Annotated in this window: 47 protein-coding genes, 1 tRNA gene, 1 other RNA gene and 1 pseudogene (1 of these 50 cut by a window edge); 19 read left to right on the forward strand and 31 right to left on the reverse strand. The window is 64.0% G+C overall.

All coding sequences use genetic code 11. From position 1 onward, the window contains the following. The first annotated feature begins 146 nt into the window (after positions 1-146). From AC1DB0_RS16700 to AC1DB0_RS16710, 3 genes are all read left to right on the forward strand, one after another. Positions 147-398, forward strand: a complete 252-nt coding sequence (locus tag AC1DB0_RS16700) for a hypothetical protein (RefSeq protein WP_054427928.1) — start codon at positions 147-149, stop codon at positions 396-398. A 118-nt stretch (positions 399-516) separates the two neighbouring features. Beyond that, entirely contained in the window at positions 517-1,119 is a 603-nt protein-coding gene (locus AC1DB0_RS16705) for a LysE/ArgO family amino acid transporter (protein ID WP_054427929.1), read from the forward strand. Positions 1,120-1,224: 105 nt separating this feature from the next. After that, the gene (locus AC1DB0_RS16710) at positions 1,225-2,133 is read left to right on the forward strand and encodes a DNA/RNA non-specific endonuclease (protein ID WP_427947506.1); all 909 of its coding nucleotides are present in this window, start codon (positions 1,225-1,227) and stop codon (positions 2,131-2,133) included. 167 nt (positions 2,134-2,300) lie between these two features. Here AC1DB0_RS16710 and AC1DB0_RS16715 read toward each other — a convergent pair whose 3' ends face one another. Both AC1DB0_RS16715 and AC1DB0_RS16720 read right to left on the reverse strand, forming a co-directional pair. Beyond that, on the reverse strand, positions 2,301-3,263 hold the full coding sequence (locus AC1DB0_RS16715) for a tripartite tricarboxylate transporter substrate binding protein (protein ID WP_476758031.1): 963 nt from the start codon (positions 3,261-3,263) through the stop codon (positions 2,301-2,303). A gap of 303 nt (positions 3,264-3,566) precedes the next feature. Continuing rightward, positions 3,567-4,538, reverse strand: a pseudogene (locus AC1DB0_RS16720) (LysR family transcriptional regulator). A 77-nt stretch (positions 4,539-4,615) separates the two neighbouring features. Here AC1DB0_RS16720 and AC1DB0_RS16725 point away from each other — a divergent pair. Together AC1DB0_RS16725 and AC1DB0_RS16730 are read left to right on the forward strand one after the other, a co-directional pair. Further along, positions 4,616-5,152: a thiamine pyrophosphate-binding protein gene (locus tag AC1DB0_RS16725; protein ID WP_054427931.1), complete on the forward strand. Its 537-nt coding sequence runs from the start codon at positions 4,616-4,618 to the stop codon at positions 5,150-5,152. After that, complete coding sequence (locus AC1DB0_RS16730) at positions 5,152-5,751, forward strand: thiamine pyrophosphate-dependent enzyme (RefSeq protein ID WP_476758030.1); 600 nt, start codon at positions 5,152-5,154, stop codon at positions 5,749-5,751. Before AC1DB0_RS16725 ends, AC1DB0_RS16730 begins: the two co-directional genes overlap by 1 nt. Positions 5,752-5,848: 97 nt before the next feature. Here AC1DB0_RS16730 and AC1DB0_RS16735 read toward each other — a convergent pair. From AC1DB0_RS16735 to ppk1, 6 genes are all read right to left on the reverse strand, one after another. Beyond that, positions 5,849-5,925 (reverse strand) — tRNA-Pro (locus AC1DB0_RS16735). Between the two features lie 130 nt (positions 5,926-6,055). Further along, complete coding sequence (gene pstB / locus AC1DB0_RS16740) at positions 6,056-6,832, reverse strand: phosphate ABC transporter ATP-binding protein PstB (protein ID WP_006221056.1); 777 nt, start codon at positions 6,830-6,832, stop codon at positions 6,056-6,058. A 48-nt stretch (positions 6,833-6,880) separates the two neighbouring features. Continuing rightward, the gene (gene pstA / locus AC1DB0_RS16745) at positions 6,881-7,735 is read right to left on the reverse strand and encodes a phosphate ABC transporter permease PstA (protein WP_082387318.1); all 855 of its coding nucleotides are present in this window, start codon (positions 7,733-7,735) and stop codon (positions 6,881-6,883) included. Between the two features lie 26 nt (positions 7,736-7,761). Next, entirely contained in the window at positions 7,762-8,778 is a 1,017-nt protein-coding gene (gene pstC / locus AC1DB0_RS16750; protein WP_035212374.1) for a phosphate ABC transporter permease subunit PstC, read from the reverse strand. A gap of 157 nt (positions 8,779-8,935) precedes the next feature. Further along, positions 8,936-9,976 (reverse strand): phosphate ABC transporter substrate-binding protein PstS, encoded by a 1,041-nt coding sequence (gene pstS, locus AC1DB0_RS16755; RefSeq protein ID WP_476758708.1) that lies wholly within the window; start codon positions 9,974-9,976, stop codon positions 8,936-8,938. Between the two features lie 244 nt (positions 9,977-10,220). Further along, positions 10,221-12,296, reverse strand: a complete 2,076-nt coding sequence (gene ppk1, locus AC1DB0_RS16760; protein WP_054427935.1) for a polyphosphate kinase 1 — start codon at positions 12,294-12,296, stop codon at positions 10,221-10,223. A gap of 222 nt (positions 12,297-12,518) precedes the next feature. Between ppk1 and ppx the strand changes: the two genes are divergently transcribed. Continuing rightward, on the forward strand, positions 12,519-14,006 hold the full coding sequence (gene ppx / locus AC1DB0_RS16765) for an exopolyphosphatase (RefSeq protein WP_054427936.1): 1,488 nt from the start codon (positions 12,519-12,521) through the stop codon (positions 14,004-14,006). Positions 14,007-14,210: 204 nt separating this feature from the next. On the opposite strand, the gene AC1DB0_RS16770 is transcribed toward ppx, so the two are convergent. From AC1DB0_RS16770 to AC1DB0_RS16790, 5 genes are all read right to left on the reverse strand, one after another. Continuing rightward, positions 14,211-15,017 carry a GNAT family N-acetyltransferase gene (locus AC1DB0_RS16770; protein ID WP_427948697.1) on the reverse strand — a complete coding sequence of 269 codons (807 nt, stop codon included), beginning with the start codon at positions 15,015-15,017 and terminating at the stop codon, positions 14,211-14,213. A 215-nt stretch (positions 15,018-15,232) separates the two neighbouring features. Then, a complete protein-coding gene (gene glmM, locus AC1DB0_RS16775; RefSeq protein WP_054427938.1) occupies positions 15,233-16,576 on the reverse strand; it encodes a phosphoglucosamine mutase in 1,344 nt (447 codons plus the stop codon). Further along, positions 16,573-17,418 carry a dihydropteroate synthase gene (gene folP / locus AC1DB0_RS16780; RefSeq protein ID WP_476758709.1) on the reverse strand — a complete coding sequence of 282 codons (846 nt, stop codon included), beginning with the start codon at positions 17,416-17,418 and terminating at the stop codon, positions 16,573-16,575. Before folP ends, glmM begins: the two co-directional genes overlap by 4 nt. An 18-nt stretch (positions 17,419-17,436) precedes the next feature. Further along, on the reverse strand, positions 17,437-19,326 hold the full coding sequence (gene ftsH / locus AC1DB0_RS16785) for an ATP-dependent zinc metalloprotease FtsH (RefSeq protein ID WP_054427940.1): 1,890 nt from the start codon (positions 19,324-19,326) through the stop codon (positions 17,437-17,439). 217 nt (positions 19,327-19,543) lie between these two features. Then, the gene (locus AC1DB0_RS16790; protein ID WP_006222881.1) at positions 19,544-20,176 is read right to left on the reverse strand and encodes an RlmE family RNA methyltransferase; all 633 of its coding nucleotides are present in this window, start codon (positions 20,174-20,176) and stop codon (positions 19,544-19,546) included. Positions 20,177-20,194: 18 nt separating this feature from the next. Here AC1DB0_RS16790 and AC1DB0_RS16795 point away from each other — a divergent pair, with 18 nt between their 5' ends. Beyond that, positions 20,195-20,797 carry a YhbY family RNA-binding protein gene (locus tag AC1DB0_RS16795; RefSeq protein WP_054427941.1) on the forward strand — a complete coding sequence of 201 codons (603 nt, stop codon included), beginning with the start codon at positions 20,195-20,197 and terminating at the stop codon, positions 20,795-20,797. A gap of 129 nt (positions 20,798-20,926) precedes the next feature. Here AC1DB0_RS16795 and greA read toward each other — a convergent pair whose 3' ends face one another. After that, a complete protein-coding gene (greA, locus tag AC1DB0_RS16800) occupies positions 20,927-21,403 on the reverse strand; it encodes a transcription elongation factor GreA (RefSeq protein WP_054427942.1) in 477 nt (158 codons plus the stop codon). Between the two features lie 636 nt (positions 21,404-22,039). Here greA and AC1DB0_RS16805 point away from each other — a divergent pair. Further along, positions 22,040-23,668: a methyl-accepting chemotaxis protein gene (locus tag AC1DB0_RS16805; protein ID WP_054427943.1), complete on the forward strand. Its 1,629-nt coding sequence runs from the start codon at positions 22,040-22,042 to the stop codon at positions 23,666-23,668. A gap of 49 nt (positions 23,669-23,717) precedes the next feature. Here AC1DB0_RS16805 and AC1DB0_RS16810 read toward each other — a convergent pair whose 3' ends face one another. Continuing rightward, positions 23,718-25,040, reverse strand: a complete 1,323-nt coding sequence (locus AC1DB0_RS16810; RefSeq protein WP_054427944.1) for a solute carrier family 23 protein — start codon at positions 25,038-25,040, stop codon at positions 23,718-23,720. 136 nt (positions 25,041-25,176) lie between these two features. On the opposite strand from AC1DB0_RS16810, the gene AC1DB0_RS16815 reads away from it, so the two are divergent. From AC1DB0_RS16815 to AC1DB0_RS16840, 6 genes are all read left to right on the forward strand, one after another. Beyond that, positions 25,177-25,587: a FlxA-like family protein gene (locus AC1DB0_RS16815; protein ID WP_346553390.1), complete on the forward strand. Its 411-nt coding sequence runs from the start codon at positions 25,177-25,179 to the stop codon at positions 25,585-25,587. Positions 25,588-25,789: 202 nt separating this feature from the next. Continuing rightward, positions 25,790-27,115 carry an ABC transporter substrate-binding protein gene (locus AC1DB0_RS16820; protein ID WP_054427946.1) on the forward strand — a complete coding sequence of 442 codons (1,326 nt, stop codon included), beginning with the start codon at positions 25,790-25,792 and terminating at the stop codon, positions 27,113-27,115. A gap of 88 nt (positions 27,116-27,203) precedes the next feature. Then, entirely contained in the window at positions 27,204-28,916 is a 1,713-nt protein-coding gene (locus tag AC1DB0_RS16825) for an ABC transporter permease (protein ID WP_346553389.1), read from the forward strand. Next, the gene (locus AC1DB0_RS16830; RefSeq protein ID WP_054427948.1) at positions 28,913-29,998 is read left to right on the forward strand and encodes an ABC transporter ATP-binding protein; all 1,086 of its coding nucleotides are present in this window, start codon (positions 28,913-28,915) and stop codon (positions 29,996-29,998) included. Before AC1DB0_RS16825 ends, AC1DB0_RS16830 begins: the two co-directional genes overlap by 4 nt. Before the next feature lie 10 nt (positions 29,999-30,008). After that, positions 30,009-30,917 carry a LysR family transcriptional regulator gene (locus AC1DB0_RS16835; protein ID WP_054427949.1) on the forward strand — a complete coding sequence of 303 codons (909 nt, stop codon included), beginning with the start codon at positions 30,009-30,011 and terminating at the stop codon, positions 30,915-30,917. Between the two features lie 22 nt (positions 30,918-30,939). Continuing rightward, a complete protein-coding gene (locus AC1DB0_RS16840; protein WP_054427950.1) occupies positions 30,940-31,584 on the forward strand; it encodes a histidine phosphatase family protein in 645 nt (214 codons plus the stop codon). Positions 31,585-31,694: 110 nt separating this feature from the next. Here the strand turns inward: AC1DB0_RS16840 and AC1DB0_RS16845 are convergent, their stop codons facing one another. The 3 genes from AC1DB0_RS16845 to carA form a co-directional block, all read right to left on the reverse strand. After that, entirely contained in the window at positions 31,695-32,459 is a 765-nt protein-coding gene (locus tag AC1DB0_RS16845; RefSeq protein WP_476758028.1) for an SDR family oxidoreductase, read from the reverse strand. Positions 32,460-32,565: 106 nt separating this feature from the next. Next, positions 32,566-35,811 carry a carbamoyl-phosphate synthase large subunit gene (gene carB / locus AC1DB0_RS16850; RefSeq protein WP_054427952.1) on the reverse strand — a complete coding sequence of 1,082 codons (3,246 nt, stop codon included), beginning with the start codon at positions 35,809-35,811 and terminating at the stop codon, positions 32,566-32,568. A 10-nt stretch (positions 35,812-35,821) separates the two neighbouring features. Continuing rightward, positions 35,822-36,976, reverse strand: a complete 1,155-nt coding sequence (gene carA, locus AC1DB0_RS16855) for a glutamine-hydrolyzing carbamoyl-phosphate synthase small subunit (protein WP_054427953.1) — start codon at positions 36,974-36,976, stop codon at positions 35,822-35,824. A 217-nt stretch (positions 36,977-37,193) separates the two neighbouring features. Between carA and tal the strand changes: the two genes are divergently transcribed. Then, a complete protein-coding gene (gene tal / locus AC1DB0_RS16860) occupies positions 37,194-38,147 on the forward strand; it encodes a transaldolase (protein ID WP_054427954.1) in 954 nt (317 codons plus the stop codon). 75 nt (positions 38,148-38,222) lie between these two features. Here the strand turns inward: tal and AC1DB0_RS16865 are convergent, their stop codons facing one another. Then, on the reverse strand, positions 38,223-38,750 hold the full coding sequence (locus AC1DB0_RS16865; protein WP_175171473.1) for a carboxymuconolactone decarboxylase family protein: 528 nt from the start codon (positions 38,748-38,750) through the stop codon (positions 38,223-38,225). 99 nt (positions 38,751-38,849) lie between these two features. Here AC1DB0_RS16865 and AC1DB0_RS16870 point away from each other — a divergent pair, with 99 nt between their 5' ends. From AC1DB0_RS16870 to AC1DB0_RS16885, 4 genes are read left to right on the forward strand one after another with little or no spacing between them, the layout of a single operon-like run. Then, the gene (locus AC1DB0_RS16870; RefSeq protein WP_476758026.1) at positions 38,850-41,039 is read left to right on the forward strand and encodes an ATP-binding protein; all 2,190 of its coding nucleotides are present in this window, start codon (positions 38,850-38,852) and stop codon (positions 41,037-41,039) included. Positions 41,040-41,057: 18 nt separating this feature from the next. Beyond that, positions 41,058-41,423 carry a response regulator gene (locus AC1DB0_RS16875; protein WP_054427957.1) on the forward strand — a complete coding sequence of 122 codons (366 nt, stop codon included), beginning with the start codon at positions 41,058-41,060 and terminating at the stop codon, positions 41,421-41,423. Continuing rightward, positions 41,420-42,091, forward strand: a complete 672-nt coding sequence (locus AC1DB0_RS16880; RefSeq protein ID WP_175171471.1) for a hypothetical protein — start codon at positions 41,420-41,422, stop codon at positions 42,089-42,091. The genes AC1DB0_RS16875 and AC1DB0_RS16880 overlap by 4 nt, the downstream gene beginning before the upstream one ends. A gap of 9 nt (positions 42,092-42,100) precedes the next feature. Beyond that, positions 42,101-42,676 (forward strand): biliverdin-producing heme oxygenase, encoded by a 576-nt coding sequence (locus AC1DB0_RS16885; protein WP_441372118.1) that lies wholly within the window; start codon positions 42,101-42,103, stop codon positions 42,674-42,676. A 48-nt stretch (positions 42,677-42,724) separates the two neighbouring features. Here AC1DB0_RS16885 and AC1DB0_RS16890 read toward each other — a convergent pair whose 3' ends face one another. The 12 genes from AC1DB0_RS16890 to AC1DB0_RS16945 form a co-directional block, all read right to left on the reverse strand. After that, the gene (locus AC1DB0_RS16890) at positions 42,725-43,519 is read right to left on the reverse strand and encodes an ABC transporter permease (RefSeq protein WP_006222859.1); all 795 of its coding nucleotides are present in this window, start codon (positions 43,517-43,519) and stop codon (positions 42,725-42,727) included. A gap of 3 nt (positions 43,520-43,522) precedes the next feature. Continuing rightward, positions 43,523-44,332: an ABC transporter ATP-binding protein gene (locus tag AC1DB0_RS16895; protein ID WP_054427960.1), complete on the reverse strand. Its 810-nt coding sequence runs from the start codon at positions 44,330-44,332 to the stop codon at positions 43,523-43,525. Beyond that, the gene (locus AC1DB0_RS16900; RefSeq protein WP_054427961.1) at positions 44,325-45,365 is read right to left on the reverse strand and encodes an ABC transporter substrate-binding protein; all 1,041 of its coding nucleotides are present in this window, start codon (positions 45,363-45,365) and stop codon (positions 44,325-44,327) included. The genes AC1DB0_RS16895 and AC1DB0_RS16900 overlap by 8 nt, the downstream gene beginning before the upstream one ends. 11 nt (positions 45,366-45,376) lie before the next feature. Further along, the gene (locus AC1DB0_RS16905) at positions 45,377-46,636 is read right to left on the reverse strand and encodes a CaiB/BaiF CoA transferase family protein (protein ID WP_476758025.1); all 1,260 of its coding nucleotides are present in this window, start codon (positions 46,634-46,636) and stop codon (positions 45,377-45,379) included. A gap of 74 nt (positions 46,637-46,710) precedes the next feature. Next, a complete protein-coding gene (gene recR, locus AC1DB0_RS16910; protein WP_054427963.1) occupies positions 46,711-47,319 on the reverse strand; it encodes a recombination mediator RecR in 609 nt (202 codons plus the stop codon). Positions 47,320-47,340: 21 nt separating this feature from the next. Beyond that, positions 47,341-47,667 carry a YbaB/EbfC family nucleoid-associated protein gene (locus AC1DB0_RS16915; RefSeq protein ID WP_006221090.1) on the reverse strand — a complete coding sequence of 109 codons (327 nt, stop codon included), beginning with the start codon at positions 47,665-47,667 and terminating at the stop codon, positions 47,341-47,343. Positions 47,668-47,710: 43 nt separating this feature from the next. Continuing rightward, positions 47,711-50,131, reverse strand: a complete 2,421-nt coding sequence (gene dnaX / locus AC1DB0_RS16920) for a DNA polymerase III subunit gamma/tau (protein ID WP_476758024.1) — start codon at positions 50,129-50,131, stop codon at positions 47,711-47,713. Positions 50,132-50,282: 151 nt separating this feature from the next. Continuing rightward, an RNA gene (gene ffs, locus AC1DB0_RS16925) (signal recognition particle sRNA small type) lies at positions 50,283-50,380 on the reverse strand. Between the two features lie 403 nt (positions 50,381-50,783). Further along, positions 50,784-54,236 carry a UvrD-helicase domain-containing protein gene (locus AC1DB0_RS16930; protein WP_476758023.1) on the reverse strand — a complete coding sequence of 1,151 codons (3,453 nt, stop codon included), beginning with the start codon at positions 54,234-54,236 and terminating at the stop codon, positions 50,784-50,786. 3 nt (positions 54,237-54,239) lie between these two features. Beyond that, a complete protein-coding gene (locus AC1DB0_RS16935; RefSeq protein WP_476758022.1) occupies positions 54,240-56,903 on the reverse strand; it encodes a PD-(D/E)XK nuclease family protein in 2,664 nt (887 codons plus the stop codon). A gap of 142 nt (positions 56,904-57,045) precedes the next feature. Then, entirely contained in the window at positions 57,046-57,201 is a 156-nt protein-coding gene (locus tag AC1DB0_RS16940) for a hypothetical protein (RefSeq protein WP_175171464.1), read from the reverse strand. 106 nt (positions 57,202-57,307) lie between these two features. Next, positions 57,308-57,671, reverse strand: partial view of an MFS transporter gene (locus AC1DB0_RS16945; protein ID WP_054422469.1) — the final stretch only. 848 nt of this gene lie beyond the right edge of the window; 364 of the gene's 1,212 nt are visible here — the last part of the coding sequence; its start codon lies off the right edge, out of view — the gene reads right to left on this strand; it ends in the stop codon at positions 57,308-57,310.

The raw sequence follows: 57,671 nt of genomic DNA on the forward strand, positions 1-57,671 counted from the left end.
CTGGGCTGAAAAACTGGGCGGAAATGCCGGGCTGAAATCCGGCGCTGAAACTCAGCCAGACACTCCGCCGATTGCTTACATTTTGCTGAACAACTAGAATCGCCACCGCCCGGAACCTTGTCCGGGTGAACACCAGAGGCGTCAACATGTTGGACAGAGATTTCAAGGAAGGCGAACCGGTGTTGCCGGTCACGGGGTGGGCCATGATGCCCATCGCGGAATACGATTCCTTGCTGGTTCGGCTGGATTTCATTACCGAGGCCACGCAAACGCCCGACGAAGCCAAGCGCGGCCGCGTCTACGCGCTGACGTCCGAGCAGATTCAGATGCTGCTGCAATCGCTACAACAGCAACTGCAAAACCTGACCGCAACGCCGCCCGGCAAGCAGCGGCATTGAACGCTGCACGTCCGACGAATTCCATCTATTTAGTAAAACTAAACAAGCTTTAGGCTATTTAGTTTTTCTAACGCCGCAACAACGGCTAGTCTGTCGCCCTTTCAATTCAGGGTTCGCCATGACAACCGCCTTCATTCCCGGCTTTCTGCTCAGCCTTGGCCTGATCCTGGCGATCGGCGCGCAAAATGCATTTGTCTTGCGCCAGGGCCTGCGCCAGGAATACGTGTTCGCCGTCTGCCTGACGTGTGCGCTGTCCGACGCCATCCTGATCGCCGCAGGCGTAGCCGGATTCGGATTCGCCGCCGACACCCTCCCCTGGCTGGAACCCGCCATGCGATATGGCGGCGCGCTGTTCCTGTTCGTCTACGCCGCACGCAGCCTGCGTTCCGCCCTGCGCACCCAGCACGACAGCCTGTCACCGTCAGCCAAACAAACCGCCGGGCTCGCCGCGACGCTAGCGGCCTGCCTCGCATTCACCTGGCTCAACCCGCACGTGTATCTGGACACCGTGGTGTTGCTGGGGTCGATCTCCAGCCAGTACGAAGGGCAAAAAGTGGCCTTTGCGCTGGGCGCGATGTCGGCGTCGTTCGTGTTTTTCTTCACGTTGGGATTTGGCGCGCGACTACTGCGCCCATGGTTCGCCAGCCCCAAAGCGTGGCGCGTGCTTGACGCGTGTGTGGGCGTTGCAATGTTCGCCATCGGATTAAAGCTGGTGCTGTAACGCGGGTCGCAGCCCGCCTCTTGCGGGTGCCCGCAGTCATCTACAATCCGATGGCATCGGCCACCCGCTCGACCACCAGGCGCCGGCCCGCAACACACAGGCAGCATGACGCGCGCGAAGAAATCAGCACCCACCAAGAGACGCCCCGCCAGCCGGGCCAACACAAAATCCGCAAGCCGCGGCTTTCGCTTTCTTAGAGCGCTACTGCTGTCTTCGCTCGCCAGCTTTGGCGCCGCCACTTACGTCCTCCAGCCCAAATGGCCCGTGCAACTTTCGCCCGACGCCATCCTGGCGCGGTTGGGATGGCCGGCCCAAGAAACGTACGCGCCCGCCGCCGTTCCCAACGGATCGCAAACCCACACCCGGTTCGCGGAATGCCCGCAGTTCTTCCCCAAGGGCAACATGCCCGTCGTGCCGACAAAGCAGGCGCTGCGCGAGCTATGTTTCTCGGGCTTTGCCATCTTGCACAACGGCCAGACAAAGACGCCCGTCTTCGTGGCGGAACGGCTGAACAGAAAGCTGCTGACGCAGGCCCAAGGCTTGCAGCGCACCGACAAGTTCTACCCTGAAGCCCGCCTGCCCAGCGGCGAACGCGCCGCCCTGGACGACTACAAAGGCTCGGGGTATTCGCGCGGCCACATGGCGCCTGCCGGCGACATGTATTCCAAAGAGACCATGGCGCAAAGCTTCTCGCTGGCCAACATGGTGCCGCAGGACCAGACGCATAACGCAGGCCCCTGGAGCCGCATCGAACAAGACACCCGCAAATACGTGATGCGCGCTGCGGGCGATGTGTACGTGTACACGGGGCCTTATTACGACGACAAACCCAGGTCGATCGGCTTCGGCGTCGCCGTGCCCAGCCACATTTTCAAAGTGGTCTACGACGCCACAACCGGGCGCTCCTGGGTGCACTGGCAGGCCAACAGCGCCAGCACGAAAGAAAGCGCGCCGATCAGCTATGACGAGTTCGTGAGAAGAACGGGGATGCAGTTGTTGCCGGCGGGGGGATGACAGGGAGCAATGACTGACGGCAGGGGGTGCATGTGGAGGGTGTCAGGAACGCACATAGGTGCTGCGATGCACAGCGACGAACCTGGAAAGTCGGGAAAGGCGGCCTGCAATCCCCAACAGATCCCACCGACAATTCCGAAGAAAAGCCGGCAAGATCAGTTGCCCCGCTACTTTGCTAAGGGAGCCTCGTCGGCCTTGAACATCAGCGTCTGACGGTCCAGGCTTTCCTTCCATTGCTCGCCCGGCTGAAATGCAAGCACCGCCGCGTCGCGACCGGACGCGGCCAGGAAGGCGGGGTCATTCAACGTGTCTTGAAGTGCCCGCTCCAGCTTGTCCCGGATCGGGGCGGGCAGATTCGCCGGCCCGCCCATGCCGCGTTCTGATGAGTATCGCAACGCAATGCCGGCCTCTGCGGCGGTGGGAATGGTTCCGTTGTGGCGCTTGTCGCTGGTGATGGCGATGGCCGCGAAGGGACCGTTCGCATCGTTCAGCTCCGGCACCTCGCTGACCGTGATCAGGCCGTAGTCGATATGATTGCCCAGCACGCCCAAGCGGATGTCACCGCCGCCCTTGAACGGAACGCTGTTGCCTCGCACGCCCTGACTGCGCTCCAGGTCCATTAGCGCCAGGTGCCCCGTCGTGCCGTCGCCGCTGTGCCCGAAGGACAGCGATTCAGACGATTGCTTCAGCTTTTGCACCAAGCCCGGCAGATCGTCCGGCGCGGTGGAGCCACGGCGTTTGATGAACAGCAGCGGATCGTCGACCAGGCGGGCGATAAGGCGGATATCTTCGGGCTTGTACTTCGCGCCCTTGCGCAGGGGCAGGTACACGAAACCCGGAGCGTTGATCATGCCCAGCGTGTAGCCGTCCGGCTTTGCCGCCGCGACGTAGCGCACCGCGATCTCCCCGCCTGCGCCGGGCTTGTTGATGACGATGATCCGCGCATTCGTGCCCAGGCGCTTCTCCAAGTGCTGCGCCACCAACCGGGCCATGACGTCCGTGCCCCCGCCAGGCGCAAACCCTACCACCAGCTCGATCGGGCGATCATCCGGCCAGGCGGCGCAGGCTGTGTTGGCAACCAACGCCAGCGCTCCGGCCGCGAAAAACCGCTTCAAGGTCAGTGCGTTCATGCTGTCTCCCCCACCGGCTGCTGTGCGCCGTGGAGTCCTTCGCCGCCCCAAATGAGCGGGCGATACCGGTCCGGCTTGTGGACCCAGAGCGCGGGTGCCAGGGCGCCGAACGCCCAAAGCCTGATGGGAAAGCGCATGTTTGTCTCCTTGGTAGCCCCTCCCTCTTGCTCGTTGGCGTGTCGGGGAGGTGTGTGGATGAACCGCGATGAATCGGGTTGACCCAGATTAATCCGTTATGAAAATGCCGAATAAATAGAATTTCGTGATGGATATGATCACAGCGGGAGATGGCGCCGCGACGGGCTATTTGGCGAGCCATTGCGCGGAAGGCCAGCGATCCTGCCGGACCGCGTCGCGCGCGCACTGGATCAGTTCGTTCATCACACAGTGCACAGAATTCGCCACTGCCCGCGTGGCGGGCTGCGCCAGCACGATGCGACGTACCAGAAGCGGGTCGACGACCGGAGCCGCCGCCAGGATTCCCCGGTCCACATCGTCCGCCACCGCAATCGAGGGCAGGATGGTGTAGCCATGGCCGTCCAGCACCAGACGTTTCTGCACGCTCATCGCGTTGGTCTCCGCCACGATATGCAGATCCGTTTACTGCGCGCGCGCGGCCTGCTCCACAAGCGAGCGCAGGCCATGCGGCGCGCTCGGCAGCACCAGCGGACGCCCGATGATGTCGGCCATGCGCACGGGGTTGTGCTTGTCCAGCCCGCTTGCCGGCGGGCCCACGAACCACAGGCTTTCTTCCAGCAATGGCCGGAACTTCAAGGCAGGGTTTGGCTTGGAGTCGTAGAGCAGCGCAAAGTCCACGTCGCCGGTTTCCAGCCAGGATTGCAGGTGCCCGGCATAGCCGGCCGTCAGCCGCAGGCGAATGCCCGGGTAGTGGGCCGTCACCGCGCTTAGCAACGCGCTGGACAGCATGTCCGCAGTGCTGGGCAACAGGCCGACGGTAACGATGCCTCCCACGGTCCCGCTGGACGGCCGAATCTCGGCCCGCGCCCGATCCAGCTCGTTCAAGGCGCGGCGGGCGTAGTCCTCGAGCGTCTTGCCGGCATCCGTCAGCTCCATCCCAAGGCGGCCGCGAGTAAAGAGCGGCGCGCCGATGTCATCTTCCAGCAGCTTCAACTGGCGCGAGACCGCCGGCTGCACGATGTTCAGCAGACGCGCGGCGCTGGTCACGCTGCCGGTCTCCGCCACCGTCACGAACGCCTTCAATTGCTTCAGGTCCATCAATGCCTCCGGGGTATGCAGATGGGTGATGAGATCCATCAAATAATTCTATTTAGTTGGCAATTCTATAGCGATATAAGATGGATCGAAGTACTCAGCCACTGGGAATAGAAACCATGACTTCGACCACTACCGAGGCGCCGGCTTGGCAGCAAGCCGTGTTTGACGCCTTGAAATCCGGCGGCATCCGCCAGATCGCTTATGTGCCGGACGCCGGCCATGCCTACGCCATTCGGCAGGCTCAGCTGGACCCTGACATCAACGACGTTGTTCTGACGACGGAAGAAGAGGGCGTGGCGCTGGTCAGCGGCGCGTGGCTTGGCGGCCAGCGCGCCGCGCTGCTGATGCAAAGCAGCGGCGTGGGCAATTGCGTGAACATGTTTTCGTTGCTGCGCAGCTGCAACTTTCCCTTCCTGGCGCTGGTGACCATGCGCGGTGAGTATGCCGAGTTCAATCCGTGGCAGGGTCCGATGGGCAAGACGACCCAGCAGGCGCTGGAACTGATGGGGATCACAGTGCTTAGGGCTTCGAATCCTGAAGAGGTCGGCGAGATCGTCAGCGCCGCGCTCGATTCCGCCTTCCTGGCGGGCGAACAGGTGGCCGTACTGCTTTCGCAGACGTTGATCGGACGCAAGAAATGGGAGCGCAACTAATGTCGGCCAATGTCAATTCATCCGGCGCGGTCGAGCGCCGCGCCTTTGTCTCGAAACTGATTGCCGCTGCCCCTGACGCGTTGATCATTTCCGGCCTGGGGTCGCCTTCGTACGACGTCTTTGCCGCTGGCGACCGGGACCACAACTTCTATCTCTGGGGCGCCATGGGCGGCGCAGCGGCGATGGGACTTGGACTGGCGCTGGCGCAGCCTGCGCGCTCGGTCGTCGTAATCACCGGGGATGGTGAACAATTGATGGGTGTCGGCACCCTGGGCACCATCGGCGCCAAACAACCAAAGAACTTGACGATCGTGGTGCTGGACAACGGCCACTTTGGCGAAACCGGCATGCAGCGCAGCCACACCAGCCTGGGCACTGACCTGGTGGCGGTGGCGCGGGGATTCGGCATCAAGGATGCCTTCAGCATCCGAGAAACGGATCAGGCGAGCGAGGTCGCAGAACGGGTGAAGGCCCGGCGCGGCGTGGCATTCGCGCAGGTGTTCATCCTGCCCGACGAACCGGCGCGTGCGCTGCCACCGCGCGATGGCGTCCACGTCAAGAACCGGTTCCGGGCCGCGCTGGATTTGCCGACATTCTGAGAAACGACGGCGCGTCGATAGTACCTATAGGGGTACCCATGGCGCCGCAGAAATGAACAAGGGCTTACGCTTTAAAAGCGTAAGCCCTTGATTTTTTTGGTCGGGGCGGTGGGATTCGAACTCACGACCCTCTGCTCCCAAAGCAGATGCGCTACCAGGCTGCGCTACGCCCCGAAGGGTGCAGACTATACCAGAATCCCACCCGCTGCGGGAGCCGCACCGGGCGCCACGCCCACCGTGCAGCGCTCCTGACCACCAAAAAAAACGCGCCGATGTGGCGCGCTTTTTGCATGGATGCTGGCAATCAGCCGAAACGGCCCGTGATGTAGTCTTCCGTTTCCTTGCGCGACGGCTTCACGAAGATCTGGTCGGTCTGGCCGAATTCCATGAGTTCGCCCAGGTACATATAGGCGGTGTAGTCCGAGCAGCGCGCGGCCTGCTGCATGTTGTGCGTCACGATCACGACCGTGTAGTCGTTCTTCAGTTCGGCGATCAGCTCTTCGATCTTGGCAGTGGAAATGGGGTCCAGCGCCGAGCAGGGCTCGTCCAGCAGCAACACTTCCGGCTTGATGGCCACGCCGCGTGCAATGCACAGACGCTGTTGCTGGCCGCCCGACAGGCTGTTGCCGCTTTGGTGCAGCTTGTCCTTCACTTCGTTCCACAGCGCGGCCTTGCTCAGGGCCCATTCCACGCGCTCGTCCATCTCGCCTTTGGACAGGCGTTCGAACAGACGCACGCCAAACGCGATGTTGTCGTAGATGCTCATCGGGAACGGCGTCGGCTTCTGGAACACCATGCCGACTTTCGCGCGGATCAGCGAAATATCGGTCTTGGCCGTCAGCAGGTTTTCGCCGTCCAGGATGATTTCGCCTTCGGCGCGCTGACCCGGATACAGCTCAAACATGCGGTTGAACGTGCGCAACAAGGTCGACTTGCCGCAGCCCGACGGGCCGATGAAGGCGGTGACCTTCTTCTCCTGGATCGACATGTTCACATTGCGGATCGCATGGAACTTGCCGTAGTAGAAGTTCAGGTTCTTGACCTCGATCTTGTTCTTGACGGCGGTAGCGGTGTTTTCCATTTCTTTTCCCTTGGCTCCGGCGCGCCACGCGCGCCGGCAAAGCGATCTTTACTTGCGGAACATGTTGCGGGCAATGATGTTGATGCCCAGCACCAGCAACGTAATCAGCGTGGCCCCGGCCCAGGCCAGGTCGTTCCAGTCCTTGAAGGGGCTGGCGGCGTATTGGTAGATGACGACCGGCAGGTTGGCCATCGGCGCGTTCATGTTGAACGACATGAACTGGTTGGACAGCGCGGTGAACAGCAGCGGCGCGGTCTCGCCCGAGATCCGGGCAATGGCCAGCAGCACGCCGGTGATGATGCCGGTCTTGGCGGCGCGATAGCACACCAGCGTGATCATGCGCCACTTGGGGCAACCCAGCGCCGCAGCCGCTTCGCGCAAGCTGTTGGGCACCAGCAGCAGCATGTTGTCGGTCGTGCGCACCACCACCGGTATCACCAGGATGGACAGCGCCAGCGCGCCCGCCCAGCCCGAGTAATGGCCCACCTGCGCCACGTACACGGCGTAGATGAACAGGCCGATGATGATGGACGGTGCGGACAGCAGCACATCGTTCAGGAAGCGCGTGGCCGGCGCCAGCCAGCCGCGCTGGCCATATTCAGCCAGGTAGGTGCCAGCCAGAATACCGACCGGCGTGCCGATCAGCGTGCCCACGCCCGCCATCACCACGCTGCCGAAAATTGCGTTGATCAGGCCGCCGGTTTGACCCGGGGGCGGCGTGATCTCGGTGAACAGCGTGTAGGACAGCGCGGGCGCGCCCTTGGTCAGCAGGGTCAGGATGATCCAGAACAGCCAGAACAAGCCGAACGCCAGCGTGCCCAGCGACACCGTCAGCATGATGCGGTTGAGGATGCGGCGGCGTCGGTAAACGCCATTCTGCATATTGAGTACGGAGACAGCCATGATCTTTTCCTTGTGCTCGCGGCGCGTCAGGTCTTCTTGCCTTCGCCAGCAGACAGGCGAACCAGCAGCACTTTGGCCAGCGCCAGCACGATCGTCGTGATCAGGAACAGGATCAACCCCAGCTCCAGCAACGCCGACTTCTGAATGCCGCCCGCTTCATTGAATTCGTTGGCCAGCGCCGAGGCGATCGAGTTGCCCGGCGAGAACAGCGAACCGGACCACTTGAAGGCGTTGCCGATCACGAAGGTGACTGCCATCGTCTCGCCCAGGGCGCGCCCCAGGCCCAGCATGATGCCGCCGATGACGCCCGACTTCGTGAAGGGCAGCACCACGCGCCACATCACTTCCCAGGTCGTGCTGCCCAGGCCGTAGGCCGATTCCTTCAGCATGGCCGGCACCAGTTCGAACACGTCGCGCATCACTGCGGCGATGAACGGGATGATCATGATCGACAGGATCAGGCCGGCCGTGAAGATGCCGATGCCGAACGGCGGACCCGCGAAGATGCCGCCAATGACAGGCACGCTGCCCAAGGTGGCGATCAGGAACGGTTGCACATACTGCTGGAACACCGGCACGAAGACGAACAAGCCCCACATGCCGTAGATGATGGACGGAATGGCGGCCAGCATTTCAACGGCCGTGCCCAACGGGCGGCGCAGCCAGGTCGGCGACAGCTCGGTCAGGAAGATGGCGATGCCGAACGAGACGGGTACGGCGATGATGAGGGCGATGGCCGACGTCAGCAGGGTGCCGATGATGGGCACCACCGCGCCGTAGTTCTGATTGACCGGGTCCCAGTCGTTCAGCCACAGGAACGACAAGCCGTATTTGGCCAGCGACTCGCGGCTGCCGTAGATCAGGGATACCAGAATCGCCGCCAGCAAAATGAACACCAGGAAGGCGAACAGGCGGGTCAGATTCTTGAATAGCGCATCCATCAGCGCGTTTTTATTTTGCTTCATAGGCGAAGGCGTGCCGGTAGTCACGGAGTCCGCCACGCTGGGCGAAAGCGGCACACTATTATCCATTACCGCGCTCATGGATGGACTTTCCTTAGAGAACCTGGGGGAAAACATCGAGGGTCTTGCAGCGCACCGCCCCTGTCCTTCCGTTCGCGGAATTCAAGGGGCGGCGGCTTGATGGGTTGGGCGCACGGGGTTTCTGCATACCTGCCAGGCCCCAGCGCGCCACACCCCTTTACTTCCAGACGGCCTTGCCGTCGGCAGCCTTCACTTCGCCCCAAGCAGCGCGAATTTCTTTGGTGACGGCTTCCGGCAACGGCACGTAGTCCATCGCTTCAGCCGACTTGGCGCCGTTCTTGAACGCCCAGTCAAAGAACTCCAGCACAGCCTTGCCCTGAGCCGGCTTGTCTTGCGACTTGTGGATCAGGATGAAGGTGGCGGCGGTGACGGGCCACGAATCGGCGCCCGGCTCGTCGGTCAGGACCACGCCCATACCCGGCGCGCTCTTCCAGTCGGCGTTGGCGGCGGMAGCAGCGAAGGCCTTTTGTTCCGGCTGAACAAACTTGCCTTCCTTGTTCTTCAGCTGCGTCCAGGCCAGCTTGTTTTGCTTGGCGTAGGCGTATTCCACGTAGCCGATGGAGTTCTTCAGCTGGCCAACGTAGGCGGCGACGCCTTCGTTGCCCTTGCCGCCTTGACCCACGGGCCACTTGACGGCCTTGCCTTCACCCACTTGCGACTTCCAGTCAGCCGACACCTTGGACAGGTAGTTGGTCCAGCCGAAGGTGGTGCCCGAGCCGTCCGAACGGTGCACGACGATGATGTCGGCAGACGGCAGCTTGACGTCGGGGTTCAGCGCCTTGATGGCGTTGTCGTCCCACTTCTTGATCTTGCCCAGGAAGATGTCGGCCAGCACGGGGCCCGACAGCTTCAGCTTGCCCGGCTCGACGCCGTCAACGTTAACGACGGCCACGGTGCCACCGATAACAGCCGGGAATTGCAGCAGACCATTCTTTTCCAGGTCAGCGGCCTTCATGGGATCGTCCGAGGCGCCGAAATCGACGGTCTTGGCGATGATTTGTTGCTGGCCGCCGCCCGAACCGATCGACTGGTAGTTGACCGCGTTGTTGGTGGCTGCCTTGTAGTCCGACGCCCACTTGGCGTAGACCGGGTACGGGAACGATGCGCCGGCGCCGGTCACATCGGCGGCCTGGACGGCAAACACGGCGGCGCTCAGCGCGACGCCCAGGGAAACTTGTTTGAAGACACGTTTGAACATCAGGGTTCCTTCTGTGCTCGTTGGAGGAGTCTAGTCAGGCTTTTTCTAGTGCCTGTCTTTCAGCGACCCTCGCATCTTAGAAGCCCAACGTGACAAGATAGTGACAGTCACATACGCTTCATACGACACCGTTTCCGCCCTGCTCTTCCCCTGAAAACACCGCGGCCGCCCTGGAAAACCAGGGCGGCCGCGAAATTCGGGGACGCGTCGTTGTGTGACAGACCGCGTGTGACCGCCGCCGCCGTTACACGCCCAGCTTCTCCATCAGGTACAGATGCACGTTGAATGGCTCGCGGCGGCTTTTGACGCGGGCGTAATCGCCATCGGGTTGCTGCTGCCATGCCAGTTGGTTATCACGCAGGGCGTAGGTGAACGCCTCGTCGATGACACGCTTTTTCAACGTCTTGTCGTAGATGGGGAAGGCAATTTCCACGCGGCGGAAGAAGTTGCGGTCCATCCAGTCAGCCGACGACAAGTACACGGTTTCCTCGCCCTCGGCGAAGAAATAGAAGACGCGCGAATGTTCCAGGAAGCGGCCCACGATGGAGCGCACCCGGATGTTCTCGGACAGGCCCGGCACGCCCGCGCGCAACGCACACACGCCGCGCACGATCAGGTCGATCTTCACGCCCGCCTGGCTGGCTTTGTAGAGCTCTTCGATGACCTGCTCTTCCAGCAACGAATTCATCTTGGCCATGATGCGCGAGCGCTTGCCCGCCTTGGCCGCGCGCGCTTCGGCACGGATCAGCGCCACCATGCCGTCATGCATGGTGAAGGGCGACTGCATCAACGCTTTCAGCGAACGGCGCGCGCCCAGCCCGGTCAGCTGCGCAAACACCTTGTCCATGTCTTCGCACAACTTCGGGTCAGCGGTCAGCAAACCAAAGTCGGTGTAAAGCCGTGCGGTACGCGGGTGGTAATTGCCCGTGCCCAAGTGGGCATAGCGGCGCAGACGGCCTTTTTCACGGCGCAGCACCACCGCCATCTTGGCGTGCGTCTTGTGCGCCACGACGCCGTACACCACATGCGCCCCCACCTCTTCCAGCTTGGATGCCCAGTTGATGTTGGTCTGCTCGTCAAAGCGCGCCATCAGCTCCACCACCACCGTGACTTCCTTGCCGGCGCGGGCTGCGGCCAGCAAGATTTTCATCAGCTCGGAATCTTCGCCGGTGCGGTAGATGGTCTGCTTGATGGCCATCACATCGGGGTCGAGCGCGGCCGCGGTCAGGAAATCGATGACGGGCTGAAACGACTGGTACGGATGGTGCAGCAGACGGTCTTGCTGGGCAACGGCTTCGAACAACTCATGCGGCTTGTCGCCGATGCGGTCAAACGGCGCCGGCACGGGCGCGCGATAGTCCGGGAACAACAGGTCGGGCCGCAAATCGGAATTGCACAGCTGCATCAGGCGCGACAGGTTCACCGGCCCTGGCACGCGGTAGGTGTCCTCGGCCTTCAGCGAGAACTCGCGCTGCAAGAAGGTTTCCAGTTCGACGGGCGTGAGCTTGTCGATCTCCAAGCGCACCGCCGCACCGAAGTTGCGTTGCGACAACTCGCCTTGCAGCGCGTGACGCAGATTGGTGACTTCTTCCTCGTCCACGAACAGATCGCTGTTGCGCGTGACGCGCCACTGGTAGCACCCCAGCATCTCCAGCCCCGGGAACAGCTCGCCCACAAAGGCGCGCAAGAGCGAGGTCAGCAGGATGAAGCCTTCGGGATGGCCGGACAGTTCCGGCGGCATCTTGATCAGGCGGGGCAAGGCGCGCGGCGCCTGCACCACGGCGATCGACGCCTGCCGGCCAAAGGCGTCGGCCCCGGCCAGCGACACAATGAAATTCAGGCTCTTGTTGTAGACGCGGGGAAACGGGTGCGCCGGGTCCAGCCCGATGGGCGTCAGCAGCGGCATCACATCGCGGTTGAAGACATCACGCGCCCACTCTTGCTGCTCGGCGTTCCATTCCGATGCGTGATGCAGGGTGATGCCCTCGGTCTGCATGGCCGGCAGAATTTCGTCATTCAGCAGGTTGTACTGGCGGGCGACCAGGGCATGCACCGCCTGCTGAACGTTTTCAAACGCCTGGTCCGGCGTCATCCCGTCGGGGCCGACCAGGTTCGGCGACTGGCGCTGCTGCTCTTTCAGGCTGGAGATCCGGATTTCAAAAAATTCATCCAGGTTCGAGCTCACAATGCACACGTAACGCAGCCGCTCCAGCAGGGGCGTCTTCGGATTTTCCGCCATCGCCAGCACACGATCGTTGAACTTAAGCAGCGACAACTCGCGATTCATGAGCAAGGGCTCGCCAGGCGGGCGTGTGGGCATACCGGATTCCATACGTAGGGAGGGAGCGTGGAGTTTTACTGCAAAAGAGTGACGGTTCTATGACACCGCGCCAAAACCATAGCGTACGCCTAAATCGGGACATATGGCGCACCCGCGATATGCCGCCAAGCCCATGTTCCATAAGCGAAAACCCGTAGCTGGGGGCACTGTCATATGGGGTCTCTATAATCAGGCCACCTCTAAGCCAATATCACGAGCCGCATGGATCAACTTCTGGCCGCGGTGGACCTCGGGTCCAACAGCTTCCGCCTCTCCATCGGACGCATCGTTCAACAGGACGGTACGCCCCAGATCTATCAGATTGATCGTCTCAAGGAAACCGTTCGGCTTGCCGCCGGCCTGGACGCCGAGAAACGCCTTGGYGATGACGCCATCGAGCGCGCCATCGCCGTCCTGGAGCGCTTTGGCGACCGCCTGCGCAGCTTCCACCCCAACCGGGTTCGCGCGGTCGCCACCAACACGTTCCGGGTCGCCCGCAACACGAAAGACTTTCTGCCCCGCGCCGAAGCCGCGTTGGGCTTTCCCATTGAAGTCATCGCCGGCCGCGAAGAGGCCCGCCTGATCTTCTCGGGCGTGGTTCATACCCTGCCCCCGTCGCCGAACAAGCGGCTGGTGATCGACATCGGCGGCGGGTCCACCGAAGTCATCATCGGCAAGGGCCACGAGCCCGGGCTGATGTCGTCGCTGTACATGGGTTGCGTCAGCTACAGCCGCCAGTTCTTCTCGGACGGCGTTGTGGATGCGCACCAGATGAAGCAGGCCGAACTGGCCGCGCGCCGCGAAATCGAAGTCATCGCCAAGCAGTACCGCAAGATGGGCTGGAAGGAAGCCTACGGCTCGTCCGGCACCGCCAAGGCGCTGTTTGCGATCCTGACCGAAAGCCGGTTCTCGGACCGCGGCATCACGCGCGCTGGCCTGGCCAAGCTGAAAGACCGCATCGTGCGTTCGGGCCGCGTCATTCCGTCCGAGCTGCCCGGCATCAAAATCGAACGCTCCGACGTGCTGCCCGGCGGGCTGGCCATCATGAGCGCATTGTTCGATGAGTTGGGCATTGAAGTCATGCACACCGGCGACGGCGCGTTGCGCCTGGGCGTGCTGTACGACCTGCTGGGCCGCGACGACGAGCACGACAAGCGCGACGAATCGGTACGCCAGTTCATGAAGCGCTATCACGTCGACCTGAACCAGGCTCGCCGCGTGCGCCACGCCGCGCTGACGTTGTTTGACGCCATGTTCCCCGAAGGCCCCGAACGCGCCGAACTCCGCCCCGCGCTGGGCTGGGCGGCCGACCTGCACGAAGTGGGCCTGTCGATTGCCCACAACGCGTACCACAAGCACACGGCCTACGTGCTGGAAAACGCCGACATGCCGGGCTTCTCGCGGGCCGACCAGCAACTGCTGGCCCTGCTGGCGCTGGGCCACCAGGGCAAGCTGACCAAGCTGGAACCCCTGATCCGCACGCGTCCGCAATGGAAGGCCATCCTGAGCCTGCGTCTGGCGGTGCTGCTGTTCCGCCGCCGCGGTGAAATCGAACCGCTGCCGTTGACGGCATCCGTGCGCGATAACTCCATCGTCGTGCGCGTCAACCGCGAATGGCTGGCGCAACATCCGCTTAGCGACTTCACGCTGCGCGCGGAAGAAGCGGAATGGAACAAGGTAGGTTTCTCGTTCGAACTGCTTGAGTACTGACGCCCGCGCGCGGATGAGCGCGCGCGGACGAAAAAACGGGCGATGGCAGCAATGCCATCGCCCGTTTTACGGTGCCAGCAGAATCGACTCAGAACGGCGACAAATCTGTCTCGCGATGGAGCTGCTTGAGCTCCATGCGCAAGGGCCGCGTGGCCCGCCGTATCAATCTGATCTTCATACGGCGGATGAGGCGGCGCATGATGATCAGCGCTGGCCGTTCAAAGCGGCCGGTTGGTCCAGGCCGAAGTGACGGCGGTAGCGCTCGTCCATACGCTCCATCTTCAGCAGCACCGGGAAGTCAGCGGCGTTGAAATCCGGGTCCCAGGCGGGTTCGCCACACACCTTGGCGCCCAGCTTCAGATAACCCTTGATCAGCGGCGGCACGCGCGCTGGCAGCGTGCTGTTCAGCTTTTCTACCGGATAGCGATGCAGCGGTTTGACCTGGGGCTCACCGTCTTGCGGCAGCTGCTTGGAGATCGTGCGCCAGACTTCAGCGGCAGTGACGCCATCGTCACGCAGGCTCACGCTGGCGCAGCCCAGCACGTATTCGTAGCCGCCGCGACGCAGGTATTCCGCCAGGCCGGACCACAACAACATGATGACGGCGCCGTTGCGGTAGTCGCTGTGCGTACAAGAACGGCCGACTTCGACGAGTTCGTCGCGGATTGAACCCAGACCGGAAAGATCGAATTCAGACTGCGAGTAATAGCCGCCGGCTTCCCGCGCCTTTTCAGGGGTCAGGATGCGGTAGGTGCCGACCACGCGGCCGGTGTCCATTTCGCGAACCATCAGATGTTCGCAGAAGGGATCGAAGCGATCGTGTTCGATTCCATCTTGGGCGTCGGGAAAGACCACGCCCATATCTTCAGTGAAGACGTCGTAGCGCAGACGTTGAATCTGCTCGATTTCTTCCGCCGTGCGCGCCAGGCCGACCGCCAGCACCTTCGGGGCGACGCCCGGCCACGGTTCAGCGGGATTACGACTGGGGTTAATGCGTGCTAGTTCCAGCATTGCGCGAAGCTCCTAGAGAGTCCAGTCAGTGTGGACGCCCTGTATGTCAAAGACTTGACAGATATGTTACGTGACTATGAAGTTTAGTTCGGGGGAGATAGATCAACTTTAGGCAAATCTCGACAAAACTTTACAATTAAATACTGCGTCACAATGCAGAAAAGCCACCCACCGCAACGCGGTGAGTGGCTTTCAATTCAAAAGGCCTGGGGTGCTTACGCCAAGCTGGCGGCAAGCTTCTCGGCGCTGGAAACGGCAAGGGCTTCATCTTCCGCTTCGACCATCAGGCGCAGCTTCGGTTCCGTACCCGAGGCGCGGATCAGAATGCGGCCACGGCCGTTAAGCTCGGCTTCGACGGCCTGGCGCGCGGCGGTCAAACCGGCGTGGGTTTTCCAGTCCTGGCCCGGGGCCAGCGGCACATTGATCATCTTCTGCGGGTACATGCGCAGGTCGCTGACCCACTCTGCCATCGTCGTGCCGTTGCGGCGCAGGGCCGTCAGCACCTGCAGGGCGGCGATGATGCCATCGCCCGTGGAGTGGCAGTCCAGGCACAGCAGGTGGCCGGAGCTTTCGCCGCCATACTGCCAGCCGCGCGATTGCATTTGCTCCAGCACGTAGCGGTCGCCCACGTTGGCGCGCTCAAAGCCGACGCCCAAACGGGTCATTTCGCGTTCGAAACCGAAGTTGGTCATCAGCGTGCCGACAACCCCGTCCACCTTGCCGCGCTGCATGCGCTCGCGGACGATGGCGTACAGCAGTTCGTCGCCGTTGTAGATACGGCCGTCGCCATCCACCACTTGCAGGCGGTCGGCGTCGCCGTCCAATGCGATGCCCAGTTGCGCGCCGCGCGCCTTCACTTCCTTGGCCAGCATCTCAGGGTGCAACGCGCCTACGCCCTTGTTGATGTTGAAGCCGTCCGGGTGCACGCCGATGGCATGCACTTCGGCGCCCAGCTCGCGGAACACGTGCGGGGCGATGTTGTAGGCCGCGCCGTGCGCCGCATCCACCACGATCGTCATGCCGTTCAGGTCCAGATCGTTGGGGAACGTGCTCTTGCAGAATTCGATGTAGCGGCCTTGCGAGTCCGACATGCGGCGCGCGCGCCCCAGGCCTTCGGAGCTGACGCAGCCCAGCGGTTCGTCCAGGGCGGCCTCGATGTCGGCTTCGATCTCATCGGGCAGCTTCATGCCCTGCGCCGAGAAGAACTTGATGCCGTTGTCCTGATAAGGATTGTGCGAAGCGCTGATGACGATGCCCGCCACCAGACGCAGTGCGCGCGTCAGGTAGGCGACGGCTGGCGTCGGGATGGGGCCGGCCAGCAACACATCGATGCCCGCCGCCGACAAGCCGGCCTCCAAGGCGGATTCCAACATGTAGCCCGAAATGCGGGTGTCTTTACCGATGACGACTTGCGGGCGGCTGCCACCGCGTGCGGCGTGCTCACGCGCCAGGACGCGGCCCGCCGCATAGCCCAGGCGCAAGGCGAATTCGGCGTTGATCACCGGACCGCCCACTTCGCCACGTACGCCATCGGTACCAAAATACTTGCGTCGAATCATGAACTGATTGCTCCTTGTTCAGCCGCATGCCATACCTTAAGCGCATCCACGGTGGCGGCAACATCGTGCACACGCACGATGGAAGCCCCACGAGACACACAGGCAAGCGCCGCGGCAATGCTGCCGGGCAGCCTGTCGCCAACCGGCCGGCCTGTGGCCTGGCCAATCATGTTCTTGCGCGACAGGCCGATCAGCAATGGATAACCTGTGCTGCGCAGGCTGGACAGCCGGCGCAGTAATTGAAAGTTCTGGTCCGCCGTCTTGCCAAAGCCGAAGCCCGGGTCCAGCACGATAYGGCGGGGATCGACCCAGGCGGCACGCAACTTCTGCGCGCGCGAACCTAGGAAGAGTCCGATTTCACCGAGCAGGTCGGTGTATTCGGGGGGGGCGGCCTGCATGGTGCGAGGCTCGCCCTTCATGTGCATCACGCACAGCCCGCAGCGCGACTGCGCCACCGCTTCGATAGCGCCGGGCTGACGGAAGCCATAAATATCGTTGATCATGTCCGCGCCCGCATCCAGCGTGGCGCGCATCACTTCGGGTTTGAAAGTGTCGATAGACAGCGGCACACCGCAATCGCGCAGGGCTTCGATCACGGGCAACAGCCGGTCGAGTTCATCGGCCACCGACACCGGATCAGCGCCAGGGCGCGTGGACTCGCCGCCCAGATCCAGAATCTGCGCGCCTTCTGCGATCAGTTGGCGCGCATGCGCCACCGCGGAATCCGTATCGTCGTGCTGGCCACCGTCGGAAAAAGAATCCGGCGTGACATTGACGATACCCATGACAAGCGGGCGCTCGAGATCAAACTCGAAGCGCCCGCAAAGAAAGTTATTTGCCATAACTCAGGACAAAGAACCTCAGACTGCTGCAGCCGTGCTGCCACCAGCCGCCAAACCCGTGCTGGGCGGCGTGTCCGTCGAATCCGACGGACCTTGCGGCGTTTTCGGGGGACGCGGAGGACGGCCCTCGATGATGTCGTTGATCTGGTCTGCGTCAATGGTTTCCCATTCCAGCAGCGCCGAGGTCATCACTTCGACCTTGTCACGGTTGTCTTCCAGGATCTTGCGCGCGACGCTGTACTGCTCGTCGATGATGCGGCGGATCTCGGTGTCCACCTTTTGCATGGTGGCTTCCGACATGTGAGTCGTCTTGGTGACGCTGCGGCCCAGGAACACTTCGCCTTCGTTCTCGGCGTAGACCATCGGGCCCAGTTCGTCGGTCATGCCGTAGCGCGTGACGATGTCGCGGGCGATGGCGGTGGCGCGTTCGAAGTCATTCGAGGCGCCCGTCGTCATCTGGTCCATGAACAGTTCTTCGGCGATACGGCCACCGAACAGCACGGCGATGGTGGACAGCAAGCGGCCCTTGTCCATGCTGTAGCGGTCGGTTTCAGGCAACTGCATCGTCACGCCCAGCGCACGGCCGCGCGGGATGATGGTGACCTTGTGAACCGGATCGGTCTTGGGCAACAGGCGGGCAACGATCGCGTGGCCGGATTCGTGGTACGCGGTGTTCTTGCGTTCCTCTTCAGGCATGACGATCGAGCGGCGCTCGGCGCCCATGATGATCTTGTCCTTGGCCTTTTCGAAGTCAGACATATCCACCGTGCGGCCATTACGGCGAGCGGCGAACAAGGCGGCCTCGTTGACCAGGTTGGCCAGGTCGGCACCCGAGAAGCCCGGGCAACCGCGCGCGAGGATGGTCGCGTCGACGTTCGGCGACAGCGGAACCTTGCGCATATGGACCTTCAGGATCTGCTCGCGGCCACGGATATCGGGCAGCGGCACAACCACTTGACGGTCGAAACGGCCGGGACGCAGCAGCGCCGGGTCCAGCACGTCGGGGCGGTTGGTTGCGGCGATGACGATAACGCCCTGGCCGGATTCGAAACCGTCCATCTCAACCAGCATCTGGTTCAGCGTTTGTTCGCGTTCGTCGTTGCCGCCACCCAGGCCGGCGCCACGCTGACGGCCCACCGCATCGATTTCGTCGATGAAGATGATGCAGGGAGCGTGCTTCTTGGCGTTCTCGAACATGTCGCGAACGCGCGCAGCGCCCACGCCGACGAACATTTCAACGAAGTCCGAACCGGAAATGCTGAAGAACGGAACCTTGGCTTCGCCGGCGATGGCCTTGGCCAGCAGCGTTTTACCGGTACCGGGCGAGCCCACCATCAGCACGCCACGGGGAATGCGGCCGCCAAGCTTCTGGAACTTGCTGGGGTCGCGCAGGAAGTCGACCAGTTCCTGGACGTCTTCCTTGGCTTCATCGCAGCCGGCAACGTCAGCGAACGTGATCTGGTTGGTGTTTTCGTCGAGCATGCGGGCGCGAGATTTGCCGAAGCTGAACGCCCCGCCTCTGCCACCGCCCTGCATCTGTCGCATGAAGAATACCCAGACGCCAATCAGCAGCAGCATGGGGAACCACGACACGAAGATGCTCATCAGCAGCGATTGCTCTTCGCGCGGCTTGCCCGACACCTGGACGCCGTACTTCAGCAGATCGGAGACCATCCAGAGGTCGCCGGGCGAAGTCAGCGTGTAGGCGCGGCCCGCGTCCGGGGTGACGTACAGCACATCGCCCTGAACGTCGACCTTGCGGATACGTCCCGCCTTGGCGTCGTCCATGAACTGCGTGTAGGTCACGCCGTCCTGGGTCTGAGCGCGTCCGTCGAACTGTTTGAAGACGGTGAACAGCACAAGGGCTATCACCATCCAGACAGCGACTTTCGAAAATGAATTATTCAAGGTCGATCTCCTGCTTTCGATTCCGACCGGCGACCGCGCACCCGCATATGGCACAGTCACAAGTATGTCAATAGCCCATTCTACCCTGTTGGACCCGATTGCGTCCTGGGGCCCCTGGGGTCCGTGTAGTTACGTCTGATTCTTCGTTATGGTGGTCGTTGTCTCGGCAAGCAGGTAAGTTCTTCGGGATTCCGGAGCCACATGCCCCGGCCCGGGGTTACTTGAGATCGCGGGCAACCAGAAAGGTTTCAGAGGACTTTGCCCTTGATGCCTTCGGCTTGCGCTCGACCACCCGCTTGAAGTGCTGCTTGAAGCTTTGCACGATCTGCGAAAAACCGCTGCCGTGGAAAGCCTTGACGATCAGCACGCCGTCGGGCTTGAGGTGAGCGCGGGAAAATTCCATCGCCAGGTCACACACATGCTGGATGCGCGCGGCGTCGGCAATACCCACGCCTGACAAGTTGGGGGCCATGTCTGAAATAACAAGGTCCACGGCATGCGATCCGACCATGTCTTCCAATTGTTTCAGAACTTCGTCTTCGCGGAAATCGCCCTGGATGAATTCCACGCCCGCAATGGGTTCCATGGGAAGCATGTCCAACGCAATAATACGTCCGTCCACGATGCCGCCCGGCCCCGTCAGGCGCTCTCGCACCACTTGGGACCAACTGCCGGGCGACGAACCCAGATCGACGACCAGGTCTCCCCGACGGAGCAACTTTTCGTTGTCCAAAAGCTCGATCAGCTTGAAAGCGCCCCGGGCCCGATAGCCCTTCTGTTGCGCCAGCTTCACATAGGGATCGTTGATGTGCTGGTGAATCCAGTCTTTAGAGAATTTATTCTTGGCCATTACCGTACAATTCCACGCATGCCTATATTAGAACTTACCTCTCGTGAGCGCAGCGACCTTCGCTCCGCCGCTCACCCTCTGCGCCCCGTCGTCCTGATTGGCGACAATGGCCTGACCGAAGCCGTGCTTAAGGAAATTGACCTGGCACTGACTTCGCACGGCTTGATCAAGGTACGCGCCGGCGGCGATGACCGCGAGGCCCGCGAGACCATGTTGTCGACGATTTGCGACACTTTGTCCTGCGCCGCGGTGCATCACCTGGGCAAGACCCTGATTCTTTTCCGCCCGCTGGCCGGCAACGTCAAGCCCGCCGCGCTGGCCGCCATGGAGCCCGAAGCTCCTGCCAAGCGCCGTGCCTCCGAGCCGTACACGCCCAAGAAGATTGCCGCCGAAGGCAAGACGCTTGCCAAGCGCCCCCGCCGCAGCGAGACCGAAGAGCCCAAAGCCGCCAAAACGCGCTTCGTGCCCCAGGACCAGCTGAACAAGAACGGCAAGCCCATGCGTCCCAGCAACAAGCGCGCTACCGTCAGCGGCCACGGCATTCCCCGCCGCGCGGGCAGTGCACTGAGCTTGCGAGCCGGTGCTCGCAGCGGCACCAGCCGCAAGACCACGAAAAAGTAAGGCCAGGCACAAAAACGGGCGCTCTACGCGCCCGGTTCACCATAGCGATCCGCGAATGTACCGCGGAAATCAGACGAACGCAGGGTTCGGGCTATGGCGTTTTGACAATTTACCGCTTGGGCGGATGCGTCAGATGTAACGCACGCCCAGAACTTCATACTCGCGAACGCCTGCCGGGGCCTTGACCTCGACGACATCGCCTTCGCTCTTGCCGATCAGTGCGCGCGCCACAGGGCTGGACACAGAGATCAAGTTGGACTTGATGTCGGCTTCGACGTCGCCAACGATCTGGTAAGTCACGCGGTCGCCGGAATCCAGGTCTTCGATGTCGACGGTGGCGCCAAACACGGCGCGACCTTCGGCGTCGAGCGACGTCGGGTCGATCAGGTGAGCATTGGAAAGCGTGCCTTCAAGTTCGGCAATCCGGCCTTCGATAAAGCCTTGGCGCTCGCGAGCGGCGTCATATTCGGCGTTTTCCGACAGATCACCCTGCGCACGCGCCTCAGCAATGGCGTTAATCACGGCAGGACGTTCCACGGTTTTCAGCCGTTGGAGCTCTTCTTGCAAGCGCTCGGCCCCGCGCACGGTCAAAGGAATGGCAGACATGTCGTTTCCCAAACAAAAGTAGAAAAACGCCCCGACGGAGCGTTCTCGGTGAAGGTCGTTACCCTGGCGCGCGCATGACGTCTGGGGCTTTTTTAAAGCGAGACGAGCGGCGCGGACGACCAAAACAAAACCCCGGCTCGGGTCGGAACCGGGGCAATCAAAGTCATATTGTGGGCAAAGTCCACCGGAATTGCAAGCCGCTGGAAAAAACGCGGTTTTCGGCGCAATTCACCGCTGTAACCCGCTAAAACCGGCCATTTCCTCAACAATCCTTAAGTTTGCGGGCGATGGCGACCCAACCGCCCCTGCACACGTTGCGCAAAAGATACTTAAGGATAGTTTTTAGCCCTTGATGGCGAAATTTAAAAATTTTGGGAGCAGGAAAATCAACAAAAACGGTATAACCGAAAACAAGCAGGATTAATAACAATTAGATACCAGCCTGTAGTCCCCGGCGTATCTCCTTATTTCAAGTGCGGGCATCGCGGCAGAAGCCGCCGCGATATCGATTGTGCGTGATGTGCATGTTCAGACGAACGCATCGCTGCCATCCGGTCCGACGTTCGTCGCTGCGCGCCGCGTGACGGGCTGCCCTGTCACCGCGTGCAGAGCCGCGTTCTAGACTGAGGAGCTCTCATGCTGGAAAAAATGAAAGTCCGTACAGGCATGCTGCTGGTGCTGGCCTGCTTCGTCGTTGCGCTGGGACTGGCTTGCGGATTGAGCTGGCTGAATGCGGGGCACAGCGTCCGCGAAATCGAAGATCTGAACACGGTGGCCGTTCACCAGGTTGACCCGCTGTATGAGGCCAATGGCGCCTTGCTGCGCACTCGGCTGGCGCTGGACGACGCGCTGGCGGGCATGCTGGCCAGCAACGCCGAGCAGACCCGCACGGCCGAGCAGGAAGCCGCCGCCGAACTGGCGCAGGCGCGTGAACGATTCACCCGCTACATGGAGGTGCCCAAGAGCGAACGCGGCCAGGCGCTGGCGCTGACGCTGCAAGGCCGCTTCACGGAATACGCCGCGCTGCTGGACACGCTAAGCGCCGCCATCAAGGAACGTTCCGCGGCCAAGTACCAGCAGGATGTGGGCCGGACGCGCCAGGCCGATGTGAACTTCGTGCGTGACATGAAGACGTTCCTGGCCCGCGTGCAGGAGCGCAGCGACGGCGTGCTGGCCAGTTCACAAGCCACTTATTCGAATGCACGAATTTCATCCATCGCCCTGCTGACCGCCGCCCTGTTGTTGACCGCCCTGTGCTGGACCTTCATCCGGCGCGGCGTGCTGCTGCCCTTGCAAGAGGCGGGCCGGCACTTTGACCGTATCGCCGCAGGCGACCTGACCCAACGGGTCGACAGCCGCTCCAACAATGAGATCGGCGCGCTGTTTGCGTCACTCAAGCGGATGCAGGAAGGCCTGACCCGCACGGTGACCACCGTGCGCCAGGGGGTAGAAGAGATCAACGTGGGCGCGGCGGAAATCGCCGCAGGCAACGCCAACCTGTCCACCCGCACCGAGCAGCAGGCCGCCGCCCTGGAAGAAACCGCCGCCACGATGGAAGAGCTGGCCGCCACCGTCAAGCAGAACGCCGAAAACGCCGCGCAAGCGAATCAGATGGCCGCCATCAGCATGGACGTCGCGCAGCGCGGCGGGCACAACGTGGGCCAGGTCGTGTCGACCATGCAGGGCATTTCGGACAGCTCACGCAAAATCGCCGACATCGTCTCGGTGATTGATGGCATCGCCTTCCAGACCAACATCCTGGCGTTGAACGCCGCCGTGGAAGCCGCGCGCGCGGGGGAACAGGGCAAGGGCTTCGCCGTGGTAGCGGGTGAAGTGCGCAACCTGGCGCAGCGCGCCGCGCAGGCCGCCAAAGAGATCAAGACCCTGATTGAAGCCTCGGTAGATACGGTGCAGGCCGGCTCGGCCCAGGTAGCGGCCGCGGGCCAGACCATGCAGGAAATCGTGGCGTCCGTGCAGCGGGTGACGGACATCATGGGCGAGATCTCGGCCGCCTCGGCCCAACAGGCCAGCGGCATCGATCAGGTCAGCCTGGCGGTCTCGCAAATGGATGAGGTAACGCAGCAGAACGCGGCGTTGGTGGAAGAGGCGTCAGCCGCCGCCTCCGCGATGGAGGAGCAGGCGCGCCGCTTGTCCGAGGCGACTGCCGTATTCAAGACACAGTCGGGGCAAGTGATTGACGCCACGCCGGTAGTGGCATCCCCGCTTGCCCACGCCAAGCCCTCGGCGCGCTTGTCGCGGTCTTGATTGGGCGCCAGCCTGCGCGGGCCGCAAGACCTTGCGCAGGCTTGTCAGATCAGACGACTGCCGGCGCCCGGCGGCGCAGCAAGGCGTACAGGATGATGGCGCCGAAGGTGGCGGTACCGATGCCGCCCAGCATGAAATCGCCCAGCTTGATCGTGAAGTCGCCCGCGCCCAGCACCAGGGTCACGGCGGCCACGATCAGGTTGCGGTTGTCGCTGAAGTCCACCTGGTTGACCACCCAGATGCGGGCGCCGGCGATCGCGATCAGGCCGAACACCACGACTGACATCCCGCCCAGGACCGGACCCGGAATCGTCTGGATCAGCGCGCCGAACTTGGGCGAGAAGCCCAGCACGATGGCGATCAGCGCGGCCACCACGAAGACCAGCGTGGAATAAATGCGGGTAACCGCCATCACGCCGATGTTCTCGGCGTAGGTCGTGACGCCCGTGCCGCCCACCGCGCCCGAGACCATCGTTGCCACGCCGTCGCCGACGAAGGCGCGGCCGAGATAACGGTCCAGGTCCTGCCCGGTCATGGCGCTGACTGCCTTCACGTGGCCCAGGTTTTCCGCGACCAGGATGATCGCAACCGGCACGATCAGGCCCATGGCTTCCGCCTTGAAGACAGGCGCCGCGAAATGCGGCAGCCCGATCCAGGCGGCCGCCGCCACGCCGGAGAAGTCGATCGGCTTGCCCAGCCCCATGCCGTTAGCCAGCACGGCGTAGATCACGCAGGCCAGGATCAGGCCGACCAGGATCAACAGCCGCTGGACCATGCCCTTCGTATAGACGGCGATGCCGCCCACGCAGACGATGGTGACCAGCGCCATGAAGGTATCGAAGCCCGATGCCCCCATGGCGCCCTTGGCCGCAATCGGCGCCAGGTTCAGCCCGATCACGGCGACGACCGCGCCCGTCACCACGGGCGGCATCAGCGTATCGATCCAGTTGGCCCCGCCGCCCGCGCGCGCATTCACGATCCAGACGATGACGCCGATCAGCGTATAGACCAGGCCGCAGGCGATGATGGCGCCTAGCGCCACCCCGATGTTCGCGTTGGCCCCGCCCCCGGCGTACCCCGTCACGGCAATGACGCCGCCGATGAAGGCAAAGCTGGAGCCCAGATAGCTGGGCACGCGGCCACCCACGAACAGGAAGAAGATCAGCGTGCCGATCCCCGACATCAGGATGGCGACGTTGGGGTCAAAGCCCATCAGCAGGGGCGCCAGCACGGTCGAGCCGAACATCGCAACCACGTGCTGCGCGCCCATGGCGACGTTCTTGGGCCAGGACAGCCGTTCATCGGGCGCGATGATGACGCCAGGTTCGGCGTCGTCCGCCAGGCGCCAACGCGGGAAATAGGAATTGGACATGGGAATCCCAAAGAAGGTGTTGGGGTGAGCGGGCGCCAGTGTAAAGGGGGCCACGAAAACGGGGCAATGCTTAAGTTCGCAACGAAAATGCCGTAGCTAGGGAAAGCCCCAAGATCAATAACCGAACGGAGCCATCATGGCGACCAATCCCATCAGCGGCGTTTCCCGAATCAACTCGATGGCCGACCTGTGGGCCGAACGAATTCAGGCCAACAAAGAAGCCAAGTCGGCCGCCGGCGGCGAAGCGGTCTCGGTCAGCGCCGAAGGCTCGATCCGCGTCAACACGCCGGGCGCCTCGAAGGTGAATACCGCGAAGGCCACCGAGGAAACCGACAACGACGACGCATACACCCGTCAGATCAAGGCCTTGCAAAAACAGCTCAAGCAGATCATGGACCAGATCGCCAGAGTCAAGGCCAGCGGCATGTCGGACGAAATGAAGGCGCAGCAGATGCTGGCGCTTAATACCCAAGCCGTGCAGATCCAGAACCAGATTTCCCAGGTGTTGGCGCAGCAGGCGCGCGACGCACAACGCAACGGCGCCTAGGCGACGGCCTGAGGCCAGCGCGATGACGCGGGCGCCCCGAGAGCGGGCGCCAGCATCGGCGCGTGCGCGCGCATCCGGGCATCGGCACCGGCGCCTGAGCATCGGGCGCCCCCGATGATGATGCGCATCAAAATTTCTGATTGGACGCGTAGCAGACCAGACATTACTGTCTCCGAACAAATTAAAACTACGGAGACAAACCATGCATGCAATGCGCACAGCACTTGCAGGAGCGCTGCTGGCCGTCTGCTCGGCCCCTGCCCTGGCCGGCACCGTCACGGTCATCACGTCGTTCCCCAAGGACCTGACCCAGGCCTACAAGAGCGCCTTCGAGAAGGCCAATCCCGGCATCACGCTGGAAATTCTGAACAAGAACACCGTGTCGGGCATTGCCTACGTGCGCGAAACGCCCGCCGGCCAACGTCCCGAAGTGTTCTGGGCCAGCGCCCCTGACGCCTTCGAAGTGCTGGGCCGCGACAAGCTGCTGGCCAAGTCGTCCGACGTGGCGAATAAAGATGTGCCGGACAAGATCGGCAACTACCCCATCAATGACCCCTCGGGCATGTACCTGGGCCAGGCGCTGGCCGGCTACGGCATTGTCTACAACACGCGCTATATCGCAGCGCACAAGATTCCCGCGCCCGTGGAATGGAAAGACCTGCTGTCGCCGAAATGGTTTGGCCACGTGGGCATTACGTCTCCGTCGCGCTCGGGCACGATGCACCTGACGGTGGAAACCATTCTGCAAGGCGAAGGCTGGGATGACGGCTGGAACACGTTGCTGCGCATGTCGGGCAACAGCAGCGCCGTGACCGAGCGTTCGTTCGGCGTACCGGACGGTGTCAACAACGGCCAGTTCGGCGCGGGCCCCGTCATCGACTTCTTCGGCCTGTCCAGCAAGTACTCCAAGTTCCCGGTGGAATTCGTCTACCCGTCCGAAACCGCCATCGTGCCGGCCAACATCGCGTTGATCGAGGGCGCCAAGAACACGGAAGAAGGCAAGAAGTTCATCGCCTTCACGTTGAGCCAGGCGGGCCAGGAATTGCTGCTGGAACCGAAGATCTCGCGTCTGCCGGTGCTGCCGTACACGGCGCTTGCCGGCAAGATTCCGCCGGGCTACCCGGACCCGGCCGAGATCGCCCGCCGCAGCAAGGTCCAGTTCAATGCCGACCTGTCGCAGACGCGCTACTACGTCGTGCAATCGCTGTATGACCAAACAGTCACCTTCCGCCTGAAGGAATTGCAGGCCGCCACCAAGGCCATCTACGACGCCGAAGCCAAGCTGGGCGACAAGGCCAAGAGCGGCAAAGCCGCCGAGCTGCTGGCCCAGGCGCGCAAGCTCGCGTGGGCGCCGCTGGTCGATGGCAAGCAGGCCGCCGACCCGGCGTTCCTGGCGATCTTCGCCGGCAACAAGAAGGACGCCGCCGTCAACCAGCAGATCACGCAACTGGAAGGCGAATGGAATGGCAAGTCCAAGGCGAACTACGAAGAAGCCGTGAAGCTGGCCAAGCAGGCCGCGGCACTCTAAGCCGCTACTCCGCGACCGGCGCGACGGCGGACGGACACTTCAGCCCGCCCGCCGCCGCCCTCCCCTGGCAACGATTTCGGGAATCTCGATGAATTCTTCGGGCCACTCACGCCTGCCCGCCGGCCCCGTCATGGTGGCGCTGCTGGTGTTCGGCTTTCTGCTGCTTTTCCTGGCCGTGCCCGTAGGCACGGTCTTCTACAGCGCCTTCGTGAACGCCGACGGCAGTTTCACGATGGGCCACTTCGGCGCGTTCTTCAACCAGCCGCTGATGCAGGAAGCGTTTTTCAACAGCCTGTATGTGGCGGGGTGGTCGGCGCTGCTGGCGTCGTTGATCGCCGTGCCGCTGGCGTATTTCACCGTACGCTTCGACTTTCGCGGCGCACTGATCATCCAGACGCTGGGCGTGCTGCCGCTCATCATGCCGCCGTTTGTGGGCGCGGTGGCGATGCAGCTGATCTTCGGACGGTCGGGCAGCGTCAACCTGCTGCTGAACGACTGGTTCGGCTTCACGATTCCCTTCATGGAAGGCCTGAACGGCGTCATCTTTGTGGAAGCGCTGCACTACTTCCCGTTCATCCTGATGAACCTGGTCGTGGCGCTGCGCAATATCGACGGCGCCATGGAAGAAGCCGCGTTCAACCTGGGTTCGCGCGGCTTCCGGCTGTTTCGCCGCGTGATCTTTCCGCTGGCGCTGCCGGGCTATGTGGCGGGCGCATCGCTGGTGTTCGTCAAGGTGTTTGACGACCTGGGCACCCCGCTTGTGCTGGGCACCACCAACATGCTGGCGCCGCAAGCGTACTTGCGCATCACGCAGGTGGGGCTGGAAGATCCGCTGGGCTATGTGATCAGCGTGATCATGATTGCGTTCTCGATTCTGGCGTTGTGGCTGTCGGCGCGCGTGCTCAAGGGCCGCGACTACTCCACGCTGCAAAAGGGTGGCAATTCCATCCAGAAGCGCAAGCTGGGGCCGATGGAAAGCGTGCTGGCCTATGGCTGGATCATCCTGGTGCTGCTGCTGGTGCTGTCGCCGCACATGGGCGTGCTGCTGCTATCCCTGGCCAGCGTCTGGAGCTTTGCGCCGCTGCCTGACGGCTACACGCTGGCGCATTACTCGGCCGTGTTCTCCGAGTCGCAGGGCATGATCGCGAACACGCTGCTCTATTGCGGCCTGGCCGCGGGCGTGGACGTCATCCTCGGCACTGCAATTGCCTACCTGATGCTGCGCACCCGCCTGCCGGCGCGCCAGTGGCTGGACCTCATGGCGTCTGCCGCGCTGGCGATTCCGGGCATCGTGCTGGCGATCGGCTTTCTGCGCACGTTCCGGGGGATCGAGCTTCCTGGCACGGGCACGCTACTGACGTCGTCGTGGATCATCATCATGATTGCGTATTCCGTCAGGCGCCTGCCTTACGCGCTGCGGTCGTGCGTGGCGTCGTTGCAGCAGATCAACGTGTCGCTTGAGGAAGCCGCGCAATCACTTGGCGCCACGCGCATGAGCACGATTCGCCGCGTGGTGGTGCCCTTGATGGCGGGCGGCATGCTGGCCGGTTTTGTGACCAGCTTCGTGACGGCGGCGGTAGAGCTGTCGGCCACCATCATGCTGGTCACGAAAGACAGCCAGGCGCCCATGAGCTACGGCATCTATCTGTATATGCAAAGCGCGGCGGGCCGGGGGCCCGGCGCCGCGCTGGGTGTGCTGGCGGTGGCCGCGGTGGCTATCGGCACGTATGTATCGCACTTGCTGGTGGAGCGCGCGCAGTCGCGCCAGCGTCCGGCACGCACTGAAGGGGAATCCGCATGAAGAAAGTCAGCGTCGAGTGCCGCAACATCCGCTTGTCTTACGGCAAGACGGAAGTGCTGAAGGACGTCAACATCCATATCGAGCCGGGCGAGTTCTTTGCGCTGCTTGGGCCGTCGGGCTCCGGCAAGTCCACGCTGCTGCGCCTGATTGCCGGCTTCAACCGCCATAGCGCGGGGCAGTTGCTGGTGGACGGCAAAGACATCACCGGCACCCCGCCCTGGGATCGCAACATCGGCATGGTGTTCCAGAACTACGCGCTGTGGCCGCACATGACGGTGTGGGACAACGTGGCGTTTGGTCTGGTCGAACGCAAGCTGCCCAAGGCGGAAATCCGCGCCAAGGTGGAAGCCGCGCTGGAACTGGTGGGGCTGTCGCAATACGGCAAGCGCCGTCCGAATCAGTTGTCGGGCGGCCAGCAGCAACGCGTGGCGCTGGCCCGCACCATCGTCATCGAACCGCAGGTGCTGTTGCTGGATGAGCCCTTGTCGAACCTGGACAAGAAGCTGCGCGTACAGATGCGCCAGGACTTGCTCAGCCTGCAACGGCGGCTGGGCATCACCACCATCTTCGTCACGCATGATCAAGAAGAAGCCATGACCACGGCCGACCGGATGGCGGTGCTGGACCACGGCGTGGTGCAGCAGATTGGCGCGCCCAGCACCTTGTTCGACTATCCGGTCAACCGCTTCGTGGCCAACTTCGTGGGCACGATGAACGTGCTGGAAGGCAATGTGCGCGAACGCACCAGCGGCAGTGTCGTGCTGGCGGTGGAAGGCGTGGGCGACTTGCATTTGCCGCTGACGGCCGAGGCTCCCGCCGCCACGCGGCTGGCAGCCAGCTTCCGGCCGCACACGGTGCAGATCGAAATGGCCGATGGCTTGGGCGATGCGCGTTATGTGTGGCTGCCGGGCATTGTGGAAAGCAGCGAGTTCCTGGGCGAGTTCACGCGCTATCAGGTGTTGATTGGCGAGCAGCGGCTGACGGCGGATCAATCGCATCTGGCGGGGCTGTCGCCCTTCCCGCCCGGCGCGCCCGTGTCAATCGGACTGGAACCGACCCAAGTGCGGCTGCTCGCGGCCTAAACTTGCGGCCATGGAAATCTATCAGATCCGCGCCTTCGTCACGGTTGCCCGGCTGGGCAATCTGACGAAGGCGGCCGAAGCGCTGTCGCTGACTCAGCCCGCTGTCACCGCGCAGATCAAGGCGCTGGAACAGAGCCTGGGCGTCGCGTTGTTCGACCGCAGTGGCGGACGCCTGGCGCTGGCCAAGGCGGGTGAAGTGCTGTTGCCCACGGCCGAATCGTTGCTGGTGCTGGGCGCACAGTTGAAGTCCGAAGCGCAGCAGTTGCAGGGCAGCCTGCATGGCGTGGTGGAACTCGGCGTGCCGAGCGAGAAGCCGGATTTCCTGCGCCTGGGCGAATTGGCTTCGGCCGTGACGCAACGCCTGCCGCTCGTGGAATTGAAAACGCAGACCTTGCCCACCGCCACGCTGGCCGAACAGGTCAGCACCGGCCGTCTGCCCGCGGCGCTGACCATCGCAGCCAATCCGCCGCGTGGCGTGCTGTGGCTGCCCTTGCGCAGCGTGCGTTACCGCATCGCCATGCCTCGCGAACACGCCGCCGTGCTCAAGCGCGGCGGCTGGCGTGAAGTGGCGCAACTGCCTTGGCTTGACGGCCCGTCTGGCAGCCACACGCACCTGCTGCTGCGAGACATGTTCGAACGCCACGGTTTGTCGCCGCGCATCGTGATGCAGCACGACGACCAGGCGAATCTGGATGCGCTGGTGCGCGCGGGGGCCGGTTGCGCCCTGCTGCGCGAAGAGACCGCGCTGGCGGGTGCCGCGTCGAACGATTTCATTGTGTGGGGCCAGGCACGCGTTGACGCCATGCTAGGCTTCATCCTGCCCTATGAGCGCGCTAGCGAGCCCGCGCTGGTCGCGTTAAGCTCGATCATTCAAACCATCTGGAAGCCGCGCGCGGCCATCACGCCGGCCCAGCTTTAAGCCTATTCCGCATCATCACTCAATGACTGAAATCTGGTTCATCCGCCATGGCGAAACCGACTGGAACCGCCAGCGCCGCCTGCAAGGCTGGAAAGACATTCCCCTGAACGAATTTGGCGTCAACCAAGCCAGCCTGCTGGCCGCGCGCCTGCGCGAAGAGGCCCGCCACACGCCCATCCACGCCATCTACAGCAGCGATCTGCAACGCGCTCACGCCACTGCCGTGCCTGTATCCGAACAACTGGGCCTGCGCGTGCGTGTGGAACCGGGCATCCGCGAACGCGGTTTTGGTGTGCTTGAAGGGCTGGATCACGAACGTATCGACGTGCTGGCGCCGGAAGCTGCCGCCGCCTGGAAAAGCCGCGATCCGCTGCGCCCGCTGGACGGCGGCGAGACGCTGGGCCAGTTCCAGTCGCGCGTGGTCTCCACCGTGGACGACATCGCCAGCCGTCACGACGGCGAACGCATCCTGCTGTTTACGCACGGCGGCGTGCTGGACATCATCTGGCGCCATGCCTCGGGCGTGCCGCTGAATGCACCGCGCGACGCCGCGTTGTTGAATGTCAGCATCAACCGTGTCGGCATCCAAGGCCGCAAATGGGAAGTGCTGGACTGGGGTGATGTGGGCCACATCGCAGATGAGGTTGGCGACGACGTGGTGCCGTAAGACGCTGGCGTGGTCACATGCGGCGGGGCATGCCCGCCGCAGCTTTGCACATCGCCGGATCTAACGCCGCTGGCGCGACGTGTTCTTTCATCACGCGGGGCGTGCTGCCCTCACCCGGCTTTACGCGGTTTGCGCGGCGCATCGCGCGCCAGCTTGTCGTACACCGCGTTGGGCAGCAGGCGCATCAGCTTGGCCACCACACCCATCTGCCACGGGATCACCTTGTACGACGTGCCGAGTGTAATCGCCGCATGCGCGCGCTGCGCAAAGGCGTCCGCTTCCATCAAAAACGGCATCGAGTACGGGTTCTTCGCCGTCATCGCGGTCTTGATGTAGCCGGGCGCAATCGTCACCACCCGGATACCGTCAGCCGCCAGCTCCAGCCGCAGGCTTTCGCAATAGGTCACCACCGCCGATTTGGACGCGCTGTACGCGCCTGCCCCCGGCAGCCCGCGCACGCCCGCCACGCTGGCGATGCCTACCAAACGGCCTGATCCGGCGGCGCGCATGGCGCCGACAAAGGGCTCGAAGGTAGCCACGGTGGCCAGCAAGTTGGTATCGACGATGGCTTTGAAGACATCGTAGTCCTCACCGTGCTCGGTCAACGTGCCCGCACTGATGCCGGCGCTGGCGATGACCACATCCACCCTGCCCTGGCAAAACGCAATGAAATCGGCCGCCGCCGCATGCAGCGCGGCGCGGTCGCGCACGTCTACCGCATAGCAGCGATGCTCACCGGGCAAGCTGTCGGCCAGTTCACGCAGCGCGTCTTCGCGCCGGCCCAAGAGTCCCAGCGTGGCGCCCGATGCGGCGTACTGCTGCGCCAGGGCGCGGCCCAGGCCACTGCTGGCGCCGGTAATGAAGACTCTGTTCATGGATCGTCGTAGGCGAAGAGGAGACGCAAGAATGGAAAAAGGGCGACCCTTTTTCAAGGGCCGCCCCGGCATCCTACCTCAAGCCCGCGGGCTTGGCGCGATGGCTTTAGCCTTGTCCGCTGAGCGATGCGTGCAGATCCTGCAACGGGTAGACCTGAAGGCCCAGACCCTGGCGCAGATACTGCATGCCTTCGACCGCGGCGCGGGCGCCGGCGATGGTGGTGAAGAACGTGACGCGAGCGGCCAGCGACTGCGTGCGGATGGTGCGCGAGTCAACGATGGCGTTGCGACGTTCTTCGACGGTGTTGATGACCAGCGCGATTTCGCCGTTCTTCACCATGTCGACGATGTGCGGACGGCCTTCCGTGACCTTGTTCACCACTTGCACGGGGATGCCGGCAGCTTCGATCTCGGCGGCGGTGCCACGCGTGGCGACCAGCTTGAAGCCCAGGGCATGCAGGCCGCGCGCCACTTCCACGGCGCGGGGCTTGTCCTGGTTCTTCACGCTGATGAACACCGTGCCGGAATCCGGCAGGCGCACGCCAGCGGCCAGCTGCGACTTCACGAAGGCTTCGCCGAAGCTCATGCCCACGCCCATCACTTCACCGGTCGACTTCATTTCCGGACCCAGAATGGTGTCCACGCCCGGGAACTTCACGAACGGGAACACGGCTTCCTTGACCGAGAAGTAAGGCGGCACGACTTCCTTCGTGATGCCTTGCGCCGCCAGCGTCTGGCCGGCCATGGCGCGCGCGGCGATCTTGGCCAGTTGCAGGCCGGTGGCCTTGGACACATAAGGCACCGTACGCGACGCGCGCGGGTTCACTTCCAGCACGTAGACGTCGCCGCCCTGGATGGCGAACTGCACGTTCATCAGGCCGCTGACGTTCAAGGCCTTGGCCATCATCGTGGTCTGGCGCTTGATCTCGGCGATGACTTCCGCCGACAGCGAGTACGGGGGCAGGCTGCAAGCCGAGTCGCCCGAGTGCACGCCAGCCTGTTCGATGTGTTCCATGACGCCGCCGATGAAGACGGTTTCGCCATCGGCCAGGCAGTCCACGTCGACTTCGGTGGCGTTGTTCAGGAAGCGGTCCAGCAGCACGGGCGAGTCATTGCTGACCTTCACGGCCTCGCGCATGTAGCGCTCGAGGTCTTGCTGCTCGTGCACGATTTCCATGGCGCGGCCGCCCAGCACGTAGCTGGGGCGAACGACCAGCGGGTAGCCGATTTCGGTGGCGTGGGCCAGGGCCTCGCCTTCGGTGCGCGCGGTGCGGTTGGGCGGTTGACGCAGACCCAGCTTGTTCAGCAGCTTCTGGAAGCGTTCGCGGTCTTCAGCAACGTCGATGGATTCCGGGCTGGTGCCGATGATCGGCACGCCGTTGGCTTCCAGCGCACGCGCCAGCTTCAACGGGGTCTGGCCGCCGTATTGGACGATCATACCGACCGGGTTTTCCTTGTGGACGATTTCCAGCACGTCTTCCAAGGTCAGCGGTTCGAAGTACAGGCGATCCGACGTGTCGTAGTCGGTGGACACGGTTTCCGGGTTGCAGTTGACCATGATGGTCTCGTACCCGTCTTCGCGCAGCGCCAGCGCGGCATGCACGCAGCAGTAGTCGAACTCGATGCCCTGGCCGATACGGTTCGGGCCACCGCCCAGCACCACGATCTTCTTGCGATCGGTGGGGGCGGCTTCGCACTCTTCCTCGTACGTGGAGTACATGTAGGCGGTGCGGGTGGCGAATTCGGCGGCGCAGGTGTCCACGCGCTTGTAGACCGGGCGCACGTTCAGCTGGTGACGCAGCTTGCGGACTTCGGATTCAGCCGAGTCCAGCAGGAACGCCAGGCGGCGGTCGGAGAAACCGCGGCGCTTCAGTTCCCACAGGGTGGCGTAGTCCAGATCGGCCAGCGTCTTTTGTTCCAGCGCCAGTTCGATGTCGACGATTTCCTTGATCTGCGACAGGAACCACGGGTCGATGTGCGTGATGTTGTGCACTTCGTCCAGCGTGAAGCCTTGCGCAAAGGCATCGCCCACGTACCAGATGCGTTCCGGACCGGGCTCGCCCAGTTCGACTTGCAGCTTTTCGCGGTCGGTGGTTTTCTGGTTCAGGCCGTCGACGCCCACTTCCAGACCACGCAGCGCCTTCTGGAACGATTCCTGGAAGGTGCGGCCGATGGCCATGACTTCACCCACGGACTTCATCTGGGTGGTCAGGCGCGCGTCGGCGGTGGGGAATTTTTCGAATGCGAAACGCGGCACCTTGGTGACGACGTAGTCGATCGACGGTTCGAACGAGGCGGGCGTGGCGCCGCCGGTGATTTCGTTCTTGAGCTCGTCCAGCGTATAGCCCACGGCCAGGCGCGCGGCGACCTTGGCGATGGGGAAGCCGGTGGCCTTGGATGCCAGCGCCGACGAACGCGACACGCGCGGGTTCATCTCGATGACGATCATGCGGCCGTCACGCGGGTTGACCGCGAACTGGACGTTCGAACCACCCGTATCCACACCGATCTCGCGCAACACCGCGATCGATGCGTTACGCATGATCTGGTATTCCTTGTCGGTCAGCGTCTGAGCCGGCGCCACGGTGATGGAGTCACCCGTGTGCACGCCCATCGGGTCCAGGTTTTCGATCGAGCAGACGATGATGCAGTTGTCCGCCTTGTCGCGGACCACTTCCATCTCGAATTCCTTCCAGCCCAGCAGCGACTCTTCGATCAGCAGTTCGCTGGTCGGCGAAGCTTCCAGACCGCGGCGGCAGATGGTTTCGAACTCTTCGGCGTTGTAGGCGATACCACCGCCCGAGCCACCCATGGTGAAGCTGGGGCGAATGACGGCCGGGAAACCCGAGGTGCCGACTTCGGAAGCGATGCGGCGCTGCACTTCCCAGGCTTCGTCCATGCTGTGGGCAACGCCCGACTTGGCCGATTCCAGGCCGATGTCGGTCATGGCCTGCTTGAACTTCTGGCGGTCTTCGGCCTTTTCGATGGCGTGCTCGTTGGCGCCGATCAGTTCCACGTTGTGCTTTTTCAGCACGCCGTGGTGGGCCAGGTCCAGTGCGCAGTTCAGCGCGGTCTGGCCGCCCATGGTCGGCAGCAGCGCATCGGGCTTTTCGCGCTCGATGATCTTTTCAACGGCTTGCCAGGTGATGGGCTCGATGTAGGTGACGTCGGCCGTTTCCGGGTCCGTCATGATCGTGGCCGGGTTGCTGTTCACCAGGATGGTGCGGTAACCCTCAGCCTTGAGCGCCTTGCACGCCTGTGCGCCGGAATAGTCGAATTCGCAAGCCTGCCCGATGATGATGGGGCCGGCGCCGATGATGAGAATACTTTTTAGGTCTGTACGCTTGGGCATGATGCAATCTTTACTTTTGGCCGGACATCAGGGCGATGAACTTGTCGAACAGTTCAAGGATGTCGTGCGGACCCGGGCTGGCTTCGGGGTGACCCTGGAAGCAGAAGGCCGGGCGGTCGGTGAGCTCGAAGCCCTGCAAGGTGCCGTCGAACAGCGACACGTGCGTCACGCGCGCATTGGCCGGCAGGCTGGCCGCGTCAACCGCGAAGCCATGGTTCTGGCTCGTGATGAACACGCGCTTGGACTGGAGGTCCTGCACAGGGTGGTTCGCGCCATGGTGGCCGGTCTTCATCTTGAGCGTCTTGCCGCCCACGGCCAGGCCCATGATCTGGTGGCCCAGGCAGATGCCGAATACCGGCAGCTTCTTGTCCAGGAACACGCGCGTGGCGTCGATGGCGTAGTCGCAAGGCTCGGGGTCGCCGGGGCCGTTGGACAGGAACACGCCGTCGGGATTGAGCTTCAGGACGTCTTCAGCGCTGGTTTGCGCCGGCACCAAGGTCAGGCGGCAACCGCGGTCAGCCAAGAGGCGCAGGATGTTGGTCTTGATGCCGAAGTCGTAAGCGACGACGTGGAACTTGGACTGGTCAGGCTTGGAAAAGCCTTCGCCCAGTTGCCAGGTGCCTTCGGTCCATTCAGAGCTGCTCTTGACCGAGACAACCTTGGCCAGATCCTGGCCGGCCATGCCGGCAAAGCCTTGAGCCAGTTCAACCGCGCGTTCTGCGTCGGTGCCGACGAAGATGCAGCCGCCTTGGGCGCCTTTTTCACGCAGGATGCGCGTGAGCTTGCGGGTGTCGATGCCAGAAATGGCGACGATGCCCTGCGCGGCCAGATAGTCGGGCAGGGATTGCGTGGAACGGAAGTTCGACACGCGGGCGGGACAGTCGCGGACCACAAGTCCGGCGGCATAGACGCGATTGGCTTCCACGTCTTCGGCGTTGACGCCGGTGTTGCCAATATGCGGATACGTCAGCGTGACGATCTGTCCGCTATAGCTGGGATCGGTGAGAATTTCCTGGTACCCGGTCATCGCGGTGTTGAACACCACTTCGGCAACGGTATGGCCAGGCGCACCGATCGACACGCCTCGAAAAATGGTACCGTCCGCCAGAGCCAGAATTGCAGGAGGGAAGCGGTTGATCCCCTCGGGAAAAAGTTGCGGCAGCACAGTAAACCCCGGTTTTAGAATCGATAATCAAACCTTCGGATTATACCTCGACCGGCCGGCTTTCCCGGCGAACCGCGCCAAATAAGGCCCGAACGGGCGATTCCCCCCGTTTCAGCGCAGGCACGCGGCCTCCTGCTTGTGGGCGGCGGCGGGCAAGCAGCGGCAGTGATACGCTTACAGCACCTTCAACCCTTGCCGTTGTGAGCCGTAACTGTCCATGTCCAGCCAACTTGACGCCCTGCGCAATCACACCACCGTTGTCGCCGACACCGGGGATTTTGAAGCGATGAAGGCGCTGCGTCCCACCGACGCCACCACTAATCCGTCCCTGATTCTGAAAGCCGTGCAGCAGGATGCGTACCGCCCGCTGCTGGAAAAAACCGCCCGCGATCACGGCGGCGCCTCCACGCCCGAACTCGTTGACCGCCTGCTGGTGTCGTTTGGCCGGGCCATTTTGAATATTGTGCCGGGACGCGTGTCGACGGAAGTCGACGCCCGCCTGTCGTTCGACACCCGCGCCACCATCGAACGCGCCCGCGGCCTGATCGCCCTGTATGAAGCCGCCGGCGTGCCGCGCGAGCGCGTGCTGATCAAGATCGCGTCTACGTGGGAAGGCATCCAGGCCGCCCGCGTGCTGCAAGCCGAAGGCGTGCGCTGCAACCTGACGCTGCTGTTTTCGCTGCCGCAGGCCGTGGCTTGCGCCGATGCCAAGGTGCAGCTGATTTCGCCCTTTGTCGGCCGCATCTACGACTGGTACAAGAAGTCCGCCGGCGCCGCCTGGGTCGAAGCCGACAACGCAGGCGCACGCGACCCGGGCGTGCTGTCCGTAACGCGCATTTACCGTTATTACAAGCAGCACGGAATTCCTACCGAAATCATGGGCGCCAGCTTCCGCAATGCCGGCCAGATTCTGGCGCTGTCGGGCTGCGACCTGCTGACGATCAGCCCCGATCTTCTGAAGCAGTTGTCCACCACCGAAGGCGACGCGCCGGCGCAATTGCGCGCTGACGACACCGGTGAAGCCATCGCCCGCATCGGCGCGGATGAAATCACCTTCCGCACCTTGCTCAATGACGACGCGATGGCCTCCGAAAAGCTGTCGGAAGGCATCCGCCTGTTCGTGGCGGACGCCGTCAAGCTGGATGCGCTGATCGAGGCGCAACGCGGGTAATCGCGCCGCATCTGCCACCCCATCAGCGCGCCCCGACGTTTGGGCACGGCGCTTGCTGATGAGGTGGCGGCAGGTTTACCGGTGATCGTGCGAATGCACCTGCAATGCTTCCAGGAAGCGCGACACCATGTTGTAGGCGGCCACCGTCGCAGTCAGTTCAACGATTAATTTTTCCGAACCCATTGCGGCGCGCGCAGCTTGAAAGACCGGTTCCGGCACTTGAACGTGGCGCGTCATGGCGTCGGTGTAAGCCAGCACCGCCTTTTCGCGTTCGCTGAACAGGCTTGAGCTTTCCCAGGTATCCAGTGCATCCAGTTGCGCCTGCGTGACGCCTTCTTTCAGGGCAATCGGCGCGTGCTGGTCGGCTTCGTAGGGCGCGCCGTTAATGGCCGCCACCCGCATGATGACGAGTTCCCGCAGGTCACCCGGCAAGGTGCTGAGCTGCCGGATTGAGGTCAGATAGTTCAGCCAGCCACCCGCCACGGCGGGGCTGTGCAGCAGCATTTGGTACAGGTGCAGCACACTGCCGCGCTCGGCGACGATGCGGTCCACAAGGGGCCGTGCTTCGGGATGAGTCAGATCGGCGTAGGGTAGACGAGCCATGAAATCTCCATATAGATGACTGCGCTGCAGATGCACACATTCGTACAATTTCTTTGACATAATGACAGCATATTGCGCGCCCAGGACCCCCCGCCCAGAATGAATGCGCCTCCCCAATCCCATCCGCCAGTCACGCTCGCCAACTGCGATAGCGAACCGATACATGTACCGGGCGCCATCCAGCCGTTGGGCGCGCTGCTGGCGTTTGATGCGGAGGGAATGCTGCAATTCGCCAGCGAAAATGCGCCTGACTTGCTGGGCGCGCCGCTCACGCTGGGGCAAGCCTGCACACCCGGCGCGCTGCCGCCCAGCCTGACGCATTATCTGTCGGTCTGGCTGGGCAATGCAGACCCGATTTTCGACCCGCTGACCATCGTGCTCAACGATGCCACGTTCGACGTGATTGGCCATCGAAACGTGGACGGCCTGACCGTCATTGAACTGGAACGCCGCCCCGACGATGTGGGCGTGGCCGACCCCGCTCACATTTATCGCAGCATAGAACGGGTGCGCCGGCAGCCTGATGTAGCCGGGCTGCTCGACAGCGCGGTGCGCGAAGTGCATCGCGCGACCGGTTTTGACCGCGTCATGGCCTACCGATTTCACCCCGACGACAGCGGCGAAATCGTCACGGAGCGGCACCACGAATCGTTGGATGACTGGGTGGGCAGGCGCTACCCTGCGGGCGACATTCCGGCCCAGGCGCGCCGCTTGTACACCGTCAACACGCTGCGTCAGATTGCGGATGCGCGCTACACGCCCGTGCGCGTGCTGGGTGCGCCGTGCGCAGACCCGAAGCCGCTGGACATGAGCTTTTCATCACTACGCAGCGTGTCGCCGATTCACCTGGAGTACATGGCCAACATGGGCGTAGAGGCGTCGATGAGCCTGTCGATCGTGATCGGCGGCCGGCTCTGGGGCATGATCGCCTGCCACCACCATTCACCGCACCCCCTCCCCTACCCCGCGCGACTGGCTTGCGAAGCGCTGGCGCAAGTGCTGTCCGCCGCGCTGGCCAACATCGAAGGCGCCGCGCGCGCAGAGCAATCGCGGCGCAATGCCGAGCTGGTCAGCGAACTGACCGAACGCGCATCCGCCTCGGAAAACCTGCATCTGGCCTTGTCAGGCGGCGCGGAAACGCCGGCCTCGCTGGTTTCGAACGACGCGGCACTGTGCTTGTGGGGCAATAGCGTCACGGTGTTTGGCGGCATCGCCCCGCGCGGCGAACTCGTCGGCATTCTGTGCGCGCTGGATCAAAGCGGCCAGCGCCTGGTGCACACCGACAACATCGCGCGCGACTACCCTGGCCTGCAAACGGACCTTGTGCCGTATGCGGGCCTGCTTGCCTGCAAGTTCGACCCGATGAACAACGGCTGGCTGATCTGGCTGCGCAAAGAGCAGATCGAAACGCTGGTGTGGGGCGGCAAACCCGAAAAGCAATATGCCGTGGGCAGCCAGGGCCCGCGCCTGACGCCGCGTGGTTCATTCGAAGCGTGGCGCGAAGTGGTGCGTGGCACGAGCACGCCGTGGCTGGCGACGGAACTGGAAGCGGCTGACAACCTGCGCGACGAGCTATCCCATATTGCGACCAGCCGCGCCGCTGATGTCGACCGCGCCCGCACCGCGCTGCTGGCCATGCTGGGCCATGACTTGCGCGACCCGCTGCAATCCATTTCCATGGCGGCCACGCTGTTGTCGAAGACGGATTCCGGCGCCCGCATGGGCGAGCGCATCCGCTATTCCAGCGGCCGCATGCAACGCCTGATCTCGCAGGTGCTGGACCTGTCGCGGCTGCAAGGCGGCATGGGGCTGGGCATCCAGAAGCGGCTGTGCAATCTGACTGAACTGATGAATGGGCTGATCGCCGAAAAGCGTCAGGCCTATCCCGGCCTGCTGATCGAACCGGACGTTGATCCTGGCCTGGAGCTGATGGCCGACACCGACCGCATCGCCCAGGTCATCACCAACCTGATGAGCAACGCGCGCCAACACGGCGCCCCGCGCCAGCCCATCGTGGTTCAGGCGCATCAGGTGGATGACGATATTGAATTGCGCGTCATCAACCATGGCGCGCCCATTGCAGAAGACGTGCTGACGCACTTGTTTTCGCCTTTCAAGCCCGAATCGCTGGGCCATTCGCGCAATCGCAATGGCTTGGGGCTGGGCCTGTACATTGCTGACCAGGTCGTGCGCGACCATGAAGGCGAGATCTCGGTAGCGTGCCGCGACGGCCTGGTCATATTCACGGTGATGTTGCCGCGCGGAGAGTGCGGCGCAAGCACCCCTTGATAAATTTGGAGACTTCTTTTGGATGAAGTACGCGCGGTTCGCGTCCTGCTGGTTGACGACAATGAAATGGGCTCGGAGCTGCTGGCCGAATTCCTGACGCTTTCGGGGCTGGAGGCGCGTTGCGCAGCCACCGGTGAAGCAGCGCTGGAACTGGTTGACAGCTTCGGCCCCGAAGCCGTTCTCGTCGACATCCTGCTGCCCGATATGGACGGCTACGAACTGGCCACGCGCCTGCGCGCCCGCAAGACGCCGGCGCGCATTTATGCGCTAAGCGGCCTTGCACGCCATGAACGCCGCGGCGACGCCGAAGACATGTTCAATGGCTGGATCGAAAAACCCGCCGACCCGGACGCGCTGCTTGCCGTGCTGCGCCAAGCCGAATGACGCCGCCTGCCGTGCCGATCAGCCCGTCGCTGCTTGCCCTGGCGGCGCATGGCGTGCGCCTGAAGGTGCTGGCGCAGATATTTCCGGTTCTGCGCCACGATGTCGTGGGCCCGCTGTCCAATGCATCGCTTGCGGCGGCAATGCTGCGCCAGTCGCCCGAAGGCGCTGACGCCAACGCCTTGCAGCAGCGCTGCCAGCGTCTGGCGGGCGACCTCACCGGCATGCTGGACGACGGCGTAGCCGTTGTGCGGGAACTGGACCAATGGCTGGCCGACAACGGCGCGCGCACGAGCACCGAGACACTGCTTCGCGAATGCCGCAAGCTGATGTTCTCGCAACTGCTCTTGTCGCGGCAAAGCGTGGTCTGGCCCGAAGATGTCGCCGATGAGGAACTGCCGCAATTCACCTCACGGTATCTGCTGCTGGCCTGGCTGCTCAGCCTGCTGCAAGCGATGCCCGCCGACGTCGTCTTGACGTTGGACCTCTCGCAAACTCACGCCTGGCACGCCCATTTTTCCTCCGAGTTTGGCGACGACGACGTTGCCGCGCCGGCAACGGCGATCACTCCGCAGGATGTAGAGTTGCTTGCGGCCGCGTCGGGCTGGCGTCTGGAGCGGCAAGCGCAGTGCTGGTCGCTGCACCTGCCCGCCCCCACCCCAGACAAGTGAGCGGCCCCCATGATTTCACCCGTCCATCAGGTCCTTAGAGAAGGCACGCGCGAGCAGCACGAAACGCTGGACCAGGGCCTGGCCCTGACCGGCGGCGACATTGATCGCGGTGACTATCTGAACTACCTGCGCGCCCTGCTCGGCTGGCTGGAACCGCTGGAGCAACAGCTCTGGCGGCTGGACTGGCCGGGCAGCCTGCAAGCGCCGGTGCGCGCGGGCAAAAGCGATTGGCTGCGCGCCGACCTGGCCGATGCCGGTGACTTGAGCCCCGTGCCGCAATGCACCGACGCGCCACAGCTGCATACGGCCGACGCGTACGCATTGGGCGTGGCGTATGTGGTCGAAGGTTCGCAATTGGGCGGCCGCTTTCTGGCCAAGCATCTGGCGGACGTTACCCCCGCTTTGCCGCTGCGCTATTTGCGCGGTTATGGCGAACAGGTCGGGCCGATGTGGAAAGTATTTCTACAATTTCTGGACAGCGAAGCCGGCGCCCGGGGACGCGAAGCGCACGCGCTGCATGGCGCGCGCGACGCGTTCGACAGCCTGACGATCTGGCTGCGCAGCCAGCGCGCGCTACGGGCCTGAAAGCCCGTAACGCGGTGGCGTTGTCGTGTCGTGATCTGGCGTGACGCGCTACAGCTTTTCGGTTTCGCCTGACTTGGGCTGCCACTTCATCAGGCGCTTTTCACCGATGCCGACGATGTAGTCCAACACCAGCGCAAACGCCGTCAGCACGACGATGCCCGCGAACACCGTGTTCACGTCGAACGTGCCTTCCGCTTGCAGGATCAGGTAGCCCACGCCGCTTGCCGAACCCAGGTATTCGCCCACCACCGCCCCCACGAAGGCCAGGCCCACGGACGTGTGCAAGCTGGAAAACACCCAGCTCGTGGCCGACGGCAGGTACACGTGGCGCAGCAATTGGCGCTTGCGTGCGCCCAGCATGCGGGCGTTATCCAGCAAGGTCGGGCTGACTTCGCGCACGCCCTGGTAGACGTTGAAGAACACGATGAAGAACACCAGCGTGACCGCTAGCGCCACCTTCGACCAGATACCCAACCCGAACCACATGCCGAAAATAGGCGCGAGAATCACGCGCGGCATCGAGTTGGCGGCTTTGATGTAGGGGTCGAGAATGGCGCTTGCTCGGGGCGACAAGCCCAGCCACAAGCCGAAGCCCAGGCCGGCGATGGTGCCGATGAAGAACGCCAGCACGGTTTCGGTCAGCGTCACCCACAAGTGCGTGTAGATGTCGGCGTTGGTGACGAACCAGGCCCAGATGCGGCCCCAGACCTTCAGCGGTTCACCGAAGAAGAACGCCACTTTGGAATCACGCGATGCGAAATGCCAGACGCCCAGGATGACAACCAAGAGCAGCAGTTGCCAGAAGCGCAGGCTGGCGGAACCGGATTTGAATGACTTCGACATACCTCAGGCTCGCTTCTGTTGGGCATAGCCCTTGAGCACTTCTTCGCGCAGCACGGCCCAGATGGCGGAGTGCAGCTCGACGAAACGCGGATGGGCGCGCACTTCAGCCACGTCGCGCGGACGCGGCAGGTCGATTGTGAATTCGCCGATCGGATGCGTGCCAGGCCCGGCCGACAGCACGATCACGCGGTCGCTCATGGCGATGGCTTCGTCCAGGTCGTGCGTGATGAAGAGCACAGCCTTGCGCTTGGCCATCCACAATTCCAGGACCTCGTTTTCCATCAGCTGGCGCGTCTGGATGTCGAGCGCCGAGAACGGCTCGTCCATCAGGATGATGTCCGGATCGCGGATCAGCGTCTGCGCCAGCATGGCGCGCTTGCGCATGCCGCCCGACATCTGGTGCGGGTAACGTTGCTCGAACCCGCCCAGGCCGACCCGACGCATCCACTCGCGGCCACGCTCCAGCGCTTCCGGCCGCGCCACGCCTGCGAACTCCAGGCCGGCCACCACGTTGTCCAGCGCGCTGCGCCAGGGCAAGAGCGCCTCGCCCTGGAACATGTAACCCGCGCGGGAATTGATGCCGGACAACGGTTGCCCGAACACCTTCACCTGGCCCGAGGACGGCGCCAGCAAACCGGCGCCCACGTTGAGCAGCGTGGACTTGCCGCAACCGGTCGGGCCCACCACCGACACGAACTCCCCTGGCGCAATGGCCAGGGTCGTGTCGCTGACAGCGGTGTAGCGCTGCGACCGGTCGTCACGCGAAACAAAGGTGCAACTGATATTTTCCAGCGACAGTGCGGCTTCAGCCATTGGCATACTTCTCGTTGGCGCGGCGCGCGAAATCGTTGGTCCAGACCTTGGACGGATCGATCTTCGCGCCGTCGAAGTCCGCCTGGTAGGCGGCCAGCGCCTTCAGCGCGGTGGCGGCGCCGTCTTCGGGGATCATGCCGTCGGGCGACAGGCCTTCCAGGCTCTTGGCGATGGCGGCCTTGTACACGGCCGGGTCGCCCAGCAGATAGGTTTCCGGCACGATCTTGGCGATCTCGTCGGGGCCGGCCTTCTGAATCCACTTGTCGGCGCGCACCAGCGCGTTGGTCAGCGCCTGGGTGGTGTTCGGGTTGGCGTCGATGAAGGCTTGCGGCGCGTACAGGCAGCCGGCGGGCATGTTGCCGCCAAAGATGTCCTGCGTGTCTTTCAGCGTGCGCGTGTCGACAATGATCTGGATGTCGCCCGGCATTTCCAACATCGACACCACGGGGTCAGTGTTGGAGATGGCGTCGATCTGGCCGCTGCGCAATGCCGTGACGGCGCCTGCGCCTGCGCCCACGCCGATGATGGACACGTCCGACGCCTTCAGGCCGTGCTTGGCCAGGAAGAAGCTCACCACCATGTTGGTGGACGAGCCCGGCGCGGTCACGCCGATCTTCTTGCCTTTGAGGTCGGCCGGGCCCTTGTAGTTGGGCAGGTTCTTCTTGGACACGCCCACGCCGATCATCGGCGCGCGGCCTTGCAACACAAAGGCGCGGTAGGCCTGGCCCTTGGACTGCATGGACAGCGTGTGTTCGAACGCGCCCGAGACCACGTCGGCGCTGCCGCCCACGACCGCCTGCAAGGCCTTCGAACCCCCGGCGAAGTCAGCAATGCTGACCTCCAGGCCTTCGTCCTTGAAGTAGCCGCGCGCTTCTGCGATGGACAGCGGAAGGTAATAGATCAGGGGCTTGCCGCCCACGGCGATCTGGACCTTGGTCTTTTCAAGTTTCTGTGCGCGCACGATGGCGGGCGCCATGCCCATGACGCCGGCAGCGCCAGCCATCTTGAGCAAGTCACGGCGAGTAACTGACATATGGTTGTCTCCTAATTGTCGGGTTTACCGATAGCGCCGGTCTTCGCCAGCTCATCAATAGCCGCTGAATCATACCCCAGCGATTTCAGGACTTCCTCGGTATGTTCCCCTAAAGCCGGCCCCACCCAGCGCGTCTGGCCAGGGGTCTCGGACAGCTTCGGAACCACGCCCGGAAGCTTGACCGGACGGCCATCGGCGAAGTGATGTTGTTCGATCATGCGGCGCGCCAGGAACTGCGGATCGTTGAACATATCGGCCACGCTGTAGATCTTGCCGACCGGCACATCCGCCGCCTTCAGCACGCCCAACGCGTCCTCGATGCCACGGCCGCCGCACCATTGCTGGATGGCGCCGTCGATCTCTTCGACCCGGCGGGCGCGGCCATCGTTACGCACCAGCTCTGGGTCTTCGGCCAGGTCGTCGCGGCCGATGGCGCGCATCAGGCGGTGGAAGATGGCGTCGCCATTGCCGGCGATGACGATGTTCTGGCCATCGCGGGTGGTGTACGTGTTGGAGGGCACGATGCCCGGCAGCGCGCCGCCGGTGCGTTCGCGCACCACGCCGGCCACGTCGTATTCGGGCACCAGGCTTTCCATCATGTTGAAGACGGCTTCGTACAGCGCCACGTCAACCATCTGGCCTTGGCCCGCGGAGCATTCAGCGCCCGACTTGCCATTCCAGCGGCCGCCCGTGGCGTCGCGGTGGCGCAGCGCCATCATCGCGCCGATCACGCCGTGCAGCGCGGCAATGGAATCACCAATGGAGATGCCGACCCGCAGCGGCGGCCGGTCGGGGTGGCCCGACACATAACGCAGGCCACCCATCGATTCACCGATGGCGCCGAAGCCCGGCTGGTCTTTCAAGGGGCCGGTCTGGCCGTAACCCGACAGCCGCACCATGATCAGCGCGGGGTTGATGGCGCGCAGTTGCTCATAGCCCAAGCCCCACTTTTCCAGCACGCCGGGCCGGTAGTTTTCAACCACGACGTCGGCGTCCAGCGCCAGCTTGCGGGCGATTTCCTGCGCGCGCGGGTCTTTCAGATTGAGGGCGATGGATTGCTTGTTGCGCGCCTGTACCGTCCACCAGAGCGAATTTCCCTCGTGCAGGTGGCGCCAGCTGCGGATGGGATCGCCGCCGCCCGTGCCATCAGGGCCGTGCGGGGTTTCCACTTTGATGACATCGGCGCCGAATTCGCCGAAGATGCGCGCGGCGAACGGGCCGGCGATGAGCGTGCCGAGTTCCAGGACCTTGAGTCCGGTCAGCGCTGACATGGTTTGTCTACCTCACAGTTTGCCGCCCCGGTACGTTGCCGGTGGGCTTTTTGATGTTGCGAGCCCTGCCTTGATTACGTCGTCTTACGCTCCATCAGCGCCCAGGCGATCGTGCCGGCGTCCACATATTCCAGCTCGCTGCCGGCCGGCACGCCACGCGCCAGACGCGTCACGCGCAAGCCGCGTTCGCCCAGCGCTTCACCCAGGAAGTGAGCCGTGGTTTCGCCTTCCGCCGTGAAGTTGGTGGCCAGGATGACTTCCTGAACCACGCCGTCGGTGGCGCGCTTGATGACGCGATCGAAATCCAGCTCGCGCGGGCCGATGCCTTCAAGCGGCGCGACCCGGCCCATCAGCACGTAGTACAGGCCACGGTAGCCGTGGCTGGACTCGATCATGTTCTGATCAGCGGGCGTTTCAACGATGCACAAGAGCGAGGGGTCGCGCTTGGTATTGGCGCAAGTTCCGCAGACTTCGTCTTCCGAAAAGCTGTTGCAGCGGGCGCAGTGCTTCAGATCGCGCACGGCGCCGGCCAACGCCTGCCCCAGCATGTCCGCGCCTTGCGGGTCATGCTGCAGCAGGTGATACGCCATGCGCCTGGCGGATCGAACGCCCACGCCGGGCAGGCGCCGCAGCGCCTCGATCAGCGACACCAGCGGTTCGGGTTCAGGCAGTAAGGGGTCCATTGCGGCCTAGGGCGGCGTCGATCAGAACGGCAGCTTCATGCCCGGGGGCAGCGGCATGCCGGCGGTGACGCCCGCCATCTTTTCTTGCGACGTGGTTTCGGCCTTGCGCAGCGCGTCGTTGAACGCAGCGGCGACCAGGTCTTCCAGCATGTCTTTGTCATCGCCCAGCAGCGACGGGTCGATCACGACGCGCTTGACGTCGTGGCGGCAGGTCATGGTGACCTTGACCAGGCCGCCGCCCGAGGCGCCTTCGACCAGGATTTCGGCCAGCGCGTCTTGCGCCTTCTTCATGTTTTCCTGCATCTGCTGCGCCTGGCGCATCAGGCCGGCCAGTTGTCCTTTCATCATGATGGATGTTCCTTGAACGAGGGGAATAAGAGGGGCCGCCGCCTCAGGCAGCGGCCGGGGGATCAACGTGGCGGATGGAGTCGGGGACGACATGGCCCCCGAAATCGGCCAGCAACGCTTGCACAAAAGGATCAACGGCCACCGCATCTTCGGCGGCCTGCTGGCGCGCTGCGCGTTCGGCTTTCGCCACGGCATGCGCCGTGTCGTCGCCGGTGACGCCAACTCGCACGTCCAGCCGGATGCCCTGACCGAAATGTTCGCACAAGACGGTTTGCAGGCGAACCCGGCTTTCGCTTTCGGCCAGGGTTTTCACAGCCACGCGCAGGATGATCGCGTCACCTTGTACGCCAGCCCATTCGCTTTGCCGCGCGAGTTCAGCGGCCAGGCCGGTGACGGGCAGGGTCGCGGCCAACTCGGGCCAGCCGGCTTGCGTCATGTCCGTGACACGGGCGCGCGAGCCGCGCTTGCGCGTCGGGGCTGCGCCTTCGCGGCGGACGGCGGCCACAGGCGGCGCGACAGAAGGCGCGCTGGCCAGCGTTTCAAAATCATCGTCGTCCGGGTCGGACGTGAAGCCGCTTTCAGGAACGAAACCGCCTTCGGCTTCGAAGGGGATTTCTTCGTCGACCCAGGAAGGCGGGCCGTCGCCGTCGGCGTCTGCCGGCGCTGTCGCCAACACCGCCGCGACAGCAGGCGTGACCGCCAGCGCGGCGGAGCCTGCGGCTTTGGCGGTGGTGACGTCGGGCGTTGCGGGGGATGCGGGCGCGGCTTGGACGGAGCCAGGCGTTGCTGCGGGGGATGCTGATGCAGCGGCGGCCGGCGTATCCGCGGGCAAGTCTTCCCAAGGCGGCACGCTGTCGGCGGCTGCGGTGGGCTGGGCTGCGGTTGCGGCGGGCTGGGCTGCGTTTGCGGCGGGCTGGGCTGCGGTCGCGGCGGGCTCGGGCTGAACGTCGGCGGAGGCCGGCGCAGCGGGAACGGCAGCCACCGTGGTTGCGGTGATAGCGGGTTCAGCGGATGAGGCGGCGGGCGCTGCTACGGGTGCAATGACCGAGGTAACAGCCGACCCGACGGCCGACCCGACGGCCGGCTCGGACGCGAGCTCGGCAGCCGGAGCCGCTGCCGAGGCGACGGCGGTGTCTTGAGCGCCTGCCGAAGGTGCGCTTGCCGCAGAAATGCCTGCGGCGGGTACGCCTGCCGCAGGACCGCCTGCCGCAGGAACGCCTGCGGCGGGTACGTTGGCAGCAACAGCAGGAGCAACGGCAGCGGCCGCGGCCGGCGCTGCGGCAGCAGTCGCCTCGACCGCCGGAGCTGCCACTGCCACCGCCGGTTCCGCCGTCTGGCGGGCAGGCGTGGCGGGCGCTTCCAGCGCGGTCTGCGGGCCGGCGTCGCCATTGAGCGACAACATGCGCAGGCAGGCCATGATGAAGCCGGCGTACTCGTCAGGCGCCAACGTCAATTCGCTGCGGCTATGCACCGCCACGGAATAGAACAGTTGCACGGCGTCGGGATGCAGGCTCAGCGCCAGGCGCGCAATGTCGGCCGCCAGCGGGTCTTCAGCCGGCGTGACGCCGGTGACACGCTGTTCGATCGCCACGCGCGACAACAGCACGGCCAGATCGGCCAGCGCCCCCGCGTAGGACAACCCGCGCGTGGACAATTCGTCGGCCACGGCCAGCACGCTTTTCGCGTCGCCCGCGGACAAGGCATCCAGCAGGCGCACCAGATGGCGCTGATCGATCGTGCCGAGCATGCCGCGCACGGCGTCCTCGGTCATGTTGCCAGCGCTATAGGCGATGGCCTGATCGGTCAGGGAGAGCGCATCGCGCATGGACCCTTGAGCCGCCTGGCCAATCAAGCGCAGGGCCGGCACTTCAAAAGGGACGGCTTCCTGGCCCAGCACCGCTTGCAGGTGGCCAACAATGGAGTCGGCCGGCATCTGCTTCAAATTGAATTGCAGGCAACGCGACAACACCGTCACCGGAATCTTTTGCGGATCGGTGGTGGCCAGGATGAATTTGACGTGAGGGGGCGGCTCTTCCAGCGTCTTCAACATGGCGTTGAAAGCGTGGCCGGTCAGCATGTGCACTTCGTCGATCATGTAGACCTTGAAGCGCCCCGCGCCCGGCGCGTACACCGCCTGTTCGAGCAACTGCGTCATTTCTTCGACGCCGCGGTTCGAGGCCGCATCCAGTTCCAGGTAGTCGACAAAGCGCCCGGCGTCGATTTCCGTACAAGCGCGGCAGACGCCGCAAGGCTTGGACGTGATGCCGATTTCACAGTTGAGCGACTTGGCCAGGATGCGGGAAAGCGTGGTCTTGCCCACGCCCCGGGTGCCGGTGAACAACCAGGCATGGTGCAGGCGTTGGGTGTCGAGCGCGTGAGTCAGCGCGCGCACCACGTGATCCTGTCCCACAAGGGTATCGAACGATCTCGGCCGCCACTTGCGGGCCAGTACCAGATAAGTCATGGCTGGATTGTAGAGCCTGTTTCGCGTGCTGGCTGAAATGCAAAGGGGACGGGCTTATTCCCGCGGAACGAATCCCTGGAAAATAACCCCGTCCCCCTTGAAAGCGAAGGGCCATGAACTGAATTCATGACCCTTTGCTTTGAAGAATCCGGTTGGCGAGCCTTACTCCGGCACTGACCCTAAACGACTATGGCTGCTTCGTTCCCGACCTGACCAGGTTCACCGTCGAACCATGCGAAGGGGCCCGCCAGCCGGAATTCTAGCAGAGCTGCGCGATGCTTGCTTGCCAGCCTTCCGGCAGGCGGGCCCCAAGGGGCGGTATGTTGCCCCCTCCCCGGCCCTCCCCCCGAGGGGGAGGGGGTGATGGCTTTGCTTCGCTTGCCATTTTTGGCTCGCTTCGCTTTGCCTTGCTTTCTCGCCGCTTTGTGCTTTGCTCTGGCTTGCTTTCTCGCCGCTTTGTGCTTTGCTCTGGCTTGCTCTCTCGCCGCTTTGTGCTTCGCTTTGGCTTGCTCTCTCGCCGCTTTGTGCTTCGTGGGGTGGGAGGGGCGGTGAAATCTTCACGCCCATGCGGGCGTTTATCGCGCTTAATCCGTCTCGCGCCAGTGCTTGATATCGACGCCTTACCCTTCGATCGACACGGCCCGCCTTTGCGCTATGGCTGAAGGTCAATCCATGCCTTGGCTCGGGGGAAATAGAGGGCGGCTTTGGCTTTGCGGCCGTCTAGCGATGTCACTTGCGTGCAGTACCGCAGCAACTGGTCTCCATGACGCTGGCGCATTCTTGCCGCGAACGCAGCTGGGGATTCGCCGGGGTGCGGGCGGCCGGTTTTGTAGTCGACGATCAGCCAGCCGTCTTCGGTACTCAGCGCCAAGTCGATGACCGATACCTTGCCGGCGGCGTCAATGAGCGGCCATTCGCGGCGGGCGCCGGATTGGGATAGCAGCCACAAGCCGCGATCATCCGCCAAGGTGGCTTGCAGGGTTTCGAGTACGGCTTCGGCGGCGGCGTCGGCTTGGCTGGCGGGGATGCCGGCGCGGGTCAGTTGGCGGCGCATGGCGGGCAGGCGTTCGGCCAGGGCGTCGGCGGGCCAGGTGTGGACGCCGTCTTGGCCGATGCGGGCCAGCCAGGCGTGCGCCAGCGTGCCGATGGCGGCGTCGTAGCCGGCTTCGAGTTGCCAGGCGGGATGCTCGCCGCCGTCGCCCCACGCGCCGCGTTCGGCGGCGCCGAAACCGGGGCTGACGGTGATGGTCGACAGGCGCGCCAGTTGTGCGAGGCCGTCGCTGGCCACGCGCCGCAAGGGTTCGCCTTGCCATTCGGGGCCGTCAATGGCGTCGGGTTCGGCCTCGCCTTCCAGCGCGGGCGGCACGGGCGTGATCAGGCACGGCCACAAGCGTCCCAGCAGGCTGGCCGATGGCGGCGTCTTGACCTGACCGCTGGCCTCGTCCACCGACACGTGGCCCACCAGATGCAGGCGTTTGCGCGCGCGGGTGGCCGCTACGTACAGCAGGCGGTCAATTTCGTACGACGCCCGGCGCGCTTCGCGGGCGCCCAGATAGCGCGACACCGGATCAGCTTCGGTTTCCGCGCGCGGCTTGACCGGGCCGAACAGCACGCGGCCGCCGCTTTGCTCGAAACGCACCAGCGGCGCCTGGTCACCCCGGGGCGCGCGATGCAGGCCATACAAGATGACCGTTTCAAATTGCAGGCCCTTGGACTTGTGCATGGTCATGATTTCGACTGCGCCTTCGTCTTCGTCCGCAGCATCCGGAGACGCGAACAGGCGCGAGATGCCCGCGTCCAGCGCGGCCGGGTCGATGCCGCCGTGCGGCGCCAGACGCTCAACCAGTTGGAACAGGCTTTCGGCATCGTTCGCCACCGACAGGCCGGCATACAACGCGGGGCCGCCCAAGCGCCGCCATAGCGACTCCACCCACGCTGCGAAAGGCATCGCGCCCGAGGCGTTGCGCTTGTCCAGCAAAATGGCCGCGACATGGCGCAGGCGTTCGAACTCGTCGGCGCTCAAGAGGGCTTGCGCAGAAGGCGACTCGGCGGCGGCCGGCGCGGCATCATCAAACAAGGAACCTTGCGGCGCAGTGCTGGCGGCGACCGGCGCCGTTGACGGCACGATGCGCAACGCGCGTTCGAGCAGCACCGGCACGGGCGTGATGTGATCATCGCCGAACAGGCGCTGCAAGGACGTCAGCGTCAGCCCGCAATACGGCGCGCGCAATACCGACAGCCAAGCCATGCGGTCGGCCGGATGCGACAGCGCCCGCACCAGTTGCACCAGGTCCGCCACCACCGGACGCAGCGCCAAGGGCACCAAGTCCACGGCACGGCAGCGGATGCCTTCTTGCGCCAGCCGGCGCGTCAGGTTGCCCAGGTGGCTGCGCGCGCGCACCAGCACCGCAACCGGATGCTTTGCGCCCTTGTGATCGATCAGCGCCTGGCGCACCAGCCCCACGGCGATATCTTCGGCCTGCTCTTCAGCGGGGGCCGCGCCCGCGCGTGACCACGCGGGGTGAAAGCGCACAGCCGGGTCCGGCAGCGCATCATGAAAGGCGGTGGACGGGCTGTACGTGATCGCTCCCGCCGCAGCGTCGCTGCGCTTGGGCAGCAGGCCCGCGAACGATTGGTTCACCCAGTCCACGATGCCCGCCTGCGAGCGGAAGTTGTCGGTCAGGTTCAGGAAGTCGGGCGTCAACTCGCCCACGCCGATGTCGGCCACTTCCAGGAACAGCCCCACCTCGGCTTTGCGGAAGCGGTAGATGGATTGCATCGGGTCGCCCACCAGGAACAGGCTGCGGCCGTCGCCCGCCTGCCAGCCCGACGTCAGCGTACGCAGCAAGTCCAGCTGCGTCTGGCTGGTGTCCTGGAATTCGTCGATCAGCAGATGGCGGATGGATGCGTCCAGCTTCAGCAGCAGTTCGCCCGGGTCATCGGCGCTGCCCAATGCGGCGGCCGCGCGCTGCGCGATTTCAATGAAGTCGACCTCGCCGGTATCAGCGAAGCGCAGACGCAGCTGCGCCACGGCCAGCGCCAAGGTCATCAGCTGCGCGCCCAGCACTTCCCATTGCGCATCGGTGAAATGCGGCTCGGGGATATCGCGCACGGCGTTCAGGCGGCGCACCCAAGGCGCTTGCGCGTCGGCCGCTTCCAGCCACGCCACAAAGGGTTCCTTGTGCGCGCACTTGGCCGGAAAGCCCAGGTTCTTGTTGACCGTCTTGCGCAAGGTGCCCGTGCCGGTCAGCAGCAGATGCGCCACGGCGCGCCACTGGTCCAGCACGTCGGCGTCAGGCGGCAGTTCGTCCGTCCAGTCCAGCAGCGCCAGCAGCTTGTTGTCGTCTTCGCCGTCCTGCAATTGTGCCGCGGCAAGACGGGCGGGGCCGCACAGCGATTCGGCCCAGCCATACGGCATGGCGTCGCAAAGCGCGTCCAGGTCTTCGCCGATGGCTTCAGCCAGCATGGCTTCCATGCCCGCGCGATCAGAACCGTGGCGCAAGAGCGGCAGCCATTGGTCGCGCTGGCCGAGCATGTCGGCGATGGCGTCCTTGGCTGCCTGCACGTCTACATCCAGATGCTGGAGCAGGATGCGCACGGCTTCGTAATCGTCGGCCAGGTCCAGCGTGGCGCGCGCGGCGGCTTCATAGTGCGCGCGCGCATCGTCGGTAATCTCGGGCATGCCGCCCAGTTCAGACAGCCAGGGCATGCTGCGCACCAGCCCCGCGCAGAACGAATCGATGGTGCGAATCGCCAAACGCGCCGGGTGGTCCAGCAGGTGCCAGCCCTGCGCCTCGTTGCGCGCCAACGCAGCGCGCGCAAGCTCCCAGCTGCGGCGTTCGTGCATGGCTTCGGGCGGCGCGACCAGCCCGCGGCGCAGTTTGCTCAGCACGCGCGCATGCATTTCGGACGCGGCCTTGCGGGTGAACGTGATGGCGACGATTTCTTCGGGCCGGTTCACGGTGGCCAGCAGCGCCAGAATGCGGTCGGTCAGCAGCTCGGTCTTGCCGGAGCCGGCCGGCGCTTGCACGAGAAACGAGCGGGTCGGGTCCAGCGCGTCGGTGCGTGCGGCGTGGTCCTGTGGCAGGCGTTCAATGTCGGCCATGGCTTAGGCGTCCTCGTCGTCAAGATGCAAACGCAAGAACGGCAATGCATCGCAGTATTTCAAATCGTCGCGGCGGTAGGCCACATTGGCCGCCACCCCCGCCACGTACTCATCGGCCAGGGCCTCGATGGCCACGCGCCAGCGTTGCCGGATGTCTGGCCAGGACAGGCCATCGAAATACTTGCTGTCACTGGCGAGGGTGACGCCCGGCACGCCCAAGTCTTCGTCGGCCAGACCTTGCGCAGCGACTTGCCGCGCGTGAATCTGCGCCAGCACCAGGCCGGCCACCTCGCCGCCCGCGGCGTCCGCCAACACCGACGCATAGAACGGCAACTGCACGTTCACCGGACGGCTGCGCGACCAATCAGGTTCGGGCTTGGCGGCGGCCACGCCCGTTTTGTAGTCAACGATGACGTTGCGCCCGTCGGCCAAGCTATCGATACGGTCAAGCCGCAGCTTCAGGTTCAGCGCGCCGCGCTGCCACTGATGATTCTTTTCGACCTGGGCAACGGCGAAGGGCAGGCGCTGCGCCTCCATGTCGAGCCACGACGCCAGCACGGCACGCGCCCGCTGGCATTCCAGCGCCTTCAACGCGGGCGCGTAGTCTTTGAGTTCTTCGTCCGCGGCTTGCGCCACGGCCTGCTCCAGCAAGGCGGGCAAGCGGCCCGTGGCCATGACCTCGTGCAGCGTTTCCTGATCGGGCATCATGCCCCACACCAGCTCCAACGCTTTATGCAGGAACTGGCCCCGCACGTTCACCGTGGCGCTGTCCGCATACGGCGCAAGCTCGCGTCCGCCCAAGCGGTGCCGCACGAATGCCCACAAGGGATTGCGCGCCTGCGTGTCCAGCACGTCCAGGCCGCCGCCCCCACGATTGCCCGGCGCAAGCGGCGGGCCTTGGTTGTCTTCCAAAGATTCCTGCGGCAAGGCGGTAGCAAGCTCGGCTGCGGCCGGCGTGAAGTCTGTTAGCGCAGCAGCCGCTATCAATGGAGACGGGCGCAGTTCGCGCTCGCCATCCATATGGGCATGGCTGACGATGATGTCGGGCGCGCAACGGCACAGCGCGGCATACATGCCTTCGGCCCATTCGCGTTCGCGTTCAGGCGTTGCGCGCGGGGCCTTGGCCAGACGCAGCACCGCCAGCGGCAACAGCGGATTCGGCTTGGGGGACGCGGGCAAAACGTCGTCCGTCAGGCCCAGCATCCACACGCCATCCCAAGAACCACCTTCGGCTTCCAGCAGACCCAGCACGTCCAGCCGCGCCAAGGGGTCGCGTTGCGGCTGGAACGAGGCCGACCGCGCCACGCTTTGCAGCAGGTTCACTGCGGCCACGCCGCCCAGCCGGCCGGCCGCAGGCGCCAATGCCGAAAAGCTGCCCAGCGCGTCGCCCAATGCGCCCATGACCTGGTAGCCCACGCTGTCCAGCACGCCTTCGCCGGGGAAACCCAGCGCCATCAGCGCGGCCTTCATGCGCAGCATCCAGACGTCGCAGGTGGCTTGGCGGCCGCCTTGCGTCCAGATTTCCATGGCCTGGTTCCAGGCCTGCGCCAACGCTGGCGTGTCGGCCAGCAACTTCTTCCATGCTTGCGGGCCGACATGCTGCACAGCCTGACGGCGCCAGCGCGCGTCGATAGCCGCCAACCGCGCGCGGTCGCGCACGTCGCTAGCGCAATGGCCAGCCAGTAGCGCCGCACCCAACACGTCCACGCCGCAGCCCTTGCCATCGGCGCATTCGGCCAGCGCCCGCAGCCACGCCAGCGCGGCGCGCGCCATCGGCCATTCATTCAGCGGGCGGCCCACGGCCACGTTAAAGGCATACGCCGGCGCGCCATCGCGGCCTGCCAGCGCCTGACTCAACACGCGCCGCGCGAAGGGTGATTCAGCTTCCAGCTGCGGCGACACGATGGCGTAGCGGCCATGCGGATGCGCCTTCAATTGGCTGGCCGCCCACGCCGCCGCGGCGCGCCATTCCGCACCCTGGTCTGCGGCCTCGAACCGCCGCGCCACGGTTTCCACCCGCTGGGCATCGCGCCATTGCGCAACCGCCGTGCCTTGCGCCTCAAAGGCGTGCAGCAGGCGCTGAAAACGCGGCGACACATCCGTGAAACCAGCCAGCACGAGTTGCGCGGGCGTGGCCAGCCGGCCATCTTCCAGCGCGCGCAACACACGCGCATAGCCCTGGTTCGCGTCTTCGGCATCAATGCTGGCCAGCGTTTCGCGATAGCGCTCGCGCCAGCGGGCAAAGCCGCGGTATTCGTCCGTGTCCGCGCCAGACGGCACGTGCAAATTCCATTCGTCCATCAACAGGTCGGCGTCCATGGACAGCCGCGCCGCCTGGCTGGCGTCCAGCAGTACGCGTTCGGCTTCTTCGGCGCGGATGGCTTGCGTCCACACCAATTGCGTGGCGAAACTGTCCAGCCGGTAGGCGGGAACGTCGTCGTCGGTTTCAAACGCCAGTTCGTTGGCGGATTCCGCCAGCCACGCTGACAGCGGCAGAATGCGCGGCAGTTCGCTGACCTGGCGTTCCTGGCGCAGCAGCCCCGCCAGTTCCAGCGTGAGCCGACGCGACAGGCGGTTGTTCACCGTCAGCACCAGCGTGTCTGCGGCGGGCATGGCGCCGATGTCGGGCAACGACAAAGAGGGATAGGAAAACGATGCGTCCTGCATGGGCATCCAAAAATCGCGCGCGGGTGGCGGGCGGGGAAAAAAATCGCGCGCGGGGTGGCGGGCGGGGAAAACGAAAAACGACGGAGAAAACTCCGTCGTAGGATACCGCGAGCCGAGGCGGGATAAAACGCTGAAAAACCGGCTAGAAGCCGCAGAGCGCCGCCAGGTTTTCCCAATGGATCTGCATCTGGGGCGTGGTGTAACCCCAGAACGCCAAGCCCAGCACGGCGGCCAGCGCCAGCATGCCCACGGCGCGCCAGCCGCGGTGGCGTCGAACGGTGGAAGGGGGCGCTGACATTATTGATCGCTCTCCGTGTGACATTTTTGGCGCATTCTTAGTCGGGTTCACATCAAGACAAGGTCAGGGCAAAGTCAGGACAACGGCAGGGCACGTCAAAGCAACCTCAAGCCGACGCCGGCCGGGGCTCAACCGGCGTCACCGGCTGTTCGCGCACCGGCAGGCACAGCAGCGCAGCGATGACGGCAAGCGCCACGCCCAGCCACCAGACCATGTCGTAATTGCCCGTCTTGGCGTAGGCATAGCCGCCCAGCCAGACGCCGGTGAAGCTGCCCAGCTGATGGCCCAGGAACACAATGCCCGACAGCGTGGCCGCGTAGCGCAGGCCGTAGATCTGCCCGATCAGCCCTTGCGTCAGCGGCACCGTGCCCAGCCAGAACAGCCCCATCCACGCCGCAAACGCGTACAGCACCCAGGCCGACAATGGCATCGCCAGCAATAGCAGAATGCCGAAGGCGCGCATGAAGTAG

This window comes from Achromobacter sp. 10T422 (assembly GCF_056394065.1).

Coding starts and splice junctions, on each gene's coding strand:
- AC1DB0_RS16700 (WP_054427928.1), top strand. CDS start 147: ATGTTGGACAGAGATTTCAAGGAAGGCGAACCGGTGTTGCCGGTCACG.
- AC1DB0_RS16705 (WP_054427929.1), top strand. CDS start 517: ATGACAACCGCCTTCATTCCCGGCTTTCTGCTCAGCCTTGGCCTGATC.
- AC1DB0_RS16710 (WP_427947506.1), top strand. CDS start 1,225: ATGACGCGCGCGAAGAAATCAGCACCCACCAAGAGACGCCCCGCCAGC.
- AC1DB0_RS16715 (WP_476758031.1), bottom strand. CDS start 3,263: ATGAACGCACTGACCTTGAAGCGGTTTTTCGCGGCCGGAGCGCTGGCG.
- AC1DB0_RS16725 (WP_054427931.1), top strand. CDS start 4,616: ATGACTTCGACCACTACCGAGGCGCCGGCTTGGCAGCAAGCCGTGTTT.
- AC1DB0_RS16730 (WP_476758030.1), top strand. CDS start 5,152: ATGTCGGCCAATGTCAATTCATCCGGCGCGGTCGAGCGCCGCGCCTTT.
- pstB (WP_006221056.1), bottom strand. CDS start 6,832: ATGGAAAACACCGCTACCGCCGTCAAGAACAAGATCGAGGTCAAGAAC.
- pstA (WP_082387318.1), bottom strand. CDS start 7,735: ATGGCTGTCTCCGTACTCAATATGCAGAATGGCGTTTACCGACGCCGC.
- pstC (WP_035212374.1), bottom strand. CDS start 8,778: ATGAGCGCGGTAATGGATAATAGTGTGCCGCTTTCGCCCAGCGTGGCG.
- ppk1 (WP_054427935.1), bottom strand. CDS start 12,296: ATGCCCACACGCCCGCCTGGCGAGCCCTTGCTCATGAATCGCGAGTTG.
- AC1DB0_RS16770 (WP_427948697.1), bottom strand. CDS start 15,017: ATGCTGGAACTAGCACGCATTAACCCCAGTCGTAATCCCGCTGAACCG.
- glmM (WP_054427938.1), bottom strand. CDS start 16,576: ATGATTCGACGCAAGTATTTTGGTACCGATGGCGTACGTGGCGAAGTG.
- AC1DB0_RS16790 (WP_006222881.1), bottom strand. CDS start 20,176: ATGGCCAAGAATAAATTCTCTAAAGACTGGATTCACCAGCACATCAAC.
- AC1DB0_RS16795 (WP_054427941.1), top strand. CDS start 20,195: ATGCCTATATTAGAACTTACCTCTCGTGAGCGCAGCGACCTTCGCTCC.
- greA (WP_054427942.1), bottom strand. CDS start 21,403: ATGTCTGCCATTCCTTTGACCGTGCGCGGGGCCGAGCGCTTGCAAGAA.
- AC1DB0_RS16805 (WP_054427943.1), top strand. CDS start 22,040: ATGCTGGAAAAAATGAAAGTCCGTACAGGCATGCTGCTGGTGCTGGCC.
- AC1DB0_RS16810 (WP_054427944.1), bottom strand. CDS start 25,040: ATGTCCAATTCCTATTTCCCGCGTTGGCGCCTGGCGGACGACGCCGAA.
- AC1DB0_RS16815 (WP_346553390.1), top strand. CDS start 25,177: ATGGCGACCAATCCCATCAGCGGCGTTTCCCGAATCAACTCGATGGCC.
- AC1DB0_RS16820 (WP_054427946.1), top strand. CDS start 25,790: ATGCATGCAATGCGCACAGCACTTGCAGGAGCGCTGCTGGCCGTCTGC.
- AC1DB0_RS16825 (WP_346553389.1), top strand. CDS start 27,204: ATGAATTCTTCGGGCCACTCACGCCTGCCCGCCGGCCCCGTCATGGTG.
- AC1DB0_RS16830 (WP_054427948.1), top strand. CDS start 28,913: ATGAAGAAAGTCAGCGTCGAGTGCCGCAACATCCGCTTGTCTTACGGC.
- AC1DB0_RS16835 (WP_054427949.1), top strand. CDS start 30,009: ATGGAAATCTATCAGATCCGCGCCTTCGTCACGGTTGCCCGGCTGGGC.
- AC1DB0_RS16840 (WP_054427950.1), top strand. CDS start 30,940: ATGACTGAAATCTGGTTCATCCGCCATGGCGAAACCGACTGGAACCGC.
- AC1DB0_RS16845 (WP_476758028.1), bottom strand. CDS start 32,459: ATGAACAGAGTCTTCATTACCGGCGCCAGCAGTGGCCTGGGCCGCGCC.
- carB (WP_054427952.1), bottom strand. CDS start 35,811: ATGCCCAAGCGTACAGACCTAAAAAGTATTCTCATCATCGGCGCCGGC.
- tal (WP_054427954.1), top strand. CDS start 37,194: ATGTCCAGCCAACTTGACGCCCTGCGCAATCACACCACCGTTGTCGCC.
- AC1DB0_RS16865 (WP_175171473.1), bottom strand. CDS start 38,750: ATGGCTCGTCTACCCTACGCCGATCTGACTCATCCCGAAGCACGGCCC.
- AC1DB0_RS16870 (WP_476758026.1), top strand. CDS start 38,850: ATGAATGCGCCTCCCCAATCCCATCCGCCAGTCACGCTCGCCAACTGC.
- AC1DB0_RS16880 (WP_175171471.1), top strand. CDS start 41,420: ATGACGCCGCCTGCCGTGCCGATCAGCCCGTCGCTGCTTGCCCTGGCG.
- AC1DB0_RS16885 (WP_441372118.1), top strand. CDS start 42,101: ATGATTTCACCCGTCCATCAGGTCCTTAGAGAAGGCACGCGCGAGCAG.
- AC1DB0_RS16890 (WP_006222859.1), bottom strand. CDS start 43,519: ATGTCGAAGTCATTCAAATCCGGTTCCGCCAGCCTGCGCTTCTGGCAA.
- AC1DB0_RS16895 (WP_054427960.1), bottom strand. CDS start 44,332: ATGGCTGAAGCCGCACTGTCGCTGGAAAATATCAGTTGCACCTTTGTT.
- AC1DB0_RS16900 (WP_054427961.1), bottom strand. CDS start 45,365: ATGTCAGTTACTCGCCGTGACTTGCTCAAGATGGCTGGCGCTGCCGGC.
- AC1DB0_RS16905 (WP_476758025.1), bottom strand. CDS start 46,636: ATGTCAGCGCTGACCGGACTCAAGGTCCTGGAACTCGGCACGCTCATC.
- recR (WP_054427963.1), bottom strand. CDS start 47,319: ATGGACCCCTTACTGCCTGAACCCGAACCGCTGGTGTCGCTGATCGAG.
- AC1DB0_RS16915 (WP_006221090.1), bottom strand. CDS start 47,667: ATGATGAAAGGACAACTGGCCGGCCTGATGCGCCAGGCGCAGCAGATG.
- dnaX (WP_476758024.1), bottom strand. CDS start 50,131: ATGACTTATCTGGTACTGGCCCGCAAGTGGCGGCCGAGATCGTTCGAT.
- AC1DB0_RS16930 (WP_476758023.1), bottom strand. CDS start 54,236: ATGGCCGACATTGAACGCCTGCCACAGGACCACGCCGCACGCACCGAC.
- AC1DB0_RS16935 (WP_476758022.1), bottom strand. CDS start 56,903: ATGCAGGACGCATCGTTTTCCTATCCCTCTTTGTCGTTGCCCGACATC.
- AC1DB0_RS16940 (WP_175171464.1), bottom strand. CDS start 57,201: ATGTCAGCGCCCCCTTCCACCGTTCGACGCCACCGCGGCTGGCGCGCC.